The sequence below is a fragment of the Kitasatospora sp. NPDC022785 genome, from assembly GCF_055561295.1.
Genome location: NZ_JBVHHB010000019.1, coordinates 1 through 57,045, shown reverse-complemented (window position 1 = coordinate 57,045; position 57,045 = coordinate 1). Strand labels below are relative to the sequence as shown.

Here is a 57,045-nt window from a genome sequence, read left to right as displayed (position 1 = left end):
GCCGTCCGCCACCCCGCTCGCCCTCCTGCCGTTGCCCGGCCGGTCGGCCGCCGTCGCTCCGACCGCCACCGTTCCGGCCGCCACTCCGGGAGACGCCCCCGGTACCGGGGACGCCCCCGGCAGCCCCTGGCCGGCCTCGGCACGCGCCGGCGCCGGAGGGGAGCTGCTGGTCGGCGGAGTCGGCCTCGCGGAGGCCGCCGACCGCTTCGGTACCCCGCTGTACGTCCTGGACGAGGCCGAGGTGCGGGCCCGCGCCCGTGCCTACCGGCAGGCGCTGCCGCACGCCGAGGTGCTGTACGCCGCCAAGGCGTTCCTGTGCAGCGCGATGGCCGACTGGCTCGCCGAGGAGGGCCTGGGCCTGGACGTCTGCTCGTCCGGCGAACTGTGGCTGGCCGCCTCGGCGGGCTTCCCGGCCCACCGGATCGTGCTGCACGGCAACGCGAAGACCCCGGAGGAGCTGCGGCTCGCCCGTCGGCTGCGGGTCGGCCGGATCGTCATCGACGGCGCGGCGGAGATCGCCCAGCTGGCGGCGCTGGTGGCGGCGGACACGCCGCAGCGGGTGCTGGTCCGGGTGCTGCCGGGGATCGCCGCCGGCCATCACGAGGCGGTGCGCACGGGCGTCGGCGGGCAGAAGTTCGGGTTCGCGATCGAGGGCGGGGACGCGGCCGACGCGGTGGCCCGCGTGCTGGCCCAGCCCGGGCTCGAACTGGCCGGCCTCCACTGCCACCTGGGCTCCCAGATCACCGACGTCGAGCCCTACCTCGCCGCCGTGGACGCCGTGGTGCGGTTCCTGGCCGGACTGCGCGACCGCCATGGCGTCGAGCTGCCGGAGCTGGACCTCGGCGGTGGCCACGGCATCCGCTACCTGCCCGGGGACGGCGAACTCGACCTCGCGGACTTCGCCGGCCGGGTGACCACCCGCCTGGCCGCCCGGTGCGCGGAGGCCGGCCTCGCGCTGCCGCGCCTCGTGGTCGAGCCGGGCCGCGCCATCGCGGGGCCGGCCGGGGTCGCCGTCTACCGTGTGCTGTCCGTGAAGCACACCGCCGACGGCCGGGTCTTCGCCGCGGTCGACGGCGGTATGAGCGACAACCCCCGACCCGCGCTCTACGGCTCGCCGTACACCGTCCGGCTGGTCGGCCGACGCTCCGACGCCCCGCCGGCCCGGACGGACGTGGTCGGCCGGCACTGCGAGGCCGGCGACGTCCTGGTCCGGGATGCGTGCCTCCCGGCCGACCTGCGGGCCGGCGACCTGGTGGCCGTCCCCGCCGCCGGCGCCTACCAGCTCTCGATGGCCTCCGGCTACAACCTGGTCGGCCGCCCCGCCGTCCTCGCCGTCCGTGACGGCCGGGCCCGCCTGCTGATCCGCCGCGAGACGGTCGACGACTTCCGCTCCCGCGAGGTCGGCCGCTGACCGGGCGGACGCGCGGAGCCCGGGGCAGGCGGGCGCCCGGGGCGCGCAGCTGCCCGGCGGGCCGGGCGGCGGGACGGCTCCTCGTGGCCGGACTCCGAGGGCGTCCGGCCACGCCCGGCGGGACAGGAGGCCGGACCGGTCAGGAATCGAGAAGCGCAGGCCCCCGAGCGGCTCGAAGCTGGTTAGATCGAGCCGGGTGATGCCGGCGGAGACCGCGGAGGCGGCGCTGCCCGGCAGTTGAAGGCGGCCCCGCGCAACAGATGGAGACACGATGAGCACGGCCCCGAGGACGAACGCGCAGCCGCCCGAGCTGCACGTTGCGGACAGCCACGACCTGATCCGCGTGCACGGCGCGCGTGTGAACAACCTCAAGGACATCAGCATCGAGATCCCGAAGCGCCGCCTGACGGTGTTCACCGGCGTCTCCGGCTCGGGCAAGAGCTCACTGGTCTTCGGCACGATCGCCGCGGAGTCCCAGCGGCTGATCAACGAGACTTACAGTGCCTTCGTGCAGGGCTTCATGCCCACGCTGGCGCGGCCCGAGGTCGACGTCCTCGAAGGGCTGACGACCGCGATCCTCGTCGACCAGCAGCGGATGGGGGGTGACGCCCGTTCCACGGTCGGCACCGCCACCGACGCCAACGCGATGCTGCGCATCCTCTTCAGCCGGCTCGGACAGCCGCACATCGGCTCGCCCCGGGCGTACTCCTTCAACATCCCCTCGGTCAGCGGGGCGGGTGCGATCACGCTCGAACGCGGCGGGAAGACCGTGAAGGAGCGGCGCAGCTTCAGCATCACCGGCGGCATGTGCCCGCGCTGCGAGGGCCGGGGCTCGGTCACCGACATCGACCTCACCCAGCTCTACGACGACAGCAAGTCGCTCAACGAGGGCGCGCTCACGATCCCCGGCTACAGCATGGACGGCTGGTACGGCCGCATCTTCAGCGGCTGCGGCTTCTTCGACCCGGACAAGCCGATCCGCAGGTTCACCAAGAAGGAGCTGGACGACCTCCTCCACCGGGAGCCGACCAAGATCAAGGTCGACGGCATCAACCTGACGTACGAGGGGCTGATCCCGAAGATCCAGAAGTCGATGCTCTCCAAGGACATCGATGCGCTGCAGCCGCACATCCGCGCCTTCGTGGAACGGGCGATGACCTTCACCGCCTGCCCCGAGTGCGGCGGCACCCGGCTCAGCGAGGCGGCCCGCTCGTCGAAGATCGGCGGAACCAGCATCGCCGACGCCTGCGCGATGCAGATCAGCGACCTGGCCGCATGGGTCCGCGCCCTCGACGACCCGGCGGTGGCGCCGCTGCTCACCACGCTGCAGCAGACCCTCGACTCGTTCGTGGAGATCGGCCTCGGCTATCTCTCGCTCGACCGGCCCTCGGGCACGCTGTCGGGCGGCGAGGCACAGCGCGTCAAGATGATCCGCCACCTCGGCTCCTCGCTCACCGACACCACCTACGTCTTCGACGAGCCCACCACCGGCCTGCACCCCCACGACATCCAGCGGATGAACGGCCTGCTGCTGCGGCTGCGGGACAAGGGCAACACGGTGCTCGTCGTGGAGCACAAGCCGGAGACGATCGCGATCGCCGACCACGTCGTCGACCTCGGCCCCGGTGCCGGTTCGGCGGGCGGCACTGTCTGTTTCGAGGGCACCGTCGAGGAGCTGCGGACCGGCGGCACCATCACCGGCCGCCACTTCGACGACCGGGCCCGCGTCAAGGAGACGGTGCGCAAGCCCACCGGTGCGCTGGAGATCCGCGGCGCGACGGCGAACAACCTGCGCGACGTCGACGTCGACATCCCGCTCGGGGTGCTCACGGTGGTCACCGGCGTCGCCGGCTCCGGCAAGAGCTCGCTCCTGCACGGGTCGCTGTCCCAGAAGCCGGGGGCCGCCGGCGAGGGCGTCGTGTCGATCGACCAGGGTGCGATCCGCGGCTCGCGACGGAGCAACCCGGCGACGTACACCGGCCTGCTCGACCCGATCCGCAAGGCGTTCGCCAAGGCCAACGGCGTCAAGCCGGCGCTGTTCAGCGCCAACTCCGAGGGCGCCTGCCCGACCTGCAACGGCGCCGGTGTCGTCTACACCGACCTGGCGATGATGGCCGGCGTCGCCACCACCTGCGAGGACTGCGAGGGCAAGCGGTTCGAGGCATCGGTGCTGGACTACCACCTCGGTGGCCGCGACATCAGCGAGGTGCTCGCCATGTCGGTGACCGAGGCCGAGGCGTTCTTGGGCGACGGCGAGGCGCGCACACCGGCCGCGCACCGCATCCTCGCCCGGCTCGCCGACGTCGGGCTCGGCTACCTCACCATCGGCCAGCCGCTCACCACGCTGTCCGGCGGCGAGCGGCAGCGGCTCAAACTGGCCACCCACATGGCCGACAAGGGCGGCGTGTACATCCTCGACGAGCCGACCACCGGCCTCCACCTCGCCGACGTCGAGCAGCTGCTCGGCCTGCTCGACCGGCTCGTCGACTCCGGCAAGTCGGTCATCGTCATCGAGCACCACCAGGCGGTCATGGCCCACGCCGACTGGATCATCGACCTCGGTCCCGGGGCCGGCCACGACGGCGGCCGGATCGTCTTCGAGGGCACCCCCGCCGACCTCGTCGCCGCACGCTCCACCCTCACCGGCGAGCACCTCGCGGCCTACGTCGGCGCCTGACGGAGGACTTTGCCGGCACCGGTGGCCTGCCCGACCCGGGGCGGAGCGTGTTCCACGGGTCGGGCAGGCATTCCCCTGCCCGACCGGTGCCCTCTGTGGCACGATCTCGAAGATGACCAGCAAACCCGACGAGACGCAGCGCCTGAGCGATCTGGCACGGCTGCGCCGCGTCCGCGACCGCATCGACCGGGAGTACGCGCAGCCGCTCGACGTCGAGGCGCTCGCCCGCGGCGCGCACATGTCGGCCGGGCACCTCAGCCGCGCGTTCCGGCTGGCGTACGGGGAGTCGCCGTACGGTTACCTGATGACGCGCCGCATCGAGCGCGCGATGGCGCTGCTGCGCCGTGGCGACCTCAGCGTCACCGACGTCTGCTTCGCGGTGGGCTACGGGTCGCTGGGCACCTTCAGCACCCGCTTCGCCGAACTGGTCGGCATGTCGCCCAGCACCTACCGCCGCGACGCGGCCGGCGCGACGGAGGGGATGCCGTCGTGTACCGCGAAACAGGTGACCAGACCGATCAGGACCCGCGAAACCCCGGCCTCCGCCGACCGGCCCCGGTAGCGGCCGGGGCCGGTCGGCGGCTCCGGTCACTGCGAAGGACCGGGCGCCGCCCACGGGCACGTCGGGCCGTTCAGCCCTGGCACCGCCGGCACCGCCGGGGCCGCCGGGTCCATGGGCGACCAGGGCGTAGGCGGCGGGGCGTCACTCCCGGTGGGGCCGGGGGCCTGTGGCGGTGGCCGCCGCGGTGAGGACCTTCAGAGCGACGGACGGGTGGAACAGCACCGCGGGAGAGGCGGTCATGTTCACGACCCGGACGAACCGGGCCCACACCCCCGCGTCCTTCACGGCGACCTGGAACAGCCGGGCGTTGTACCAGTGCGCGATCCGGGCGCCGATCGGCTGCCTCTCGGGGTTCCACATGAGGTCGGAGTTGGTGGACAGCGTCCACGGCGCGAGCAGGAGCCGCCCCACCCGCTTCTGGCAGGCCCGGGCCAGCCCGTCCAGGCCCTCCCCGGGCCGCCGGGCCGCGAGCATCCGGCGCAGCAGGTCCGCCTCCATCGCGGCCACCGTCAGACCCTGCCCGTAGACGGGATTGAAGACGCAGACCGCGTCGCCGAGGGCGATCAGCCGCTCCGGCCAGTCCCGGACGGCGTGGTACTGGCGCCACTGGTTGTCGAGGTTGGTGTAGCGGTAGGTCGGCTCCTGGGTGGTGCGCTGCTCGATCTGCTCGGCCAGCCGTGGGTTGCGCAGGCCCTTGGCGAAGCCGAGGAAACCGTCGTCGTCGGTGGGCGGTTCGTCCTCGAAGGCGAACAGCGAGCACGTCCAGCGGTTGTGCTCGACCGCCAGCAGCACGCCGGCCTCCCGCACCGTGGGCGCGGACAGCATCTGGTAGGCGATCCGGAAGTCGGCCGGGCGGTCCTCGGGCCGGTCGAAGTTCATCGAGGTGTAGGTGACCTTCGCCCTGACCACCCGCTTCGGCGGTACCGCGACGCCACCCGCGCGCAGCCAGTCCTCCAGCTTGCTGGTCCGGCCGGAGGCGTCGACCACCAAATCGGCGGCGACCTCCTCCGGATCGGCGGCCTGCCGGCTGACCCGGACGCCCGTCACCCGGCCGGAATGGTCGCGGAGCAGCCCCTCGCACCGGGTGGAGGGCATCAGTGTGACCTCGGGGAGGGCGAGCACCCGGCCCCGGATCCGCCGCTCCAGCTCGTCCCGGGTGAAGGCCTGGATCATGACCCCCGTCCGCTGCCGCGGCGCGTACCCGGTCGGGAGCAGGAAGTCGATGCCCTGCCCGTAGTCGAACACGGGGGCCCCGAGGGCGGCGAGTTCGTCCCGCAGCCCGGGGAACAGCTTCTCCAGGACCTCGCCGCCCTTCGCGAGCATCGCGTGTGCGTGATACCCCTGCGGCGCACTCGGATGCGCCCCGCTACGGTCGTCCACGGCGTCTCGTTCGACGACCACCACCTCGCCGAAGAACTCGGCCAGGACGCGTGCGGTCACCAGCCCCGCGTAGCTGCCGCCGATCACGACGGCCTTCCCCGATGCGTACTTCTTGCCCATGCGGCCTCCGCCACCAGATTGCGAACCGGGTCCACCCTTGCGGCAACTCCCCGCTGGAATGCCGGTGTTGAGGAGAAGTCCACCCGAACGAGGGACGTGTGGATGTTCGGTTGTCCCGCGTCGTGGCCGGCCGTCCCGCGGGTGCGGTGCCGCCCCTGTGCCTACCCAAGAAGGACCGGCCGACGCCTGCCGCACCCCGTGCCGGGCAGGCCGTGGCCGCTAATTCGGTTGCGTCGATCTTGAGGAGGGCTAGGCTATGGCCGTTCTCGCTGCGCAGTTGGCGTGGCCGTGGTTCCGTGTTGCCGCGTGAGGACTGACGTAGAGACCTAGAGGAGGTGTGTCCGAATGGTTGCCGCCCTGTCGCGGCGCGCTTTCGTGTGCGCGCCATACGCCTCTCTCTTCCGTCTTTCGCCCACCGGCTGACGACGCGTCGCATCCGGCGCACCGGTGGGCCGTTCCTCAGGAGCCACCGCAGTGCGCGAGCGCTTTTCCGACAGCGATTCCTTCTCCCGTATCCGTCCCAAGGGCGCACCCCGGCGCGGCCGCCGGTCCGAGCGGTTCGACGACCACGAGCCCGAGTTCACCCACTCCGGGGCCTTCGAGCCCTTCGAGTCCTCCGAGCATGTCGCGTCCGGGCCTTCCGGTTCCGGAGCCTTCGACGACCACTCCGACGACTCCGCCTTCCCCGCGCCGGCGGCCGACGGTCCGGCCGAGGGCGATCGCTGGTCCACCTGGGACCAGTCCACTCCCACCGAGAAGGGGCCCCAGCCGCGCCCCGCATGGGTGGTGACCGAACTCGCGGCCGTCGACACCGAACTCGGTATCGTCAAGACCGGCAAGGAGGCCGACGTCTTCCTCCTCGAGCGCGGCGTGCCGGGCACCGGCCGGCGCACGCTGATGGCCGCCAAGCGCTACCGCGACGCCCAGCACCGGATGTTCCACCGCGACTCCGGGTACCTGGAGGGCCGTCAGCACAAGGAGAGCCGGATCGCCAGGGCGATGGCCAAGCGCACCGCCTTCGGCAAGGAGGCCATCGCCGGGCAGTGGGCCGCCGCCGAGTTCACGGCACTGTGCCGGCTCTGGTCGGCCGGCGTGGCCGTTCCGTACCCCGTGCAGATCACGGGCACCGAGATCCTCATGGAGTTCGTCGGCGACGCGGGCGGCACGGCGGCACCGAGGCTCGCCCAAGTGCGCGCCGAGGAGGCGGACGTGGACGACCTGTGGGAGCAGCTCGGCCGCAGCCTGTCGCTGCTGGCCCGTGACGGCTACGCCCACGGGGACTTGTCGGCGTACAACATCCTGGTCCATGACGGTCGGCTGGTGATCATCGACGTGCCGCAGATCGTGGACGTGGTCGCCAACCCGCGCGGGCGCTCGTTCCTGGAGCGGGACGTGCGCAACGTCGGTGCCTGGTTCGTCGCCCGGGGGCTGCCCGAGCGGCGCGTCGGCGAGCTGGTCGAGTCGCTGGAGTTCGACGCACGGCTGGGGTGAGCCCGGTGGCCGCGGGGGAAGGCCGGCCGCCGCGCCCCGGCCAACCCCCGGCACGGGCTCGCACGATGCGTATGAGAGGGTCGGCAGCCCGGACGAGAGGAGGCGCCGATGAACGGGAGCGGGCCCGGGGCCGTGGGCGGCCCCACCGGCAGGGTGCTGGTGGTCGACGACGACGCGGCGATCCGGCGCAGCCTGGAGCGCGGCCTGCGGCTGAGCGGGTTCTCGGTGAGCCTGGCCGAGGACGGCGAGGCCGCACTCGCCGTGCTGGCGGCCGCCGCGCCGGACGTCCTGGTCCTCGACGTGTCGATGCCCGGCCTCAGCGGCGCCGAGGTCTGCCGCACCCTGCGGACCCGTGGCGACGACATCCCCGTGCTGATGCTCTCGGCCCTGGACGAGCCCGCCGACCGCGTCGCCGGGCTGCAGGCGGGGGCGGACGACTACCTGGTGAAGCCGTTCGCGCTGGAGGAACTGGTGCTGCGGTTGCGGGCGCTGCTGCGCCGCCGGCCCCCGCAACCGGATGACCGGGTGGTGGCCGGCCCGCTGGTGATCGATCCGGCAACCCGGCAGGCCCGGCTCGACGGCGAGGAACTCCGGCTGACCCGCCGGGAGTACGAGCTGCTCACCCAGCTCGCGCGCAACGCCGGCCTGGTGCTCTCCCGGGAGGTGCTGCTGGAGCGGGTCTGGGGCTACGACTTCGACGTCCGCAGCGACGCCGTCGACACCTTCGTCAGCTACCTGCGGCGCAAGATCGAGGCGGGCGGCCGGCCCCGGCTGCTCCATACCGTGCGGGGCGTCGGCTTCGTCCTGCGGATACCCGGCGGCGACGGGGCGGGGTCGCCGTGAAGCTCTCCACCCGGATCGCGCTGTGGGCGGCCGCCGTGGTGCCGCTCCTGGTGGCCCTGGCCGGGCTGTTGCTCCTGCCGCTTGTCGGCCGGGACCTGCGCCACCAGCAGGACACCCGGCTCAACGACCGGGCGGCCGCCGTCCTGCCCAACGTCCGCGCCCTCGTGGCCGCCGACAGCAAGGGCCGGCCCAAGGCCGAGCAGACCCAGCAGCGGAAGGTGCTGGACTCGGCCCTGGACGCGGGCGTGCGGGTGACCGGCCAGGACGGGTCCGTCCTGCTGTCGGTCGGTCCGCAGCCCGCCGACGCGGAGGCCTTCCCCGCCGTGCCGGGCGGTCCGGTGACTGTGCGCGACCAGGGCAGGGCCTGGCGGGTGCTGACCGTCAGGGTCGGCGCCGCGGGGGCGGCCGGCTCCGGCGGCACGCTCTGGGTGGTGGCGCCCGCGGGGCAGGCCGACAGTGAGACGGCCGCCGTCCGGCGGCGGGTGCTGCTGGTGGCGCTGGTCGCGGCGCCGGTCTCCGCGCTGATCGGGTTCGTCCTCGCCGAGCGGGCGACGGCGCCGCTGCGCCGGCTCAGCCGCCGCGCGGCCGCGCTCGACCCGGCGGCACCGGCCGCCACCAGCGGGGCGAACGGCGCCGGCGGGCCGGACACCGCCGGCGGACCGGCCGGTGCACCCCGTCCGGCCGACGCCGACGATCCTGCCGGCACCCCCGGCCCGGCCGGTCGCGGCTTCGTGGCGGAGCGGACCGGGACGACGGAGGTGGACGAGCTCTCCGCCGCGCTCGCGCTCCTCCTCGCCCGCTACGACGAGCAGGCGCAGCGCACCGCCCAGGCCCTGGACACCGCCCGCGCGTTCTCCTCCACGGCCTCGCACGAACTGCGGACCCCCCTGATGAGCCTGCGCACCAATCTGGACGTGCTGGCCGCCCACCCGGATCTGCCCGCCGCCGACCGGGCGGAGATCGTCGCCGAGCTGCGGGACGACCACGCCCGGATGCTCGACCTGCTCACGGCGCTGGCCGCGCTCGCCCGGGGCGACCTGGTCCAGGTGGACGCGTTCCGGTCGGTGGACCTCGCCGAGGTCGCCGACGCGGCGGTCGGCGAGGCCGCCCGCCGCCATCCGCAGGCGGCTTTCACGGCGGACGTCCCGCAGGAGGTGCGGGTGTTCGGCTGGGAGCCCGGACTGAGGATCATGCTCGCCAACCTGCTCGGCAATGCCGCTGTGCACGGCCGCCAGGGGCAGGAGCCGGCGCAGGTGGCGCTCCGGCTCGCGGCCGAGGGCGAGACCGTGCTGCTCACCGTGGACGATCGCGGCCCCGGGATCGGCCCGGCCGAGCGGGAGGCGGTGTTCCGCCGGTTCCACCGCCGGCGCGACAGTCCCGGCTCGGGCCTCGGCCTCACCCTGGTCGCGCAGCAGGTCGCGCTGCACCGGGGGACGGTCCGGATCACGACCCCGCCCGGCGGCGGCTGCCGGATGGAGGTCAGGCTGCCGCGGCCCCGCCCGGATGCCCCGACCATCGAGCTGCCGGCCGGCCGCGACTGGATCTCGGGCACCGGCCACTGAGCCGCCGTCCGGCTCCGCCACTGCCGCCCGCGGCTTGCCGCTTGCCGCCGGTCCCCTTCCCCGTTCCCCGTTCCACAGGGAATCCACAAAGAGCCGTCCTACTCTCCTGGCGACCGTCCCGGCACCGGCCGGCCCTTGTGCGCCCGGCCGGTGCCGGCACCCGTAACGGAGAAAGGAAGCCACATGCCCGCCAACCGTGTGTCCGTCAGCCGCAAGGCCGCCGCCCTCGGCGCCCTCGCCATCGCCGGTTCGCTGCTCGCCGCCGTGCCGGCCCATGCCGACGGGGGCGGCGGCTCGCCGTCGGGTGCCCCGACCGCCGCGGCGACGCCGAAGAGTGACGGTGCGAAGAACATCTGCAAGCGGCTGCCCAAGACCGAGGAGCGAGTCACCAAGGCGGTGAACCGGCTCAACGGCGACGCCACCGTGGTCGGCTCCGTCGCCCGCCTGCAGCAGCGGGTCACGGAGGCCAAGGCCGCCGGCCACGCCGAGATCGAGACCTACCTCACCAACCGGCTGACCGCCCGCAAGGCCCTCGTCACCACGCTGCAGGCCCGCCAGGGCGACCTCAAGGCCGTGGCGACCTGGTGCGCCGCCCACAACGAGGGGGCCGGCAAGTGACCCGCCGCCCCGCCGCCGTGCTCGCGGCGCTGGCCCTGGCGGCAGCCGCCCTCCTCGCCGGCTGTGGCCCCTCCGGATCCCACACGGGGGCCACCACCGGCTCCTCCGCGGGCAAGCAGGACGGCGGCGCGGCCGACAGCGCCCAGGCCCAGGACATGCAGCAGAAACTGGACGCCGCCGAGAGCGCCGCCGCCCAGGCGGACACCGACGCGGCAGCCGACAACGGCTGACGACGCACAAGCGTCCGCGCACGGCCGGCCACGGACGGCGTGCGGCTGACGACTGACGGCCGTCCACGCACGGCGGCCACGCACGGCGACCGGGCACAGCCGACCGCCCGTCGGAGGCGAGCCTCCGACGGGCGGTCGGTTCACGGTGCGAGACCGGCGCCGGCGCTCGCGGGCGGATCGTTCTCGTTCACGATCCGCAGCATCTCCGCCGAGGGCCTGTACTGCTCCGTCACGATCTGCGGGCAGCGCCGGCAGAGCGAGGGCCCTTCCTGGTGGAACCAGCGGCACTGCGCACGGATCGGGCATCTCGGCAGGTCCTCGACCACCTCGTCCAGCAGCACGGCGCTGCGGGCGGCGATCTGGCAGGCCGAGTCCCTGAAGTGGATGCAGCCCGACGCCTGGCATGCCCCCGCGAAGCGGAAGACCTCGCCGGGTGAGGCGGGCCGGGCCAGTTCGATGATCTCAAGGCTGACGGGCATCGCCTGCGCGGTCGGGACGACCCGCGGTGCGGCGGGTGTGCCCGCCACGACTCCGATCAGGACCGACCCCGCAGGGTCGGCCGGCGCGCTGGGGCAGAGCAGTCCCCCGCCGTCGTCGGCGTTGTCCTGCGGCATGGCGGGGTCTACCGCGGAGCCTTGAGGGGCTGGACGTTCTTCACCGCGAACTGTCCGTCGAAGCTCTGCGCCAGCGTCACCTCGAAGAGCTCCTCCGGGAAGAAGCCGGCGACGATGGGCCTGGAGATGTCGAACTCGCCAGGGGAGTTGCGGGCCGCGATCGCGATCGCGACACCCTGGGCCGCAGCCGCGGCGAGCTGTTTCGATTCAATACGGTCGGCGCTCATGAGGTTCTCCCGGTGTTGCCGTTCGCCACGGTTGGTGGCGTAGCAACGGTTGCACGGGGCTGCTGCCGTCGCACGATCTGTCACCTGTCCGAGTGCGAACCTTGCTGCCGGTCCGCGCGGTCGGGCGGCGGATGGTCCCGCCGCCCGGCCGCTCAGGGGCGGGCGCCCGACCGGGCCGTCCTGCGGGCGGCCGGGACGACCAGCGGAGTGTGCGTCTCCGGGTCGTCGATCACCCGGCAGGGGAGCCGGAAGACCTCCTCGACGAGCTCGGCGGTGACGATCCGGGCCGGCTCGCCCGCGGCCACCACCCGGCCGTCGCGCATGGCGATCAGGTGGGTGGCGTACCGGGCCGCGTGGTTGAGGTCGTGCAGGACGGCGACCAGGGTGCGGCCGCGCTCCTCGTGCAGGCGGGCGCAGAGGTCGAGGATCTCGATCTGGTGGGCGATGTCCAGGTAGGTGGTGGGCTCGTCCAGGAGCAGGAGCGCGGTCTCCTGGGCCAGCGCCATGGCGATCCAGACGCGCTGGCGCTGGCCGCCGGAGAGCTCGTCGACCAGCCGGTCGGCGAGGTCGGCGACGCCGGTGTCGGCCATCGACTCCTCGACCACCCGCTCGTCCCGGGGCGACCACTGGCGCAGCAGGCCCTGGTGGGGGTAGCGCCCGCGGGCGACCAGGTCGGCCACGGTGATCCCCTCGGGCGCGACCGAGGACTGCGGCAGCAGCCCGAGGGTGCGGGCCACCTCCTTGGCCGGCACGGTGCTGATGGACCGCCCGTCCAGGAACACGCTGCCGGCCGCCGGCTTGAGCGTGCGCGAGAGCGCTCGCAGCAGGGTGGACTTTCCGCAGGCGTTGGGGCCGACGACGACCGTGAACGACCGGTCGGGGACGGCGACCGTCAGGTGCTCGGCGATGGTCCGCCGCTCGTACGCGAGGGTGAGGTCGTGGGCGGCCAGTCGCGTTCCGGCGTCCGCCATGGTCGGTGCTCCGTCTCGTGGGGGTGGTGTTCCGTCCGGTGGGGAGGTGCCCACCGCCGTCGTATCCGGCCCGCCCGGTGCCGTCATATCCGGCCCGCCCGGCGCTCGGTGGCCAGCAGCCGGATCAGATAGCCGCCGCCGAGGACGCCGGTGACCACGCCGACCGGCAGCTGGTGGTCGGCGAACAGCCGCTGCGCGGCGAAGTCGGCGGTGACCAGCAGGGCGGCGCCGGTGGTCATGGCGGCGAGCAGGTTGGGTCCGGGGGCGCGGGTGAGCCGGCGGGCCAGCTGCGGCGCGGTGAGCGCGACGAAGGAGACCGGACCGGCGGCCGCCGCCGCGAGCGAGGAGATTAGGACGGCCGAGGAGAGCAGCATCAGGCGCAGCCGCTCGGGGTGGATGCCGAGGCCGCTCGCCGCGTCGTCCCCCATGTCCAGCACGGTCACCGCCCGCCCGCCGCCGAGCAGGACGGCCGGTCCGAGGACGGCGAGCGCGACCAGCAGCGGGGCGGCGTCGGCCCAGCCCCGCCCGTCCAGGCTGCCGGTGAGCCAGAGCATCGCGCGGGCGGAGTCGGTGAGCGACGCCCGGGTGAGCAGGTAGCCGTTGATCCCGGTGAGGATCGCGGCGGTGCCGATGCCGACCAGCACCAGCCGGTGACCGTGCACACCGTGGCGCCACGCCAGGGCGTAGATCACGGCTCCGGTGGCCAGTCCGCCGGCGGCCGCCCCGGTGGCCAGCGCGAGGCTGCTGCCGCCGGCGACCACGACCAGCAGTGCCCCGGTGGCCGCGCCCTGGGTGAAGCCGAGGATGTCGGGGCTGCCCAGCGGGTTGCGGACGAGTGACTGGAACAGCGCTCCGGCCAGCGCGAGGGCGGCGCCGACCAGCAGGGCGGTGGCCAGCCGGGGCAGCCTGAGCTCGTTGACCACGAAGTCCTCGGCGGGGGAGCCGCCACCGGTGAGGGTGCGCAGGACGTCCGCCGGGCTCAGCGGGTAGTCGCCGCTGCCGAGGGCCAGTACGCCGACCGCCAGCGCGGCGAGCGCGCAGGCCGAACCGGCGGCCAGGGCGCGGGGGCGGTAGCGGACGGAGCGGCCGCCGAACCTGATGACGCTCATAGGGACCTTCCAGTCGATCGCCGGCTCATGCGCCGACCCTCCGGCGCCGGGCGAACCAGAGGAAGAACGGGCCGCCGGCCACCGCCGTGACGATGCCGGCCTGCAGTTCTCCCGGGCGGCCGAGCAGCCGGCCGAGCACGTCGGCGCCCAGCAGCAGCACGGGCGCGAGGACCGCGCAGTAGGGGAACAGCCAGCGCAGGTCGGGCCCGGTGAGCGCGCGGACGAAGTGCGGGACCATCAGCCCGACGAAGACGATCGGGCCGCAGGCGGCCGTCGCCGACCCGCAGAGCAGGGTCACCGCGGCGATCGCGGCGGCCCTGGTCACGGCGGGTCGGGCGCCGAGGGCCCGCGCCGAGTCGTCGCCGAGGGCGAGCGCGTTGAGCGGCCGGGCCAGCGCGAACGCGAGCAGCAGGCCTGCCGCGACGAACGGCAGCACCTGGCGCGCCGTGGACGGACCGGCGCCGGCCAGTGAACCGACCGTCCAGAAGCGGATCTTGTCGAGCGAGGCGGACTCGAGCACCATGGCGGCGCTGACGAACGAGAAGAGCGTGGCGTTGAGGGCCGAGCCCGCGAGCGCGAGCCGGGCCGGGGTGGCACTGCGCCCGCCGCCGACCGCGTAGACCAGGACGGCCACGACGGCCGAGCCGGCCAGCGCGAACCAGACGTAGCCGCCGAAGGAGGTGACGCCGAGGAATCCCACGGCGGTGGCGACCGCGGCGGAGGCGCCCGCGTTGATCCCGAGCAGCCCGGGATCGGCGAGCGGATTGCGGGTCAGGGCCTGCATCACCCCTCCCGCCAGGCCGAGCGCCGCGCCGGTGAGCAGACCGAGCAGGGTGCGGGGCAGCCGCATCTCGTGCACCACCGTGTAGGCGGGTGACGCGGGGTCGGTGAGGCCGTGCCAGACCTCGGCCGGTGACAGTGGTTTGGCGCCGAAGCCGATGCTGAGGGCCAGGACGGTGAGCAGCACCAGCGCGGAGGCGGCCAGCCCCGCGGCCCGGGCGGCCCCGCGCCCGGCCGGGCGGGCACGGGCCTGGTCCCCCGGGGCCGGGAGGGAGGTGGTGACGGACAAGGTGGCTCCGGTACTTCCGAGCGGCGGGCGGGTGACGCCCGATGGTGAACTTAGGTTAGGTTAACCTATCTTCCGATTCGTCAATGCCGTGAAAGAAGCACCACCATGCCCATGCCCGGAACTGCCGACCTCTCCCGCCGTGGCCTCCTGGCCGCGGGCGGCGCCGCCACCCTCGGCGCCCTGCTCACCGCCTGTGGCGGCACGAGCCCTTCATCGTCGGCCGAGAGCGGGCCGGCCGCCGGAGGCCCGTGGAGCTTCACCGACGACCGGAAGACCACCGTCACCGCCAGGACGGTCCCGACCCGGGTGGTCGCCTTCACCGGCACCGCCGCCGCCCTCGTCGACTTCGGTGTCGACCACCGGATCGTGGGCGTCTTCGGCGAGACGAAGGCCCCGGACGGCAAGGCCGACCGGCAGGCCGGGGACGTCCGCCTCGACCAGGTCGAGATCGTCGGAAACGCCTGGGGCGAGTTCTCGGTCGAGAAGTACGCCGCGCTCCGCCCCGAACTCCTGGTCACCCACATGTACGACCCCGACGCGCTCTGGTACGTGCCGGACGAGTCGAAGGACAAGATCCTCAAGCTCGCCCCGAGCGTCGCCGTCACCACCGGCCGGGTGCCGATGACCCAGCCGATCGAGCGTTACGCCACGCTGGCCGCTTCGCTCGGCGCCGACCTGACGGCCAGGAAGGTCACCGACGCCAAGGCCCGCTTCGAGGCGGCCGCCGAGCAGCTGCGCCGGGCTGTCAGGGCCGCCGGCGGGATCAAGGTGATGGCCGCCTCCGGCAGCGCCGACCTCTTCTACGTCTCGAACCCGAAGATCGCCACCGACCTGATCTACTTCGCGGACCTCGGCGTCGACTTCGTCGTCCCCGACAAGCTGGCGGAGGGCGACTACTTCGAGGCGCTGAGCTGGGAGAACGCCGACAAGTACGCCGCGGACCTGATCATCCTCGACGCCCGCCCGACCGCGCTGCAGCCCAGGGACCTCGCGGCGAAGCCCGCCTGGGGCCGGTTGCCCGCGGTCAAGGCCGGCCAGGTCGTCGCCTGGGACGCCGTGCCGCGGTTCTCCTACGCCGGAGCGGCGCCGCTGCTGGAGAACCTCGCCAAGGCCGTCCAGGCCGCCAAGAAGCTCTGATGAAGGCCGACGAGGCCGCGGTCGCGGCCCAGTTCGGGTTCTTCGAGGCCCGCGTCGTGCGGGCCGTACGGCTCGGGCCCACCATGGCGCGCGTCACCTTCGGCGGCGAGCAGCTGACGGGCTTCGCCGGCGGCGGGCGCGACCAGAGCTTCTCGCTCTTCCTGCCGCACCCCGGGCAGCCGGCCCCGGTCCTGCCGGTCGACGCCGGCCCGGACTGGTTCGCCGCCTGGCGGGCGCTGCCGGCCGACGAGCGGGCGGTGATGCGCTCCTACACCGTCCGCGCGCACCGGCCCGAACTCGCCGAGGTGGACGTGGACTTCGCGCTGCACGGCACCGGTCTTCCAGGGGAGGCGGCCGGCCCGGCGTCCCGGTGGGCGGCGGCGGCCGGGCCCGGCGACCGGGTGATCCTGCTCGGGCCGCGCGTCGCGGACAACCGCAGCGTGGGCTTCCGGCCGCCGGAGGGCACCGACTGGGTCCTGCTGGCGGCCGACGAGACCGCACTGCCCGCCGTCGGCGCGATCCTGGAGTGGCTGCCGGCCGGCACCAGGGTGAGGGCGTGGATCGAGGTGCCGCACGCCCGGGACGTCCAGGACCTGCCGGCCGGGGCGGACGCGGAGCTCACCTGGCTGGTCCGCGACCCCGCCCACCGGGGTGGGCTGCTCGACGCCGTCCGGGCGGCCCGGTTGCCCGCGGGCGCGCCGTACGCGTGGATCGCGGGCGAGTCCGGGGTGGTGCGGGCCTTGCGGCGCCACCTGGTCGGCGAGCGCGGCCTCGACCGGCGGGCCGTCGACTTCTCCGGCTACTGGCGGCGCGGCGCGTCCGAGGAGCAGCTCAGGGAGGAGGCGTCGGCCCTGGCCGACCCGGCCGGCGGGGAGTGATCCCGGCGCCCCGGGAGCAGCGGCCACCGCGGGGCCGGCCGTTCCCGGGGCCGGCCCCGCGGAGGAGGTCCGCTCAGACCTGGATCTCCTGGATGTCGGCTGCCGTGCTCGTGAACCCGTTGGTCGAGATGATCCTCAGCTGGACCTGGTCGCCCGGGCGGAACTGGCTGCGATCCACCTGGATCGTCGGGTCCTTCAGACCGACGCCGATCGTCTGCCACGTGGCGCCGCTGTCGGTGCTGACCTGTGCGGTGAAGGTCTGGCCGGCCTCCGGTCCCCTGTCGAAGTCCAGCGCCAGCCCGAACGCCCCGGCCGCGGCGCTCGCGTGGCGGGCGGCGCGCAGGGCCGGCGGTGCGCCGCCGGGGCGGAAGGTGTCCACGACCTGGCCGCCGACGACCAGCTCGATCGCCTCCGGGCTGGCCCCGACCGGCACGACGGTGTCCACCAGGCCGGTGCGGTCGTCGTTCGGGCCCAGCTCGGAGGCGAGCTTGACCGGGACCGGGATCTCGCGCGGCGGTGCGCCGTCCGTCTGCCGGATCCGCAGGACCACCCGGGTCCCGCCGTTCGGGCCGGCGGCCTCACCGTCCGGACCGGCCGTACCGCCGGGCTGGGCGGGTTGCGCGGCCAGTGGCGTCACCGGATTGACGAAACGGATGCCGCCCTCGCGCCGGCTGAGGTTCACCGTGCCGACGACGCTGACGAGTTGCTCGGCCTCCGGAGCGGCTCCGGCCGCCCGGAGCGCGGGCTCGGCCGCCGGTTGAGGCGCGAGGCTGACGGACAGCTTCGGGAACCGCTCGTCGGGGCGGCCTCCCCCGGGCCGGGGAGGCCCGGCGACCGGGACGACGGTGAGCTGGGCGGCGGTGAGCGGGGCGGCGGCGGACACCGGGGTGTCCTCGGGCAGCGGGGCACCGGCCACGAGCGAGTCCTCGGCGGCCAGCCGCCGGCGGATGCCCTCGTAGGTGTAGCTGCTCATCCACTGGCGGTCGCAGTAGGTCATCACGTCGTGCCACTGCATCCCCGGCCTGGCCTTCATCGGCAGGTTCAGCGCCGGGTCGCCCACGTCGAACCCGACGAAGGTGTCCGGCCCGTCGGCGAGTTGCCCGCTCTGGAAGGGGTAGCCCTGCCGGTCGTCCGGGGACTCACCGCAGAAGCCGGGGTGCCGGCGGCCGAAGGTGTGGCCGAGTTCGTGGCCGCCGTACCAGTCGCCGTAGGTGCCGTCGAAGTCCCAGCCGAACGGCGCCGAACCGCACGGCGACGAGGCGACGACGCTCGGGTCGGCCGCCACGGGGAGGCCGGAGGAGCACCCCCGCAGGAAGAACCCGCCGTCGGCGACCTGGCCGATGTAGTGGGTGCGCCGGTCACCGCCGGCACTGATGTCCAGGTTGCGGATGGCCGCGAGCTGGGCGTTGGTGTCCTCACACGTGAAGGGTGGTGTGGCGGTGGCGTCGATGACGGCGTGTGAGCTGATGACCTCGGCCACCGGGTAGGCGCGTTTGAGCCAGCTGACCAGGGCGTTGAAGTCCAGGTCCCGCGGGGTGAAGGTGCCCGGCGGGTCCGTCGTGCTGTAGCGCAGTCCGAGGACGCGGATCCGCAGCGGCGGGCCGCTGCGGAACAGCACGGTCGGGCCGGCGCCGGTGGCACCGAGCGGGAGGACGGCACCGGTCAGTGCATCACTGAGGGTCACCGAGCTCACGCTGAGTGCCCCTTCCGCCGTCAGCGTGGGCGGCACGATGAAGTTGAGGCTCAGGTCCGCGTCGGCGCGGCGGGCGGCGAGGTCCTGGGCGGCGTCGGGGTCGAGGGCGATGGTGTTGACCGATGTCACCTTGACGCCGGGGTCCGTCGTCGACCGGATCAGCGTGACGGTACCGCGCACACCGGCGGCGGGTCCGCTGGTGCCGCTCACGTAGACGCGGATCACGGTGACCTTGCCGGCGATCAGGGCGACGCGGTGCTGGAGGTCCTGCACCGACTGGGTGACCTCCGTGGCGTCCCAGACGGCATGCGTCGGAGCTGGAGCTGTCATGACTGCCCCCATGGACAAGTGGTCGGGTTCTTTCAGGCTATGCCGGACGGGGCTCCGGCGCCCGCCCGCCGGCGCTGCCAGAAAGCGCTGAGCGGCCAACGTCGCTCCTGGTCGTACGAGTACGCATGGTTTCTCCGGTACGCGTCCGCGACGCCGTCCAGGAACGCCGTGTAGTCGGCGAGCGCGGCGGCCGTCGGGCCGGGGGCGGCCAGGCACGCCGCCACGGTCTGCCCCGCGCGGGCGCCGGTGTGCAGCGCGGTGAGGATGCCCTGCGAGGAGAGCGGGTCGAAGGCGAGGGCGGCGTCCCCGGCCGCCACCCAGCCGGGGCCGGCGGCCGGGCTCAGCCGCAGGCCGTGGGCGGGCGTCCAGCGCGGCACGGCGGTCGCGGCGGGGTCGTAGCCGGCCAGCCGCCGCCGTACGTGCTCGGTGCGGGTGATGCCGTGCCAGAAGCCGTGGGGTGTCCGCAGGGCAGGGTCGGCGAGGTCGGCGTCGGTCAGGTGGGCGACCAGGCGTCCGGCCGGGGTCAGGGTGGTGTACCACCAGCCGTGCGGTGCCGCCTCGACGAGCGTGCGCGCCTCGGCGTCCCGCGGCTGCGCCGGCTCCGCGGCGCCGGGATCGCGGAACACGGCGTACGCGGCGACGAGCCGGTCCTGCCGGTGGCGGTGGCCGTACCGGCGGCCGATGACGCAGCGCCGGCCGGTGGCGTCGACCGTCCAGCGGCTCTGCAGCTCCGTCACGGCGCCGGTGTCGCGCTCACGGACGGTCAGGAGGCCGCCGGCGTGCTTCAGCACGGTGGCCCGCCGCAGCTCGGCGCCGGCCGCCACGGCCGCGTCCCGGAGGAAGGCGTCGAAGCGGAGCCGGTCGAGGTGCCAGCCGTGCCCGTACGGGTCGAAGAGGTGGCTGCGACCGTGCAGCGCCGCCGAACCCCAGGCCGCGTACGTCCCCGTGGACGGGGGGTGGCCGGCGGCCAGGAAGCCGTCCAGCAGCCCGAGATCGCGCAGCAGCGGGCGGGCGGCGGGCGGCAGGGACTCACCGATCTTGAACGCGCCCCGGCGGCCGGCGGCCGACGGGGACCGCCCGCCGGGGTCGAGGAGCAGGACGCGCCGGCCCGCGGCCGCCAGGACCAGCGCCGCGACCGCGCCCGCCGGGCCGCCGCCGGCCACGGCGGCGTCGACGGGCCCGGACGGGCGCGGGCGGACCGTCACCGGTGGCGCCGGAAGCGTTTGACCTTGTCGATGAAGCCCGCCGACACCTCCTCGTCGGGCAGCTCCGCCATGGTGACGGCGGTGGCCATCGCGGCCTCGCCGAGCACCGGGTCGGCGCCGAGCGGTACGTGCACGGCGACCAGGTTGCGCCGGGCGGGCGGAGCGGGCTCGGGCGGGAAGCTCACCTCGGACTCGACCAGCAGCTCCGCCGGCAGCCGGGGGTCGTCGGTCGGCCCGGGGCGGCGCTCGACCAGACCGAGCTTGCCGAAGTCCGTCACCATGGCGTTGATGGCGTCGACGTAGCGCGGGGGGAGCCAGCGGAGCCAGGCCCGCCGGTTCCCGAAGGCCGCCAGGCGCTCGGCCATGGGCCGGGAGGTGTCCATCACGATCGCGTACTCCTCCTCGGCGATCACGTGGTTGGGCACCCGGGCCGGCCAGAAGGTGGGGAGGTACGGGTCGTAGATGCCGAAGCCGGAGAGGTACTCGTAGCCCGAGCGGCAGCTCGCGGTGTCGGTCTGCCAGGGCACGGCCATCCACCGGGTCAGGTCACCCGGCCGCTGGGCGTAGAGCGGTCCGTCGAAGGAGAGGGCGGTCTGCGGGGTGAGCTTCGGTCCGTAGGCGGGCGGGGGCGGCAGGTCCGGATCGCGCCGGCGCACCCGGAAGGGGCTGCTGTACAGGGTGGTGTGGCGCATCGGCCAGGTGAGTTCGCAGCCGGGGTGGAAGGCGTCGGCGAGACAGAACGACAGCGCGGCCCGGTCGAGCGTCTGGGGCCGCTCGGCGAACGGCACCTGGTCGAGGGAGGCGGGCGGCGTGGCCTGCGGGTCGTGGTCGGCGGCGAAGTCCCCGCCGGCCCAGCGCTCCAGGAGGCGGTACTGGAGCGGGGAGAGCGTCACGTGCTGGCGTACCGACTCGGCCGGTACGTTCATCGCGTCGCCGTAGACCCCCGGCCACGGCACCGGGGACGTGCCGTCGCGGTCGTAGTTGCGGATCGTGAGCCAGACCTGCCGGCGCAGCTCCTCGTGGACGGGCGAGGGGTCCGCCAGCGCGGCGAGGGTGTCGGGGGCGAGGAGGTCCTCCCGCCCGCCGTGCCCCAGCTGGACCGCCACACCCTGGTTGACCCACTGCAGGTCGCAGAGGCGGCGCAGGACGGGCAGCACGTCGCGGGTGAAGGACGGCTGCCGCGGTTCGGGGAGGACGCCGGCGGTGACGAAGACGTCGCGGACCAGGTCGTACATCGTCCGCACCGAGGTGAGTTCGGGCGCGTAGTTGGGCGGTGCGGTGACCACCCAGCCCGGCTCGACCGGGATGGGCCGGCCGTCGATGCTGACCTCGGCGGTGACCGGGCCGTCGGAGACGTCGTCGTGCCAGCCGTCGTTGTTGGCGAAGGTGTCGGCGGGGGTGTCGGTGGCCGACGCGGACACGCCCCGGCCGCCGAGGAAGATCAGCCGGCCGCTCTCGTCGGTGCGCAGCTCGCCGAGGTAGACCGGCCGGTCCAGGAAGGTGCCGGTGTCGAAGAGGTGCTCGGGGCCGCCGGCCCGGTTGCGGCCGCGCACCGACCGGATGCCGGGGTCGATGACCAGCCGCTTGCGCCGGTTGGCGGGGACCTTGGGATTGCGCAGGTTGCTGTCCTCGGTCTTGTCCGCCTCCGGGATGTCGAGGGCCAGCTGGAACTGGTACCAGGCGGCCTTCGAGTTGACGACGTGCACGGTCCAGCGCAGGTCCGCGTTGTCGGCGGTCAGCTCGGCGACCGGTTCGCCGGCGGCGTTGTAGCCGTACACCCGGAACCGGACGGCCTGCCGCTTCAGGGCTCCGGTGGCGTCCTTGTAGCTCCCGGTGGGCAGCGGGGCCGGGTGGTCGACCTCGGGGGCGAGCACGTACTCGTCCGCGCTGTCGCCGACCCGGGCCACGCCGATCGCCGGGTGCACGGCGGCCCGGACGATCCGGGTGTCGCGGGCGGGCGGCGGCGTGATCTGCGGGCGGGCCGGGCCGGGCTCGGCCGCCGGGACGCCGTTGACGTCGCGGCGCTGTTCGGCCGAGGCCTGGTAGACCGTCCTGCGGACCTCGGCGATGCTGCCCACCGGTCGGTGCTCGGCGAGGCTGTGCCACGGGTTGTAGGCGAGGTTCTCGCCGTACGTGGACTGGCCCCGGGCGGTGACGTCCTGCTTCTGGAGGGTCAGCCGGGCCACCTTCACCGGTTCGCTCTCGGACTCCTCCCAGCGCACGGTGGCCTGGTCCAGCGGCATGCGTTGCGGGTCGGTGCGGAACTGCAGCAGCAGGTCGAAGGCCGCCGTTCCCGCCGAGAGGCGGTGGCGCAGGTCGGCGCCCAGGTACGCGGGATCCTCGTCGGGGGGCACCGCCGCAGGATCGCCGGGTTCACAACCGGCGGGCACCAGCTTGTACTTGACGAACCGCTCGGGGCCGAAGGCGTAGGGCAGCACACCCCAGTACGTCGCGGTGAGCACGCTCTCCTCGAACGTGGCCATCGCGTCGAGGATCTCCTGGGTGACCGGGTGGTCCCGCAGGTACGGCTCGTAGCTGCCGTCGACGACACCGGCCCTGGTGAACTCGCACATGTCCTGGGCGGTGTCGACGAAGAATACGTCGTGGTTCTGCAGCAGCAGGTCCTGGGTGCCGGCCTCGGTGTCGCCGTCCAGCAGCTTCGGGCCGGGCACGCCGAAAAGCTTGATGCCGATGCCGAGGGTGGTGTTGAGGTCGGGGCTGCCGGGCACGGTGTCGCTGGAGAAACGCACCCAGGTGGTCAGGCCGCCGGTCTGTTCGTGGGCGGCCTTGAGGAACCCGACGCGCAGGTCGGGCGGCAGGTCGGCGGAGACCGTCAGCACTCCGCGGGCCACACCGTGCGGCTTGAGGAACACCGGCCGCCTGACGGGGTCCTGGCCGCGGGAGATGCGGCCGCCCTGGGTCAGGTCGACGAACATCTGCTTCAGCGCGGCGGCCGCGTCCTCGGCGCAGCCCGGTAGCGGCGGAGGTCCTGCGTTCTCGTCGAAGGGTGCGGGGGTCCCGATCATGTTGTGCTCCGATCCGTGCAGCGGTCTGCCGGTCCGGAGGCCGTGCCTCCGTCCGTCCCCGGTCCAGCGTGCACAAACCTGTGAGGACCAGCGCGCCGACGTACGCCCGAACCGAGCACAGACCGGGCCGGCGGCGGGCCGGCTCACTCCAATCGGCCATCAGCGGTCGCATGTCCGGGTCCCGTGGTGGAAGCGTCGTCGGGCGCCCACCGGTCCGCGGTGGCGAGGCCGCGGCGGCCGGCCCGGCACCAGGGTCCGAGGGGCGGGGTCGTCGGGGCGGGGCCCGCGGGCCCCGCCCCGGGGCGGATCAGCAGGAGGCGGCGGCGGCGGGCAGCGCCAGCCCGGCGGTCACGATGCGGTCGCCCGGCACGATGACGTTCTGGTCGTACGGCGCGGTGGGCGGCGGGTTCGGCGTGACCATGGTGAACTTCGCCGGGAGCTCCGCCTCCCGGACGGCTTCGCCCAGGTGCACCACGGACAGCACGCCGGTGCAGTGCGGGGTCGCCGGGGGCACGCTGCCCGCCATGACGCCGTTGGCCCTACCGACCGCCACCCCGACCGGGTCCAGGGGCGTGTACGAGAACGAGAACTGCGACCCCGGCGCCGTGCCGGTGCGGGCGAGCCGCACCGAGAACCGGGTGATGGTGACGGCCACCGGACGGCAGGGCCGTTCGTCGGTGCGGGTGTCGAGGTGGAGGCCGTCCAATCGCATGAAGAGCCCGGGATCGATGATGCGCGCGGTGCCGGGAAGGCGGGCCAGATAGCCCCTGACGGTCGTGTCACCGACCATCGAGGTGTCGAAACAGGTTTCGCTCGGCGACGGTGCGGGCGCCGACGCCGTGCTGCCGGCCGCTGCGGCCGACGCCGTCGGCGAGGCGGTCCCGATCGCGGCCGGTGACGACGAACCGGCCCCCGCGGCGCCGTCGGCGGCGCCCGACGAGCAGCCGGTGACCGCCAGGGCCACCACCGCCACCGAGGCACCGAGCGCCCTCACGGACCGGCCGATGTGCTTGGTGCGCATCCCCACGCCCTCGTGGAACTACGCCGATCGTGCAGAAATCCGCTCCGGGGATGGGCAGTTCACCTCGATCCGGTGCATGCACCGGCGGGCGCCCGGCGTCGGTACCCCGGCGTGGGCCCGCTCCACGCGGTGACTCGACGGCACGCCGGTCAGACGCGGGTGAAGGTCACGTGCGTCACGCCGCTCGGGCTGGTCACCGACTCGGTGCGGAACCGCTCTTCGAGCCCTTCGAGTCCCTCCCAGAGCCGTTCGCCGCGGCCGAGGACGATCGGCACCACGACGACGTGCAGGTGGTCGACCAGGTCGGCGGCCAGAAAGGCGCGGACGGTGCTGGGCCCGCCGCCGATCCGGACGTCCAGGCCGCCGGCGGCCGCCCGGGCCTGGCGGAGCGCCTCCTCCGGGGTGGCGTCGACGAAGTGGAAGGTGGTGCCGCCCGCCATCTCCACCGTGGGCCGCGGATGGTGGGTCAGCACGAAGACCGGGGTGTGGAACACCGGGTCCGGCCCCCACCAGCCGGTCCAGTCGTGATTCTCCCAGGGGCCTCGCTGCGGGCCGAACTTGTTCCGCCCCATGATCTCGGCACCGATGCCGTCGCCCCAGGCCCGGGCCATCGCGTCGTCCACACCGGTGTCGCCGCCCTCCTGGCCCTGCATCCGGCGGAACGTCCTGGTGTGGAAGAACCAGCGGTGGAGGTGGTCACCGGCGTGGCCGAAGGGGGCCTCCAGGCTCTGCCCCTCGCCGGTCCCGTAACCGTCGAGCGAGACCGAGAAGTTGTGGACGCGGACCAGGGACACGGCAGGACCTCCGGCGTTCGGCACTCCGGCACGGGCGGGCCGCACCGGCCGGAGCCCGAGGCTATCCCGCCTGCGCAGGGTTTCCCGGCGACCGACCCGCCCACAAGGCTGCCGAGTCGGGGGCGATCCGGCGGGCCGCCCGGCTGCCGTCGTCGCCCGCCGTCGTCGCCCGCCGCACCGGTCGAACAGCACGCCGACCCATGACCGGCAGGCCCATGACCGACAGGCCGATGACCGGTCACATTACGTCGGCACGACTGATGCCTGTCGGTCGGCGCCGGGCCTACCGTCAAGGACGTCACCCCGCCTCCTCTGACCGAAAGCAGGTCGTGTGCGCCGTCTCACCTACTTCGTCGGCACCAGCCTCGACGGCTTCATCGCCGGCCCGGAGGGGCAGTTCGACTTCTTCCCCTTCGAGGGCGACCTCGCCGCCGTACTCCTGGCCGAGTACCCCGAGACCGTCCCGGTCCAGGGCCGCGGGCCGTTGGGCACCGACGGGGCCGCCGACCGGAGGTCCGACACGGTCCTGATGGGCCGCGGCACCTACGAGCCCGGTCTCGCGGTCGGCGTCACCAGCCCCTATCCGCACTGTACCGGCCTCATGAGGCCAGCAGCGTGGCGAGTTCGGTGCGGGAGCTGACACCCAGCTTGGGGAACGCGCGGTAGAGGTGGTGTCCGACGGTGCGGGGGCTCAGGAACAGCTGCGTGGCGATCTCCCGGTTGCCCGCGCCGGACGCCGCCAGCCGGACGACCTCGCGTTCCTGCGGGCTGAGCAGGCTGATCGGCTCGTCCCGGCGGGCGGTCAGCCCCGTCTCCCCGCCCGCGGCTCCGGGCCAGGGCGGAGAGGGCGGGCTGCCCCAGCGCGGGGGCCATTCCCCGAGCAGCCGGGCCGGCTCCGTCGCCCGTTCCGGGCGGCCGGCGCGTCCCGCCGCCTCGACGAGGTCCGGCAGCAGGGGCAGGGAGAGCAGCGGGTAGGCCGCCTCGCGCCGTGCCGACTCCAGTGGTTCCAGCGCGGCCTCCGCCCGGCCCAGGCCGAGTCGGAGCAGACCCAGCGCCCACAGGGCGTCCGCCGCACCGCGTCCCACCCCGCGCGGTCGCGTGTACTCCAGGGCTTCGCCGGCCAGGGCGCGGGCCTGCTCCTCCTGTCCCCGCAGGCCCGCCAGCATCGCCAGGGTGGTGCGCAGACGGGCGGCCCGGTGGGCCAGGTCGTGGTACTCGGCCAGCTGGAGCCCCTCGGTGGCGTGCGCGGACGCCTCGTCATGGCTGCCAAGGGCCAGTTCGGTCTGGGCGAGCAGGTGGAGCGTGGTGGGAAGCCAACCGCTGATGCCCTGCTCGCGGCAGTGGGCGACGGCTCAGGCGGCGGCCTCCCGCGCGGCCGGGTGGTCGCCGGCCAGCTGGCAGGAGATCCCGGTCATCAGCCGGTCCATGACGCCCGTGGCCGGCTCCCGGCAGCTCGCCACGAGCGCTCGCAGCGCGCAGAGCGCGCAGCACCGCCTGGGTGGCGTCGGGAAGCCGTCGGATCTGCTCCAGGAAGCCGTCCCGGATCCGGCTCGGCGGCCCGGCGGCCGCCTCGGGGAGCGCCAGCGGGCCCAGCCGTCCGGCGCGCTGGGCCGGGGTGAGCGCGGCCGCCAGCTCGACCCCCTGTTCCGATCGCCCCGCCCAGGCCCGGCGAGACCGTGTGACAGCAGCCGGGAGGCCGCGTCGATGATCCTCCCGCCGGGCATGTCGGAGTCATTATCGTTGGTCAGACGGAGTCGCCGGCCATGCGGGACTGACGCCGTGTGCGCCGCGACCGGGATCGGGCGCCGCCGTACCCGCCGCGCCGGTGGCGCCCGTCACGGGGCCGTGAGCGGCCGGGTCGTGGACGTGACCGGCGGGTCGGTGGGGTGACGGGGCTCCCGCGACCGCCCCGCGTGGTCGGCTCGGCCCGTCCCGGCCCCTCTCAGCCGGCCTCGGCCGGGAGGCGGCCCGCGTCGATCGCGTCGACCAGGGCCCGGTGGTCCCGCTCGTTCTGGTCGGCGTACGCCTCCGCGAACCGCACCAGGGCCCGGTCGAACACGTCCCCCTTCCCGAGGTAGGCGGCGATGGCGATGCGATCCCCGGACCGTGCGTGTGCCCGGGCCAGCGTGGCCCCGCACAGCTCGCCGAAGGCCCGCATGCCGCGCGGCACCATCTTCTCGGCGACCACGATGCCCTTCCAGTCGCGGAGCTGGCGGATGTAGAAGTCCCGGGTCCTGCCGTCGATCCCCTCGACGCGCTCCCAGCCGAGGAAGATGTCGCTGGTCGCCTGCATCAGACGCTGGCCGGCGACCACCCGCTCGCCCTGGTTGTGGTAGAGGCTCGCGCCGACGTACGGGGCCAGCACCGAGACGCCGGCCTCCTTGGCCTGGAGGAACAGCGGGTCGTCGCCGTCCCGGCCGAGCAGCAGGAAGATCCAGCACCGGGTGCCGACGCTGCCGACACCGACGACCTTGCGGGCCGCGTCCACCAGCCGGAATCCGCTGAGCAGGGCCCGCCGGTCGGAGGGGAGGGTGCGCGCGTAACGCTGGACCAGGCCGTGGAACAGCGTCATCAGGGCCGACCGTTCCACATCCGGCAGGAGGTCGGCGATCGGGACGAGCAACGGCGGATCGGCGGCGATCCGCACCCGGCCGTCCACCATCTCGGTGAGCTTGCCGAAGGCCTGCAGGCTGTCGCGGGTGCGCGCCTTCGACATCGCCTCGTCGAGGCCCTGGCGCGCCCGTTTGGACACCCGGCCGACCGCCAGCTCGCGCAGGCGCTGCGAGTCCAGCTGCGCGTACCAGACGTCCAGGTTGCGCATCCCCGCGAACCGCCGCATCGTCTCCCGGTACGAGCGGACCGTCGCGGCGACGATGCCCGCGCGCTCCGTCTCGTCGAACCCGTTCGCCCGGCCCGCGATCACCAGGCTCGACGCCAGCCGCTTCACGTCCCACTCCCAGGGGCCGGGCAGTGTCTCGTCGAAGTCGTTGATGTCGAAGACCAGCCGCCGTTCCGGTGACGCGAGCAGCCGGAAGTTCAGCATGTGGGCGTCGCCGCACAGCTGTACCCGGACGCCCGAGTCGGGGGTGCCCGCGAGATCGGACGCCATCAGCGCGGCCGCACCACGGTAGAAGCGGAACGGGGACTCGCTCATCCGCCCGTAGCGGATCGGCACCAGCTCCGGCACCCGCAGCGCCGACTGGGCCTGCAGGATCGCCAGCGGATCGGGCCGGTCCGGGCCCGGCCGGTACTCGCCGTGGGCGGAACGCGGCGTCGGGTGGCGCGCCGCCCGGCCGCCCGCCGCCCGCTCCTCGGGGGTGGCGCGCCGCACCGGGCGCGTCTGGTCGTGGCCCATTCGGTCCTCCCGTCCGACCGGGCCGCGCTCCCGCCCGCCCCGCCCTGCGGGGGAGCATCGGCCTGCCGGGGGAGCGTCGGCCGCCGTCCTCCGATCATCGCCGCCACCGTCCGATCCGGCCCGCCGGGGGAGAGGCGTGGGCCGCGGCCCGGAGGCGCCGGGGCGGTCGGCCGTCGCGGATGGGCGTCAGGTCCGCCGCGGTCCGCGGTCCGTGGTCAGCGGTGCGCGGTCCGCTGCACCGTGGCCCGCCGGACGGTCGGCGCCCGCGCGCAGCCGGCGCCGGCCGGCGCGGGCGCGGCCGCCCCGGCGCGTTGCGATGCGCCCTCCCGCACTCCCTGTACGGGACGGATCCCAGGTGCTGACATGGACGCGACAACCCGCTGAGGTCCGCACGTGGGGGTGCGACACCGGAAACGGCGGGCAAGTGGAAGGAAACACCCGTGACCGTACGCACCATGGCCGTCGGCGGCGCAGCCGCGGCACTGCTCGTCATCCCGCTCAGCGGCGTCGCCGCCGGCACGGGCTGGACGACGCCTCCGCCGGACAAGATCGTCATCGACGTGGCCACCGTCAACGGATCCGGCTGCCCGGCCGGCACGGCGGCCGTCGCCGTCTCCCCGGACAACACCGCCTTCACGGTCACCTACAGCGACTACATCGCGCAGGTGGGCGTCGGGTCCAAGCCCACCGACTTCCGCAAGAACTGCCAGCTCAACCTGAACGTCCACGTCCCGCAGGGCTTCACCTACGCGATCGCCTCCGCCGACTACCGCGGCTTCGCCCACCTGGAGAAGGGGGCGACCGGGACGGAGCGCGCCAGCTACTACTTCCAGGGCTCGCCCCAGACCACCTCGCGCAGCCACCAGTTCGCCGGAGCGCTCGACAACAGCTGGCAGGCGACCGACACCGTCGACGTCGAAGCCCTGGTCTGGGCGCCCTGCGGGGAGCTGCGCAACTTCAACATCAACACCGAGCTCCGGGTCGGCGCCGGCACGTCGGACCCGACCAGGACCACCAGCTTCATGACCATGGACTCCACCGACGGCAGCATCAACACCATCTACCACCTCGCCTGGAAGCACTGCCCCTGATCGTGCCCCGGTCCGGGGCGTCCGCCCGGCCGCGAAACCGCGCGGCCGGGCGGACGGGCGGTTCGCAGCCGGGGCCGGGGCGGGGGCCGGGAGCCGGGGCTGGTCGGCCCGGCCCGGCTTCCGCAGGCCTGCGCGGGCCCGGTGTGCGACGGTGGATAGCGGGAGCAGTGTTCCCGTCGCGAGAGGAGTGGCCATGTCGTCGAAGCGTCGTCGCAAGAAGAAGGCACGGGCGAGGCGCGGGGCGAACCACGGTCGTCGCCCCCAGTGCTGAGTTCCACCCTGTACGTCACCGGCAGCCCGGCGAGGGGCTGCCGGTGGCTCTTCTGCCGCCTCCGGCGCGGTCCGGGAAGCACGGCCGCTCCCGCCGACCGGCAGGAGGGCCCCGCTGGGGGCGGGCGCCCGTTCCGTGCGTCACCGGCCCCCGGTGCCGGGCGTCCCGGGGCTGCGCGCCCGAGCAGAACCAGCCATTCCTGAGGGCGGTCTGACTCAACGCCACCAGGAACCACATTCCCGTAAGACCGTCAGTTCGCCGCCCCGGTAGGCATACCGCCCGTCCGCCACCGGGGCCGCCTCGTAGGATTTCGGGCATGACGACGGCACCGTCCCTGGCCTCGGGCCAGCGCTCCCTCGGCGACCCGCAGGTCCGCTATCCGCTGCTCCCCCCGCTGACCCGCGGCTGTCCGCGCACCAGCACCGAGACCGTCTCCTACCCGGTCGAGGTCGACTACGACTATGCGCGCGTGCCCGCCGACTTCCTCACCGCGCGGCCCGCCGGCCCCGGGCTCGACCGCTGGGCGGCGCTGCTGCCGCCGCTGGCCGCTCCCGGGCTCGGCGAGGGCGGCACGCCGCTGGTCGGCCTCGGTGACGGCGTGTACGTCAAGGACGAGTCGCGCAACCCGACCTGGAGCCACAAGGACCGGCTCAACCGCTGCACCGTCAGCGCCGCGCTCGCCACCGGCGCCCCCGGCGTGGTGGTGGCCTCCTCCGGCAACCACGGAGCCTCCGCCGCGGCCTATGCGGCCCGCGCCGGGCTGCGCTGCGTCGTTCTCGCCTCTCCCGACGTGCCGCCGGCCGCCGCCTCCTTCCTGAACGCGTACGGGGCCGTGGTCCTGCCGGTGCCCGTCGAGGCGCGGTGGCCGCTGACCGAGCGCATCGTGGCGGAGTTCGGGCTCTTCCCGGTCAGCAACCTCACCCCCTTCCACACCGGCAGCTCCTTCGGACCGGAGGGCTACAAGACCATCGCGTACGAGATCGCCGCCGACCTCGGCGTGCCCGCCGCGGTCTTCGTGCCGACCGGCTACGGCGAACTGCTCTTCGGCGTCGGCAAGGGCTTCGCCGAACTGCACCGTCTCGGCCTCACCGACCGCGTCCCGCGGCTGTTCAGCTGCGAGCCGGCCACCGGAGGGCCGCTCGCCGCCGCCGTCCGCGAGCGGCTTCCCGTCGCCCGGGTCGAGGTCGGGGCCACCGATGCGTACGGCATCGACTGCCCGGTCACCGGCTACCGCGGTGTCCTGGCCCTGCGCGACAGCGGCGGCCGGCCGCTGCTGCTCGACGACCGGCGGCTGCGCGAGGCCCAAGCCGAACTCGCCGCCCAGGGCCTGTGGGTGGAGCTGTCGGCCGCGGCCGGGCTGGCGGGCCTGCGAGCCCTGGACGAGCCGATCGACGGGCCGGTGGTCTGCGTCTCCACCTCCAGCGGCTTCAAGGACCGCGGCGTCGGCCTCAACCCGCCGGCCCCCGCAGACCCGGCCTGGGACGCCGTCCGCAGCCGCCTGCGCGCCGCGGGCCTCAAGGGCTGAGGCCACCGCGGCACCGGGACCCGGGCTGACAGGCCTGCGTGGTCAGCCGTGCTGCGCGGCCTTCGGCCCGGCCCCCGGCGGGCGCGTCCCGGTCGGGTGGTGCCGCCGGGTCGGCGGCGACGTGAGCCGGGCGACCAACTGCCGGGCGGCCTCACGTCCGTCGGGGCGGGGCGCCGGCACCCGGGGGCCGGCCAGGTGCCGCTCGGTGAGCGACTTGGCGCGGACCGCGGCCCAGTCCTCACGGCTGACGACGGCGACGTGCCCCTCGACGTGGGCCTTGGCGTCCTTCCAGTCGTCCGGCGGTGCCATCAGGACACGAAGGTCCCGAGATGGGCGACGACGATGGCGACGGCTTCTTCGGGGGTGTCGGTGAGTGCGACGACCTCTCCCCCGCCCCGGACGACGTACTGCCCGTCCCGGTGGGGGTCGACCGAGTACCCGACGCGCTCGTAGGGCTGCTCGACGGTGGTCGAGAACCAGAGCATGAAGTGGCTGGTGACCGGGGTCAGTCGGCGCAGCGCCGGCTGGGCGTGGGCCGCCTCCGCGAGCGCGAGACTGTGGGGGTGACGGTTCCACGGGGGCAGGAAATGGCGGTCGATCAGGTGCCGCCAGGCCAGCTCGACGGGGTCGAGCGGCTCGCGTTCGTGGGCGAGGGCCCAGTCCCTGAACTCGATGAACGGCGCTGCCTGCCTGGTCTCCTGGAGGCCCGCGCCACTCGTCCACGCGGCCGCGGCCCGGACGGCGGCGGCCGGGTCGGCGGTCTGCCCGGCGGCGAGCCAGGCCCCGAGGCCCCGGCAGCGCACCAGGTAGCCGGGTGTGTCGTCGTAGGAACGGACGGCGACCCGGCGGCCGTCGGCGCTGTCGAACTCGGCGGTGAAGTGGTACCTCTCCTTCCGCGGTGCGGGCAGGCCGATCCCGAGTTCCTCGGCGGTGCGGCAGAGGAAGGCCGTGAGGCTTTCGGTGGTGGCGCGCTCCGGGCAGCGAGATGTGTCCGGGGTGATGCCCGGTGAGGACGAGGTCATGTGATCAGTCTGCCCGCTGCCGGGCCACCCGCGCGGGCGATCCGCCGACGGCATCCCTGCTCCGGTGCACGCCGGGTGCCCGGCCCGAAGGCCATCGGCGTGCGATCCCTCCCGAAAGTCTCATTTGTGACACGTGGCTGACGCAGCGTAGGCATGTCCCCTACGGTGACGCCTGCCGTCGACCCGTACACGTCCGAGGGAGCAGCCTATGTCCCGGAGCCGGAAGCTCCACCGCCTCAGCAGCCCTGACACCGACGAGCGCCGCGCGCAGCGCATGCTGTTCCGCCACCTCCGCGACGACACCACCGCGAATCGCGGCCGGATGGCGAAGCGGGTTCGCGAGCTCCAGCTCCTGCTGGCGATGGACCCGGTGGAGTTCGAGCAGCTCATCGCCCGGTTGATGGAGGCGATGGGCATGAAGGTCGAGTTGACGGCCCGGTCGCGGGACGGCGGGGTGGACGTGCGTGGCGTCGACACCGACCCCTTCCGCGGCGGCAACGTGATCGTGCAGGTGAAGCGGTACCGGGACACGGTGACGCCCTCGGCCGTGCGGGACTTGTACGGCACGCTGCAGCACGATCAGGCCGCGACGAAGGCCGTGCTCGTCACGACCAGCAGGTTCGGCCCGAGTTCGCACCAGTTCGTCGCGGGCAAGCCGATCACCCTGATCAACGGCGCCGAGCTGGTCGGGCTGCTCAAGCACCACGGCCTCCACGACGTGTTCGCGGCCGCCCAGCACGGGGCCGACGGGGCCGACGGTTCCGGCGGCGTTGCCGACCTGCCCGGGATCGAGGTCGCCGCCGAGCCCGCCCGGCTTCTCCTCCACTGGACCGGTGAGGAGGAGTACGACATCGCCGCGCTGGTGTGCCAGGGGAACAGGGCCCTGTCGGACGAGCACCTGGTGTTCTACAACAACGCTTCGACGCCCGATGGTGCGGTGCGGCTGGTCACCGGCTACGGCGACGCCAACGCCTGCCTCATGGTCGACTTCGAGGCGCTGCCCGCCGCCGCGGACCGGCTCGTGATCGTCGCCGCGGCCGACACCGAGAACCACCCCGCGGCGACCATGGCGGGGTTCGCCGGGCCGGCGCTGATCCTGGAAGCCGGCGCCGACCAGGACCCGGCCGTGGCGCACCTGGCCGACGGTGCGGTGGCCAACACCGCGATGCGTCTGGGCCGGTTCGACCGCGACACCGCCGGGGACTGGGACTTCACGCCCGCCCTCGCCGGTTACCCGGGCGGACTGCGGCAGGCCGTCGTCGCCTACGGCCTGGAGGTCGACGAGGCGTAGGGACCGGCACCCACGAGGGCGTCGGCCCGGTCGCCTTGGTGGCCGGGGGCGGAAGCAGCGCCGACCAACGCCCGTACCCCCGCGGGGCCGGGGAGACCGGCCACCACGGGGGTACGGGGCGCAGGGCGTCAGTCGGCCAGGTTGACCGGGCGGTAGGCGTGGTAGCCGTCACCGGACTTCAGGCCGTAGCTGTGCGTGGTGTGGCGGGTGCCCACCTTGCCGGCCTGCTCGTAGGAGCGGTAGGAGTTGTGCTTGCCGTCCACCCAGCCGTCGAAGATGACGACGTGCCGGTGGTTGGAGTCGCTGCTGTTGGCCTTGATGACGAGGTCGCCCTGGCGCAGGTCGGACATCGCGATGGGCTTGGTCCAGCCGTCGTTCTTCAGCGACACCGTGTTCGGGCCCGACTTGGGGAGCTTGAGGGCCATCGAGGCGTAGCCGGAGCAGTCCTGACGGTAGCCGTCCTTCCAGTTCTTCTTCTGGCTGTAGGGCACGGGCTTGCCCGCGTTGTCGGTGAGCCAGATCTTGGCCCGCCGGATCTCCTCGGCGCGGGTGATCTTCGGCGCGGAGGCCCGCAGGTCGGCGTCGGTCCCGGCATCGGTGGCCTCGCCGCCGACCGCCTCGGCATCGGCCGAGGCGGCTGCGTCGTCGGCCGTGTCGGTGACGGCGGCGGCCGGCAGGGAGCCGGTCGGCAGCGCGGCGGCGGGCCCGGTGAGGACGAGCGAGCCGAGGACGGCGGTGGCGAGGGCGGTAATGGTCGAGCGGCGGATGTTCTTCACGGGTGCTGCCTCCTGTGGCATGCGGTGAGGGAAAGGGGTGGAGAAGGGGAGTCGTGGGCGGTCTCAGCCCAGGTGGGCGAGGCGGCGCAGGGCGGCCCGGTCGGCGTGGAAGACGCTGGCGTCGACCTTGCCGGGGGTGCCGGGGACGGACGCGTGGTCGGTGTACTGCCAGAAGTCCCACCCCGTGGCGCCGGGCAGGGGCCGGGGCGGGGTGTCGCCGTAGCGGGCGAGCCAGACCGGGTAGCCGCTCAGCTCCTTCGTCCCGCCGAGGCAGTCGTCCACGAAGCCCTTGCGGGTGTAGACGATCGGGGCGGCGCCGGTGACCGTCCGGACCTGCTGGAGGAAGGCCTTCACCTGGCCGAGCTGGAGCCGGTGCCCCGCCTTCTCGCACTGTTCGAGGTCCAGGACCGGCGGGAGCTCGCCCGGCTTGGTGCCGGTGAAGCCTTCGTGGCGCAGCACGTCGAGGAAGTGGTCGGCCTGGGCGGAGCCGTCCTCGTCGGCGGTGAAGTAGTGGTAGCCGGTGCGGATGAGATCCACCGAACGCGCGCCGGCGAGGTCCCGGGCGAACCAGCCGTCGGTGAAGCCGGTGCCCTGGGTGGCCTTGAGCATCACGAAGGACTGGCCGCTGCGGGCGATCGCCGGCCAGTCGAAGGCCTGCTTCTCCTCCGGTCCGTGGTCGCCGTGGTAGCTGTCGATGCCGCGCACGGTGTAGGTGTCCGGGCCGGCGCCGGCGGCCCCGGCGGGCGGCGCCGGAAGCAGGGCCGCCGCGCCCACGGCGGCCACCACGGCCGCGGCGACGGCGGTCACCCCGATCGCGTGCCGGAACGTGCCACCGGGCGTGCCACCGGACGCTGCGGACGTGCCGCCGGCCGTCGGACCGGCCGCCGTACGAGCCGCTGCCGTGCGAGCCGCCGACGTCGGGCGGAGTGCGGCGCGGGAGGTCGGGCGGGATCGGAGCTTCACGTCGGGTTCTCCTCTGCTGCGGTTCACGGGTGGTGACGGATCGTCCGGAACCGACGGTGTGTCGGCCGGCGATCCGCTGCCCGGTGAGAGCTTGGCCCGGGAACGGCGATGCTCGCACCTGTTGCCTGTTGTCGGCCGGGCAGGACATCTCGACAACCCCTCTGACCTGCCCGAATCACTCCTCCGAGGGGATTGCCCGACACCGCGTGACCAGGGCCGCACCGGCTCGTTGACCGATCGGGACCGAACGGAGCGGGGGCTGACGGTGAGCACGGAGAGCGACGTGACGGGCCCGGACCCGACGCCGGAACGGGCGCCGGAGCCGGACGGGGCGGGATTCGGGGCGGTCCTGCGCACGCTGCGCCGCGGGGCCGGTCTCTCGCAGGCGGAGCTCGCCGGTCGCGTGCACTACGACAAGAGCCACATCAGCAAGGTGGAGAACGGAGACAAGCCGGCGACCGCCGATTTCGCCCGCGCGTGCGACCGTGCGCTGCGGGCCGGCGGCTCGCTGGTCGAGCTGGCGACGCGTGGGCAGTGCCCGTACCCGGGGCTCGCCTCCTTCCGGGCGGAGGACGAACGCTGGTTCCACGGCCGCGACCGGGCCCGCGCCGCCCTGCTCGGTCTGCTCGCCGAGCGGCTGGCGGACCGCGGCGGGCCCGTGCTGGTCGTCGGACCGTCCGGCGCCGGCAAGTCCTCACTGCTGCGGGCCGGCCTGATGCCTGCTCTGCGGCGCGGCGGCCTGGCCGGGCTGGGACCGGCCCCGGCGGCCGTCATCACCCCGACCGGCCGCCCGCTCGACCGCCTCGCGAGCCTCGCCGACGGCCCGGACGCGGTGTGGATCGTCGACCAGGCCGAGGAGCTGTTCACCCTCTGCACCGACCCCGAGGAGCGGCGGGCGTTCCTGGACGCCCTCTGCCGGGAGGCCGGCCCCGGGGGCGGCCGGTTGGTGGTCCTGGGTGTCCGGGCGGACCTCTACGGGCACTGCCTGGCGCACGACGGCCTGCTGCAGGCCGTCCGGCGCGGCCAGCTGGCGCTCGGTCCGATGAGCGCCGCCGAGGTGGCCGAGGCGATCACCGGCCCGGCCCGCACCGCCCGACTGGAGCTCGAACCCGGTCTGCTGGAGCTGATGTCGACCGACCTCGGGCTGGAGGGGGCCGGCACCTCGGGCGCCTACGACCCGGGCGCGCTGCCGCTGCTCGCCCACACCCTGCGTGCGGTCTGGCAGCAGCGCTCCGGCCGCTCGCTGACACTGGCCGGCTACCGGGCCATCGGCGGGCTGCACGGGTCGGTCGCGGCGACGGCGGAGCGCGCCTGGGCACGGCTGGACGACGACGAGGCGCGTGCCACCGCCCGCCGGGTGCTGCTCCGGCTGGTCCACCTCGGGCCGGACGGCCAGACCTCGCGCCGCCGGGTGACGCGCGCGGCCCTGGCCGGCGCCCTGCCCGACGCCTGCCTGCCGGGCCAGTACCCGCCGGGCCAGTACCCGCCGGCCGCCCAGCCACCGGCCACGCATCAACCCCTCACGCCCGCACCGGACGACCAGGTGCTGAGCCACGTGCTGGCCTCCTTCGCCGCCGACCGGCTGCTCACCGTCGACGCGAGCGGCGTGACGCTCTCTCACGAGGCGCTGCTGCGCGCCTGGCCGCGCCTGTGCGGCTGGGTCGAGGAGGGCCGGGCCGGCCTGCGCCTGCACCAGCAGCTCACCCAGGACGCGGAGCACTGGGCCGCGGCGGGCCGCGAGACGGCGCTGCTCTACCGGGGGAGCCGGCTGGAGCTGGCCCGGGAGTGGGCCGCGGAGCCCGCCGGCGAGGAACTGCTCACCCGGGTGGAGCGGGACTTCCTGGCGGCGGCGGCGGCCCGGGCGGAGCACGAGCGGACGGCCGAGCGGCGCCGGGTGCGGACGCTGCGCCGACTGGTGGCGGGGCTGGCGCTGTTGCTGGTGTCGGCGCTGCTGGCGGCCGGGTCCGCCTGGCAGCAGCGGGACCGCGCGACCACGGCCAACCGGACCAACCTCGCCCGTGCCCTGCTCTCCGAGGCGCAGCGCAACGCGGCCCAGGACCCGTACGCGGCGATGCTGGCGTCGGTCGAGGCCCGCCGGACGGCACGGTCCGGTGTCACGGGCCTGGAGCAGGCGGCCGACGACGCGGTGCTGAGCACCCAGTCGCAGTACCTGACGGGGCGGATCCCGGGTTTCGCCTGGGGCGTCAACGCGCTCGCTCTCAGCCCCGACGGGCGGTTGGTGGCCACCGGCGACTCTCAGGGGCAGGTGGCGCTCTGGGACACGCGCACGACGGCCCTGGTGGCCGAGCTGCAGGACCACACCCTGGGCAAGCCGGTGCAGGACGTGGAGTTCAGCCCCGACGGCTCGCTGCTCGCCGCCGCGATCACCCGGGAGCCGAGCAGGCGGATCGTGCTCTGGCGGGTCGCCGACCGGCAGGAGCTGCCCTCGCCGGTGATGCCGCCGAGCACCACCGGGAGGTCCTCGGTGGCCAAGCGGCTCGCGTTCAGCCGGGACGGCGCGTTGCTGGCCGCGGGCAGCAGCGACGGCGACCTGCCGGGCCGGGTCTGGGTCTGGCGCACGGACGCCGGCGCGGCGCCTCCGGTACGGACGCTGACCGTCCACACCGGGGTCGTCCAGGGGCTGGGTTTCGGCCCCGGCCACCTGCTGGCCTCGGTGTCGACCGAGGGCGTCGTCCTGGTACGGGACCTCGACGCCCCGCCGGTCGGAGGCGGCCAGGAGGCGCCGGCGGTGTTCGCCGGGCGGGCCACCGCGCCCCGTTCGCTGGCCTTCGCGGCGGACGGCCGGCTGCTGGCGGTCGGCAGCGAGTACGGCGGCATCCGGCTCTGGCGCCCGCCGTCCGGCGGTCCCGCGTCGTCCGATGGTCCCGCGTCGTCCGACGGCGCCCCGCCGTCCGGCGGCTCTTCCACCAGCCCCTCCGCCGCCCCCTCCACGCCGCCGTCCGCCGACTCGTCCGAATCCCTGTCCGAAGCCGCCTCCGGAGCCCCGGCCGCGAGCGCGTCCGCCGCCCCGCCCGCCGGCTCCGACTGGTCCGTCACCGACCTGACGCCCGCCCACCTCGGCTCGGTCAACGCGCTGGCCCTCACCCCGGACGGGTCCACCCTGCTCTCGGCGGGCGCCGACCAGTCCACCCGGGTCTGGGACCTCCCCACCGGCCGGGTCACGGCGGAGCTGCGCGGTCACCCGACCTTCGTCCTCGGCGTCGCGGCCGGCGGCGACAACCGGACGGTGGTCACCTCGGCCGGCATCAGCTCCCCGCCCGGCAGCATCCTGATCTGGGACCTGCGCCGTGGCACCGACCTCGCCCCCGGCCCGGACCGCCCCCGCGTGACGGCGGTCGCCGCGGCCGGCGACCGCGCGGCGGTGGGCACGGCCGACGGGCGGATCGCACTCTGGGACGTCGCGGGCGCCGCGCCGCGTGCGGTGGCGGTCTCCCCGGCCAGCGGACGGCCCGTCACCGGGCTGGCCTTCGACCGGGGCGGCCGCACGCTGGCAGCCGCGTTCGCGGGCGGCACCGTCCGGCTGGCCCGCGCCCGGGACGGCGTGCAGTCGGCCGTCACCGACGTGGGCGCCGAGCCGACGGCGGTGGCGCTCAGCCCCGACGGCACGATGCTGGCGGTGGGGACGGAGAACGGGCGGCTGCTCACCGGTGCCCCGGACGGCTCACCGCTGCGGGCCCGCCCGCACACCCCCGGCGGCCCGGTGCACGCGCTGGCGTTCCTCGGGGACGGCGCCGAACTGGCCTTCGTGTGCGAGTCGCAGGCGGTCTGGCTGCTCACGGTCGCCGACCCGTCCGCGGATGCCCGGGCGAGCACCATGAAGCACCTGGACCACATCCGCCACCTGGCCGTCAGCCCGGACGGCCGACGCCTGGCCACGGCCGGGAACGACCGCGTCGTCCTGGTCTGGGACGCCAGCACGGGCAAGCGTCCGGACGGCGGGGCCCACGCGGACGCCGATCCCGGCGGCGACGCCCGCACCGTGGGCTCCGACACGGTCCGGGCCCTCGCGTTCGCACCGGACGGCAGCGCCGTCGCGGACGTCGGCCGTCAGGGCGTGCTGCGCCGGTGGGGGCTGACCGCCGCGGCTCCGACCGCCACCCTCACCGGCCCGGGGCAACCGCTCAACGGGCTCGCGTTCCTGCCCGACGGCCGCGTCCTGGCCGCGGGCGACAACGGCTCGGCGCCGCTCTGGAGCCTCGACCCGGCCAGGGTCGCCCGCGAGGCCTGCGTGGTCCTGCGCCCACCCGTCCCCAGGCGCGACTGGCTCCGTCTGGCCCCCGGCGCCCCCTACCGCCCCGGCTGCCCCTGACGGTGTGCCCCGGGAGCCGTCCGGCGGGGGAGGGCACACCGGCAGTGGGGCGCCGACCGGCCCCGCCTCCTCGGACCGGCCACGCCTGCGGCCGTTTGAGTGTGGGTCGGCCGCGCGCGCGTGTGCGGTGGTCGGGTGACGGCCCTCCTGGGCGAGCATCACGACGGTGAATGACCTGAACGGTCATTCGTGGCCGTGGACGGTGAGGAACCATGCCGCGGCCCCTGTCGAGCGAAGGGAACCGACGCATGAGGGCATGGCAACGAGCCATGGCGGTGAGTGCACTGGTCACACTGGTCGCCATGGCGCAGCCGGGGACGGCAGTCGCGGGCGAGCCGGGCGGCGGCGGGGACCACGGGAGTCACGGCGCGACGCCGTGCGCACCGGGCGTCCGCGTCGGCCCGAGCGGTGCGGACTTCTACGAGCCGCCGTCGCCGCTCCCGAAGGGCCGCCACGGCGACGTCATCTGGGCACACCGGGTGCCCGCGCCCGAGCACGCCCACGCCTGCCGGGTCCTCTACCTGTCCACCCTGCACGACGGCACGCCGGCCGCCGTGTCCGGCCTGGTGATCTGGCCGGACGGCCCGGCGCCGAGCGGCGGCCGTGACGTGGTGGCCTGGGCGCACGGCACGGTCGGCGGGCCCCGCCAGTGCGCACCCTCGGCGGTGCCGGACCCCGCGGTCGACCTCGTCGACTACTTCACCTACCAGAGCCCTTACCCGATCGACGTGGGCGTCCCCGCGCTGACGGACTTCCTCGACGCCGGGAACGTCGTGGTGGCGACGGACTACCAGGGTCTGGGAACGCCGGGCGTGCACCAGTACGTGGTCGGCGCGACGGAGACCCGCAACGTCCTGGACTCGGTTCTGGCGGCCCGCCGGATCCAGTCGGTGCAGGCCGGCCGTGACCTGGCCGTGCTGGGCTGGTCGCAGGGCGGGGGTGCGGGGCTGTTCATCGGCGAGGACATCCGGAAGTACACGCCGGACCTGAACCTGGTCGGGGTCGCGGCGTTGGCCCCGGCCGCCGACCTCGGACCGGAGCTTGACGGGCTGGTGCTGCCCGGCCCGCGCAGCGACAGCTCGGAGTCGCACAACGCGGCGCTGCGGGTCAACGTCTACCGCGGCTTCCTCGCGGCCTACCCCGAGCTGAAGGCCCCGGAGGTGCTGAAGCCGGCCGGCCTTCAGGCGCTGGAGGGCGACGGGGTGGCCTGCATCGAGCACTTCGCCGACGTGATCCAGAACAACGTCGGCGACGCCCACCAGCTGGACACCCTGTTCCAGCCGATCCGGGACGTGCCGCAGACGTGGCGCAAGCGCTTCTACGAGAACACCCAGGGCTACGAGACCAGCGTCGCGCCACTGCTGGTGATGCAGGGCACCGCGGACACCGTCATCAACCCGCACTCCACCGCCCAGTACATCCGGCGCGCCTGCGGTTTCAGCGAGCCGGTCGAGTACACCACGTACGAGGGCGCCGGCCACAACACCATTCCCTTCGTCGCGCAGCAGGAGTACCTGGGCTGGATCGCCGACCGCTTCGCCGGCCGTCCGGCACCGTCCAACTGCTGACCCGCCGCACCAGGTGAACCCTGCTGCTCGCCGGGCCGCACGGACTCCGCACTCCGCGGCGCCGTGCGGCCCGAGGCCCCGTCCGTAGGGGGAGACCATGCGCGCCCGCGCCACCCGGACGGCGGTGCCGTCCACCTCGCCTCCTGCACCAACGTCCAACCCGCCCGGGCCCCGGCCGCAGGCTCGCGTCCGTGACGACGTCAGCGGTGGCCGCCGGCCCGGCGGAGGCGGTGCAGGGCGGTCTCGGCGGCGTTGGCGCCGCACATGCCGTGGACCCCGGGGCCGGGCGGGGTGGCGGCGGAGCAGAGGTAGTGGCCGGGGACGCCGGTGTCGTAGGGGTGGAGGGTGATGCGGGGACCGAACAGCAGCTGGGGGATGTCCTTGGCCCCGGTCATGATGTCCCCGCCGACGAAGTTCGGGTTGTCGGCGGCGAAGCCGGAGGTGGTGCGGACGGAGCGGCCGATGACGCGCTCCCGGAACCCGGGGGCGAAGCGCTCGATCTGCGCCGTGACGGCCTCGGTGGCGTCACCGGTGTAGCCGTGCGGCACGTGCGCGTAGCTCCAGACGGGGTGGACGTCGCCGACGGAGCGTTGCGGGTCGGCCAGGTACTGCTGGCCGACGAGGACGAACGGCCGCTGCGGCATGCGCCCGGCGGCGATCTCCCGTTCGGTGGCGGCGACCTCCTCGAAGGTGCCGCCGAGGTGGACGATGCCGGCCCGCCGCGCCGGCTCGGCGGTCCACGGGACGCCGCCGGCCACGGCGAAGTCGACCTTGAAGGCGCCCGGTCCGTGCCGGAACCGACGGTAGGCGCGGGCGACGCGGGGCGGCAGCCGGTCGCCGAGGATGCCGGCCACGGCGCTCGGCGCGAGGTCGAACATCGTGATGTCCGCGGGCGGGAGCTCGGCGGCCGAGCGGATCCGCCGGCCCGTTTCGATCGTGCCGCCCAGGTCGGTGAGCAGCGCGGCCAGCGCCCGGCTGATCGAGCGCGATCCTCCGGCGGCCACGGCCCAGCCGTACCGGTGGCCGGCCGCCAGGATGCCGAGACCGACGCCGGAACTGAGCGGACGCTCCAGCGGCTGGTAGGCGTGGGCCGCCACACCGCCGAACAGCGCACGGGCCTGGTCACCGGTGAACGCGCGTGCCAGGACCGTGGCCGGCAGCAGGGCCGGGGCGCCGAAGCGGGCCAGCCGCAGCGGGTGGCGGGGGAGGCGCAGCAGCGGACGCATGATGTCCTCGGCGAGTTCGTCGTAGGCCGCGGCGGGTGCCGCGAACAGCCGGCGCCAGCGCGCACCGTCCGCGCCGAGCCCCGCCGCGGTCTCGTCGACGGAGCGGTGCAGGACCCCGGCGGTGCCGTCGTCGAGAGGGTGGACACAGTCGATCTCGGGCAGGCACCACCGGAGCCCGTAGCGGTGCAGGCCGAGGCCGCGCAGGAAGGCCGAGCCGACGGTGATCAGGTGGACGGCGGAGCAGTGGTCGTGCAGGAGTCCCGGAAGGATCGCCTCGCCGCTTCGGGCGCCGCCGCCGATCTCGTCGGCGGCCTCCAGGACGGTGACACGGACACCGGCCCGGGCGAGCCGGACGGCGGCGGCCAGCCCGTTCGGGCCGGCCCCGACGACGGCGGCGGTGGTCTCGCCCGCCCGAGCGGCGCGTGACCGCCGGCCACGCCCGTCACCTGCTCCAGGAGTGCTGTCCACGGCACCAGTCTCCCGTGCGGGACCGGCCGAGGCCCGTGCACCACGGCGAGGACGGCCGACGCGACGGGGCGGCGACGGGCGGGCGACGGGCGCGGTGCGTCGTGCCCCTGCCGTCGGACGGGCGGCATCCGGGGCGTCCTGTGCCCGGCCGCGCACACCGACTCCGGGAGCCGTTCCGAGCCGTGCAGTGCGACCGGCGGCGTCAGCCCAGCCCGCCCGCCCAGTCGGACAGGAGAGCGAAGTCGTCGGCGGTGAGGCCGGTCCGACGATCCACCCGGTGCAGGAGGGCCGGACCGTCGTGGTGAGCCCGTGCCCAGGCCCGGTCCGCGTCGGTGATCTCGTCGTCGACCCAGGCGAACGGGCGCCCCCGCGCCCACGCGACGATCTCCGGTGTCTTCCAGAACACCCCGTCCGTCGTCTGAGGCCTCGGCTCGGACCAGGCGATGAACGGCAGGGCGGACAGCCCCAGCAGGGGCGCGATGAAGGTGTTGGCCTCCTCCTGCCAGGTCGTCGCCCAGACCAGGTCGAAGGGGAGCGCGGACAGGGCCGCCCCGTGGTCGGGGTTGAGCCAGACCCGAAGTGGTTTGACCGGCTTGTGCGGCAGCCCCCAGGTGTTGAGGCGATGCCGCTCGGCGGCCTCCCACCGCGGCGTCAGCAGTCGGTGCGTCTCGTAGCCCTCTGGCCGCCTGTACGGCTTCGCCGCATACGGATTCAGTGGTCCGTCGACATCCACCAACAGCACCGGCCGCACCGGCCCACCCCCCCGAGATCGTCCCCGCACGTTACCGGGCGGTGCCCCGCAGCCCAACCGCATTTCCCTCCCAGAGCCCGCGCCCCCGCGGCCGTGGAGGAGTGAGACGACCGGGCGGGTCGTTCATGGCACCGGGACCGGCCGGGCCGCCCCGCGCCAGCGGTGCCGTCGTCAGGCCTCGGTAGTCTTGCGGGCACCGTGGTGGCCGGTCGGCCCGGGAGCCGGGTGTGGGAGAGCGGTGGTCGTGCGAGGACGGGCGGAGGACGGGGCCGAACAGCCTTCGGCGGACGAGGAGTTGTCGCTGTACGAGCTGGCCTGGCTGGCGGGCGGCGGCTGGCGGGTCGCCGAGACGGCGCTGCTGCGGATGATCCTCACCAACCGGCTGGAGATGGACCGCAACGGGATGCTGCGGGTCATCCGGCCCCGGCCCCGGGACGAGGTCGAGGCCGTTCTGCTGGCGGCGATCGGCCCGTCCGGTACCGCCTTGATCGGCGCGCCACGGGCCGCATTCGGTTCGAGCGCCCCGGCCGAGGGGCTGGAGGCGGGCCTGCGGGCCCGGGGTCTGCTTGCTGGTGGGCGCTCTCGGTTCGGCGCAGGCCCGGCGTCCGCGGCGGGTACTGGCCGGGTGTGTGGTCCCCGTCCTGGTCACCGTCGAATCGACCGCTGTCGCCGTCCTCGCCGCCCGGGCGGCCGTGGCCGTGCTCGGCGTGGACGCGGGCGCGGCGGTGGTGCTGGGCGGGATCGCCGCACTGGTGGTGGCCGCGTCGTCGGCCCGCCGTCGTCGGCGGCGGCAGGAGAGCGAGGGGAGCGGGGAGAGCGAGGACTACCAGCGCCCGGCCGACCGTGCCCGCCCGCTGCTCGCCGCGCTGGAGGCCGGGGAGGCGGTCCCGCCGGGTTGGCGGCTGGCGGAGGACGTGCTCGCCCCGGTGGGGCGGACGTCGTGGAGTGCGGTCGCCGTGGTCGGTGTCGACGCACTGGGAAGGGACCGGCTCACCGGCGCCGTCCGCGGGCGCCAGGCGCTGTCCGGCCGCCGTCGCCGGGCGTGGACCACCCGGGCCGAGGACGCCGACGCCGCCGGTGGGCCGGACGGGCGCGGCGCCGGGGCCAGGCGCCAGGGCCCGGACGTGACGTGAGCCGATCCGACGCGGCCCTACCCGACGCCGCCTGACCAGGCCCGCCGGTCCGGCGGGCCCATCCCGCGGAATCCCCTGCGCCGGGGGCCGGCCTGGTGCGAGAGTGGTCGTCGTGCACGAACAGGACACCGAAACCACCGAGCCGACCGTCCCTCAGCTGCTCGAACAGCGCTGGGGGAGCGCCCTCCCGGCCGAGGGCCTGCTGCTGCGCTTCACGGAACCGGGCTGGAGCTACCAGGAGCAGGTGCCCCGCCCGTGCCCCGACTGCGGCGAGCCGTTGCACTCGCTGCGCCGCCCGTACGAGGCGGGCGGACGCCAGTACCGGTACGTGGCCGTGGTCTGCCCGGCCTGCCCGCGCGCCTACACCCTCGCCGAGCTGGGTGTGAAGACCTACGACAAGCTGCTGCGCCCGGCCGCGCCGGCGTCCGACCCGGTGCCCGCCCAGAGGACCGTGACCGTGCGCACCGCCGCCCGGATCATGGCGGGACTGGAGCCCTGCGACCTTCCGGAGGGGACGGGACCGGGAGTGACCGTCACGCCGATCACGGTGTGGCGCCCGCCCGGCGCCACGGCCCGCCCCATGCCCGCCCCCGACTGGCCCGAGGACCTCCCCAGGCCCACGCAGCCGGAGACCCGGGCGCTCTGGTGGGGCAAGGTCACCGACCCCGCCCGGCCGCTTCCCGAGGCCGCCCTGCGCGCCGCCGACGACGCCCGGGTCATCCTCCCGGCCGGTGAGGACTTCGACGCCCTGGGCCGTGAACTGACCGCCCTCGGCGCGCAGGTGCGCCGCGCCGCGCACTGGGCCGAGGCCGAGTACGTGGCCACCGTGTCGGACCTCGGCGGGCGCACCGACCTGGTGGCCTGGCCGGCCGGCAGCGTCACCCCGGCCGCAGGCCCCGCCGCCCACGCGGCCCGGGACGCCTTCGCCGCCCAGTGGGACGCCCTGGACGACCTGCCCGCCGACGACGCGGACGCGTTCGTACCGGTCCAGGCGCTGGTGCCCGAGGCGTGGGCCGGGCTGCTGCCGCACCCCACCTTCAACCCGGTCCAGGCCGCCGCCGTCCCGGCCCTGCTGGACGGCGACGAGCACGTCATGGTGGTCGCCCCCACCGGGGCCGGTAAGACCGCGATCGGCGTGGTCGCCGCGCTCACCGCCTGCGAACGCGGCCGCAAGGCCGCCTGGCTGGTCCCACAGCGCTCGCTGACCGACGAGCTCGACCGCGACCTCGACGCCTGGCGCCGGGCCGGGCGCCGCGTGGTCCGGCTGACCGGTGAGGCGGCGGTGGACACCGACCTGATCCGCGAGGCCGACCTCTGGGTGGCCACCACCGAGAAGTTCGAGGCGATCTGCCGCACCAGCTCACTGCGTGCCGCGCTCGCCGAGGTCGGCTGCCTGGTCGTCGACGAGATCCACCTGCTGGGCGACCCCACCCGCGGCCCGGTCCTGGAGGCCCTGCTCGCCCGGGTGCGGGAGGACGCCGCCCGGGTGCGGATCGTCGGCCTGTCCGCCACCGTGGCCAACGCCGAGGAGACCGCAGCCTGGCTGAACGCCCGTCTGATCCGCTCGCCCTGGCGGCCCACCCGGCTGACCTGGCAGCTGCCCGCGCTGCCCCCGGACGCGGACGCCCCCGACTGGGCGACCCGCAATCAGACCCGTACCCGGGAGGCCGTCCGGCTGGCCCGCCGGCACGGCGCGGACGGCGGCAGCGTGCTGGTTTTCTGCGGCAGCAAACGCTCGGTGCGCACCACCGCGCTCGCCCTGGCGCACGACCGCGGCGTCGACACGGCCGGCGTCGATGCGGACGACGTCGACCTGGTGGAGCGCCTGTGCAGCAAGGCCGGAGTGCAACTGCACTACCGTGACTGGCCGTTCAAGCGCGAGGCCGAACACGCCTTCCGCACCCGCGGGGCCGACGTCCTGGTGGCCACCTCCACCGTCGCCGCGGGCGTCAACCTGCCCGCCCGGGCCGTGATCGTGCGGGACACCCAGATCGGCCTGGACCGGATCGAGGTGTCCATGGTCCAGCAGATGTTCGGCCGGGCAGGCCGGATCGGCGCCGGCGAACGCGAGGGCTTCGCCCACCTGCTCACCGCCCCTGGCGAGCGCCACCACTGGCAGGCCCGGCTGGCCGCCGGGTACACCGTCACCTCCCGCATCCGCGACCGGCTCTCCGACCACCTGCTCGCCGAGGCCGTGCAGGGCCGGATCGCCACCCTCGCCCAGGCCGAACAGTGGTGGACCCGCACGTTCGCCTTCCACCAGGGCCAGCACCCCTTCGACCCGCTGTACGACGCCACCGAGTTCCTCACCGCCACCGGTTACCTCAGCCGCGCCGAGGGCGCCGACGGCGCCGAGACAGCCGAGGGCGACGCCGGGCTGGCGGCCACCGAGCTCGGCAAGCTCACCAGCCGGTTCATGGTCGAGGCCGAACTCGCTGCCGCCCTCGCCGAGGCCGCCCACGCGCTGCCCGTCCCGGACGACCCGGACACCGCCGAGGACGCCCTCATCGCCATTCTGGCCACCCGTCTGCCCGCCCTCGAACAGGCCCCCTTCACCGAGCGGGCCAAGCGGGCGCTGTTCCAGGTGCTGCGCACCGCGGGCCGCCCCGACGCCCCCGAGCAGCCTGGCGACGAGGCCGCGGAGGACGCCAAGCCCGTGGCCGGCGACCTCGCCCGCGCCGTCCTGCTGCTGGTCGCCCACAGCCCCCACGCGTTCCGCGGCCGCAGCGCCTACGTCCTGGGCATCCCCACCGACTCGATGACGCCCGTGCTGGAGGAGGCGCAGCGCTACCTCGCCTGGCTCGGCGCCCAGGGCCACCTCGGCACCGTCCATCCGTGGATCGCCACCGTCGCCGCCGACCTCGCCCAGCGCATCCGCTGGCGCACCCTCGGGCCGCGCCGCGGCGCCGGCCGGCTGCTCTGGATGTGCGAGCAGATGGCCACCCCCGCCCACACCACCGCCCTCGTCCCGGCCATGTGGAAGGCGGCCCGGGCCCGCGGCCTCGACTCCCCGGACTGGTCCGGCACCACGCCGCCCAGCAGCTGCCGGCTGTCCGCCGGGGACTACCAGGGTCTGCTGGCCGCCCGTGCGACCCGCACGACGATCATCCTGCACGCCGGCCACGCGGAGGTGCACGCCCCGCGCGGTGCCACCGTCCTCACCTGGAACGGCGCCGCGACCGCCCGTCACACCGGCACCGGCACGACCGTCGATCTCACCTACCCTGCTCCCGCTCCGGACGACCCGGCTGCCGGCCGCACCGGCGCCGCCGTCTTCACCCGCGGTGACCACACCGCGGGTGGCTGGGCCGCTGCCTACCGCACCATCAGTTGATGGAAGGTCAGGAGCGGGGTGCCGGCCGAGCGCCCCGCCCGGACGTCGTCCGGATGCCGCCCGACCGCGGTTCGGTCCCGACGGGCGCGGGCCGGCCCGACGGCCTCAGTGGGTTGCCCGGGTCACCACGCCGACCAGGTGGACGATCGCCTGGCCCCACGGTGTGGCGGCGATCAGGACGCCGAACACGGTGCAGAGGAGTGCGGTGAACCTCTCGTCGGCCCGGGAGCGGGCCTCGGTCCGGCGGCCCAGTCGGATGAGGATGATGATGGCGAGGGCCGCCGATGCGCTGACGGTCAAAGGAAGGTCCCGTTCCTGAGAGCTGTCTGACGTGGTGTCCGGTCCGGTGGTGGGCTCCGGCCGCGGCCGGTCCGCGGGGCCGAGGCGTGGCGTGGCGTTCGGGGGCTGGTCAGTGGCCCCGGCCGGACCGCGGTGCAGGGATGCGGGGCAGGAGGTCCCACAGCGGGCGGCCGTCGGCGGCCCAGCGGCCGAGGAGTTCGCGGTCGACCAGGACGACGTCCTGCTCGCGGCCCCACTTCACCGCCGGGGCGGTGAACTTGCCGTTGGTGACGACGACGGGCACCTCGGCCCGGTGCACCCGTTCGTTGGTGCCGACCAGCGCGTACAGCACGCCCACCCCGACCGCCGCGCCGTGGGCCGGGTCCTGTTTGTGCTTGCACTGCAGCACCCAGCGGCGGCCCGTCGGGTCCGTCGCCAGGACGTCCGCACTCTGGTCGCCGCCGCCGCCCACCTGCTCCGCACGGCACCCGTCGCGACGCATCAAGTCCCGTACGGCGAACTCGAACGCCCGGTGCCCCATGTGGTCCAGGCCGCCGGGCCCGGTCAGCGCGAGCCGCAGCCGGCGCTGCCGCTCGCGCGCCGCGGCCTCCCGGGCCCGGCGGCTCCGGACCGCCACCACGGCGATGGCCGCGCCAGCCGTGAGCAGGACCACCAGCACCCACCAGTGCGCGAACAGCCACCGGAGCAACGCCAGGACGAGGCCGGCCACGACCACGCCACCGACCAGCCACAGGACGGCGGACTCCCCGCCGCCGCCCTTCCTCGAACCCCCGCGCCGTGCCGGCGGCCTGCGTGATCCCACCCGTTCTCCCCGCGACTCGGTTGTCAGGCGACGCACCTATGACACCAGCCGCCACGGGCAGCACAGCAGCCGCGCACGGGAGCACACCGACGGCGCCCGCCGAGGTCCTCATGCACCGATCAGGCCTCGGGGGCGGGAATGCCCGCGACGGTACCGCTCGCGCCGCGGCCGGTCAGGCCCTTCCGTCGGCCACGTGACCGACGGGGCGAACCCCTCCGATCCGACCGCCGGCCGTTCCCGACCTCGGCGTACCCCGACCGTTCCCGACCTCGGCGTACCCCGACCGTCGCCGCGGGCCCTACTCCGGCTGTCAGCCCCGGTCGCACCCCGGCCGTCGGTTTCGGCCGTACCCCGACCTGGGCCGGGCGGTCAGGCGGTCGGGTCGGAGAACGGCCCGTCGGGGCCGAAGGCGAGACGGGCGAAGTTCTCGGCGATGCGGCGGTGACCGGCCGGGTCGGGGTGGATCTCGTCGGGCAGGGGCAACTCGTCGTAGTCGGCCGGGCCGTAGAGCGCGCGGCCGTCGAGGTGATACAGGTGCGGGTCGTCGGTGGCGCGCCCGGCGACGATGCGGGAGAGCGCGTCGCGGATGACACCGAGCGTCAGGCGCCCGGCCGCGCGCTCGGCGGGATCGCCGGTGGCCCGGAACTTCAGCGTGCCACTCGTGAAGTCCGGTGCGAGCGGGCCGGGGGTGTCCTCCTGGACCGGGCAGAACACGGGGGAGACGACCAGGAGCGGCGTGCGCGGATGGCCCTCGCGGATCGTGTCGAGGAACCCGTGGACGGCCGGACCGAAGGCGCGCAGACGCATGAGATCGGCGTTGACGAGATTGATGCCGATCTTGAGGCTGATCAGGTCGGCGGGAGCGTCGCGCATCGCCCGCGCGGTGAACGGGTCCAGCAGGGCGCTGCCGCCGAAGCCGAGGTTGACCAGCTCGACGCCGCCCCGCGCGGCGGCGAGGGCGGGCCACGTGGCGGTCGGACGGTCCGCGTTGGAGCCGTGGCTGATCGAGCTGCCGTGGTGCAGCCACAGCCTGCGCCCGCGGTCCGGCGCGGCCGTGACGGGGGCGTCGGAGCGCAGGGCGATCAGCTCGGTGATCTCGGTGTGCGGGAGCCAGATCTCGACCGTCTTGTCGCGCGCGGGCAGGCCACGGAACCATGCGGTGCCGGGCGGGCCGGGGTGCAGCTCGGCGGAGCCGGTGGTCATGTCGATCACCCGGGTGTTGCCGCCGGGAACGCTGGCGCGGGCGACCGGGTCACCGTCCACCAGGAGGTCGTAGACACCGGACGCCGGCGCGGGCACACCCCGGTAGGCGCGCTTGGTCGGCAGGGTCTCCAGGCCGATCGCGGTGGCCCGGGTGCGGAAGACCAGCCGCACACCGGAGGGCTGCGCCTCGGCCATGGCGAGCTGCTCGTCGGGGATCTGACGGCGGGCCCGGGCGGGCAGTCGGTGCGGCAGCAGTCCGTGGGCGGTGCGCTCGACGTCGAGATGGCCGCGCAGCAGGTCCGGGGTGACGGGTGTGGTGATCAGGTCGTGCTCGGTGCTCGTTGCTTCCAGCCTGGTGATCAGGGGTGACCGGAGTGCGCGGCGTTCGGGGAGGGGGCCGCTCAGTGCGCGGCCCGGGCCCGCAGCACCGCGTCGAGGGAGTCGACGATCCAGTCCCACGACTCCTGCGGGTCGACGGCGGTGTGGCCGAAGCTCCCGCCCAGCTCCAGGCTGACGTAGCCGTGGAAGACGCCGCCCAGCATCCGGACGGCGTGGGTCTGGTCCGGCTCGGTCAGGTCGTAGCCCCGCAGGATCGCGCGGGTCATCTGCGCGTGCCGGACGCCGGCACTGGCCGCCGCCGTCCCGGGGTCGAGCCGGTACTGCGTGGCGGCGTAGCGCCCGGGGTGTTGTCGCGCGTAGCTGCGGTAGGCCTCCGCGAAGGCGGCCAGGGCGTCCTTGCCGGCGCGCCCGGCCAGGGCGTCGGCGGCCCGGTCGGCGAGCTCCTCCAGGGCGAACAGGGCGATCCTGGTCTTGAGGTCGTGGGAGCTCTTCACGTGCGAGTACAGGCTGGCGACCTTGACGTCGAACCGCCTGGCGAGCTCGGATACGGTCACCTGCGCGAAGCCGACCTCGTCGGCGAGTTCCGCGCCGGCCCGGGTCAGCCGTTCCGCGGTCACCCCTGTTCTGGCCATCATGCGCACCTTTCCTCTGCCTGCACCGATCATGCTCTTACCTAAAGCATTTAGGCAAATTCTATGGTTGGACTCGGTGTTGGCTAGGCCGGTCGAGTCGGCAGCCCTCGGCTGACGGCCGGGCCGGCCAGACCGTGCGCGGGCCGAGGACGCTGGCGCCGAGCGCGGTGACGCGGCTCCGCAGGCCGCGGTCCGCGGTGACGACCAGGCAACTCCGCCGCGGCCGGGCGGCCAGAGCCTCCTCGACCAGATCGACGATCCGGTCGTCCCCGGAGCCGGGCGCGTCCACCACCCGTACCAGCGGCACCCCCGCCACCCCGCGGGCGGCACCCTCCACGACCAGCACCACCTCCACGGGCCCGGTGGGCGACGCAGCGGGCGGCCCTCCCCGATCCGCCGGTCCCTGCTGCGCGACGCCGACCAGCGCGTCCCGCAGCCGCTCGGCGGCCCCGCGCCGGTCCCGCCACCAGCCGTCGGGCACCGAACCCACCACGTTGGCGGCGTCCACCACCAGCAGCGGCACCTGCCCCGTGTCCCCGCCGCCCGCCCCGCTCTCACGCATGCTCATGGCCCGCAGCCTGCCACGCCGGGGCCCGGCCGTCGGGCGGTGCAGTTTTCGGATGGCCGACTGAACGGTGGCCGGGGGCGGCGGCCGACCGGGTTCGCCGTGCCGGTGAACGGCCGGGCCCTCCGAGGCGGACCCTCGCCGTGCTGGGGGCCGACCCCGACGGTCGGCCTCCAGCACGAGGAGACCTGCTCAGTTCCGCACGAGGAGACCCGCTCAGTTCCGCGCGAGGAGTTCGAGGGTGTCGATGACGCGGTTGGAGAAGCCCCACTCGTTGTCGTACCAGGCGACGACCTTGACGTGCTTGCCGTCCACGCGGGTCAGGGCCGCGTCGAAGATCGAGGACGCGGGCTCGCCGGTGATGTCACCGGAGACCAGCGGCTCGTCGGCGTAGTCGAGGATGCCCTTCAGTCGGCCGTCGGCGGCCTCGCGGTAGGCGGCGAGGATCTCCTCGCGGGTGACCTCGCGGGCCACGGTGGTGTTCAGCTCGACGATGGAGCCCACCGGGACGGGCACGCGGATGGAGTCGCCGGACAGCTTGCCGTCGAGGTTCGGGAGGACCAGGCCGATGGCCTTGGCGGCGCCGGTGGTGGTGGGCACGATGTTCACGCCGGCGGCGCGGGCGCGGCGCATGTCGCGGTGCGGGCCGTCCTGGAGGTTCTGCTCCTGGGTGTAGGCGTGCACGGTGGTCATGAAGCCGTGCTCGATGCCGGCCAGTTCGTCCAGCACCGACGCCAGCGGGGCCAGCGCGTTGGTGGTGCACGAGGCGTTCGAGACGATGACGTGCTCGGCCGGGTCGTAGGCGTCGGTGTTCACGCCGTAGGCGAGCGTGACGTCGGCGCCGTCGGCGGGGGCGCTGACCAGGACCCGCTTGGCGCCGGCCTTGATGTGCGCACGGGCGGCCTCGGCCGAGGTGAAGCGGCCGGTGGACTCGAGCACGAGCTCGACACCGAGCTCCGCCCACGGCAGGGCGGCGGGGTCGCGCTCGGCGAGCACCTTGATGCGGTGCCCGTCGACCACCAGGTCGGTTCCGTCGACCGAGACCGGGCGGTTGAGACGCCCGAGCGAGCTGTCGAACTTGAGCAGGTGGGCAAGGGAGTCGGGCGCAGTGAGGTCGTTGATGGCGACCACTTCGAGGTCGCTGCCGCGCTGGAGCAGGGCGCGCAGGCTGTTGCGTCCGATACGACCGAAACCGTTGATGGCGATGCGGGTCATGGAGGTCTTCCCTTCCGTTCGTTTCGCCATCCATGCTCGGCGTTCGAACGAGGCCCGGACAGGGGCTTGATCGACAGGGTGCGCAAGTATCCCGCCACACTTGCTGCCACCGACCGCAAGGATCTCGCCAACGCCCCCGGGGGCGGGCGTCAGGGGGCCGGGGCGGCGAAGGTGTGGCGGTACTCCGTCGGCGAGGTGCCGAGGATCCGGTGGAAGTGCAGCCGCAGGTTCGCGCCCGTGCCGAGCCCCACCCGGTCGGCGATCTGCTCCACTCCCAGATCCGTGCGTTCGAGCAACTCGCGCGCCAGGTCCACCCGCGCCCGCAGCACCCACTGCATCGGCGTGTAGCCGGTGTCCTCCACGAACCGCCGCGAGAACGTACGCGCCGACACCCGCGCGATACCGGCGAGCGTCTCCAGGGTCAGCGGCTCGGCCAGGTGCTCCAGGGCCCATTCGCGGGTGCCGGCGAACAGGTCGCCGAGCGGCTCCGGCACGCTCCGGGGGACGTACTGCGCCTGCCCGCCACTGCGGTACGGCGCGGCCACCAGGCGCCGCGCGACGTGGTTGGAGAGCCCGACGCCGTGGTCACGTCGCACCAGGTGCAGGCAGAGGTCGATGCCCGAGGCCGCGCCCGCCGACGTGAGGACGTCGCCCTCGTCCACGAACAGCACGTTCTCGTCCACCGAGACCAGCGGGTGCTGCTCGGCGAGGGCCTTGGTGTAGTGCCAGTGGGTCGTCGCCTTCTTGCCGTCGAGCAGCCCGGTCGCCGCCAGCGCGAACGCCCCCGTCGAGATGGCCGCCAGCCGCGCCCCCCGCTGGTGCGCGGCGATCAGCGCCTCGACCACCGCCGCCGGCGGCTCGGTGGTCGACGGATCCCGGTACCCGGGCACGAACACGGTGTCCGCCTGCTCCAGGGCGTCGAGCCCGTCGGCCACGTGGTAGGCGAGCCCGTCGCCGCCGGTCACCAGCCCGGGCGCCGCGCCGCACACCCGTACCTCGTAGGGCATGCTCGGCCGGCTGGAGAACACCTGCGCGGGAATGCCGACGTCGAGCGGCTTCGCACCCTCCAGCACGAGCACGGCGACGCGGTGTCTCCTACCAGCCATCGGACCCTTCCTTCCCCACCGGCCCGGCGGTGCGGGCGCCTTTCGTCGTGCCCGTGACCGGGACCTCGTGACGGGGGCGCCGTGACCCGGCCCCCGTGACCGGGACGCCGCCTACCGCAAGCATCCTGCCACTGCCGGGCAGGCGCCCGAGCGCACGCCCCCGGGTGGGGCGCGGTTCGCACGGCGGCGACACCGGCTCAGCGCAGCAGCCGGTCCAGAACCCGGCCGAAGACGAGCCTCCCGACGCGGGCCACAGCCGGATCGAGCACGGCCGGCAGGCCCGCGATCACGACCTCCTCCGCCCAGGTCACCTCGCTCCGTTCGCCCCGCGCGCCCACCGCCCGTACGCGGAGCTCAGCGCCGCCACGGATCGGGCGCCCGCGCTTCTCCAGCCTGCACACCCCGTCGCGCCCCGGCAGCGGTCCGGCGATCTCGACGATCTCCATCGGATCGTCGAACAGCCGGAACGCCCCGACGGCGGTCCGAGCCACGATCGTGTCACCTGACTGCCGGCCGTTCCCCGAGCCGACCGACACCCGGGTGAACGGCACGCGGTCGCCGTGCCGGGGCCAGTCGGTCAGCCGTGCCCAGCAGACGTCGGGAGGCAGGGGCGAGCGGCGGGTCAGGACGAAGCGGGCCATGCCTCACCGTACTGAGCGGCCGCCGCCTACTCCCCGGCGCCGGGCCGGGGCCGTGGCCGGCCGTTTGCGAGCCCGCGATACTCGTCCGGTGTTCCAACCGACAGGTCGCATGACCGCCTTCCGGCCCGAGACCGTTCGCACCGACCGCCTGCTCCTCCTGCCTCTCACCGTCGAGCACGCCGAGGAGATGGCCAGGGTGCTGTCCGACCCCGGTCTGCACACCTTCATCGGCGGTGCGCCGGAAACCGCCGCGGCTCTGCGGGCCCGCTACGAACGCTGGGCCGCCGGCTCACCCGACCCCTCCGAAGTCTGGTGCAACTGGGTGATCCGGCTGCGCGACGAGGAGTGTCTGACCGGCACCGTCCAGGCGACGGTCACGGCCGACGACCGCGGGGCCGCCGCGGAGATCGCCTGGGTGGTGGGGACCCCCTGGCAGGGGCGCGGCATTGCTGCCGAGGCGGCCCAGGGTCTCGTCACCTGGCTCCGCCGGCGCCCGGTGCACACCGTCGTCGCCCACATCCATCCCGACCACCGGGCGTCCGCCGCCGTTGCCGCCGCGGCCGGTCTCGCTCCCACCGACCAGTGGGACGACGGTGAGGTCAGGTGGCAGCTGCAGGTCGGCTGACCGCCCCGCGGGATTATTCGTACCCGCCCGGATCCGGCGGGAGCAGGTTCGCTAGGGTCGAGGCGCCGGCACACGGCGGGGGACACCGCGATGTGGTGCGCCGGCGATCCATCAGGTCAGGGGAAGAAGTGCGTCGTTCCACCGTTCTCGTCACCTCCGTGCTCGTGCTGCTGTCCGGGGCAGGTTGCTCGGCCACGTCCGCCAAAAGCGTGGCCGGGCCGCCGGCCGCCGCCACGGTGACGGCGGGCGGCTCCACAGTCGGCACGTCGTCGTCGGCGACGCCCGGGGGTGCGACGGGCACGCCGGCGACGCCCGTCACCGATCACGCCGAGACGGTGCGCGCGGCAGCGGCTGCCACGGGCCGCACCAGCGCGCGGATCGACCAGAGCGTGGAGCTCGGCGACGGGGAGACGACCTACCACCTGGCGGTCGCCGGGGATTTCGACCTCGCGGCGGACCGGGGGCAGCTCGGTGTTGACCTCCCCGGGGGCGCGGTCAGCCACGTCGACGAGATCTTCGCCGACGGCCAGGTGTACGTGCGCGGGTCCGCGAGCCTGCCCGAGGGGACGTGGGCAGCGATCGACCGTGACCGCACCATCGCCCACGCCCTGCTCCGCTCACCGGCCAACGACCCCGAGCACCTCCTCCAGCAGATTTCCACCCTGACCCGCGTGACCCGGGGCACCGAGGAGGAGGTGAACGGGGTCCGCGCCGTCCGTTACGACGGGATCCTCGCCGACGACGCCGTCACCCTGCGCCTGGCACCGGACAAACGGGCCAAGGTGGAGCAGGTCCGGGCCGCGAGCACCGCCGGGCTGCAGATCCCTGCCGAGGTGTGGGTGGATTCACAGGGGCGGATCGTGAAGGTCCGACTGACCCTGGCCATGAGCTCCATCCGCTCCGTCACCACCGTGGCCTTCACGGAGCTGGGCAAGCCGGTGAAGATCACCCCGCCGGCGACCGCCTCCACCGTCGCAGTCACCGAGCTGTCCGGAGTTCTCACCGGCTGACCTCCGTACGTCTCTTCCGCCGGGCGGGGCGTCAAGCGGTGACGAGGGCGAGAGTGAAGCCGTCGTAGCCCTTGGCGCCGACGGTCTGGACGGTGGTGGCGGTCAGCCGGGGGTGCGCGGCGATGAGTTCGGTGAAGCGGCGCACGCCCTGGACGCGGGGATCGGTCTCGGCTTGGTCGGTGACGGCGCCGTCGCGTACGACGTTGTCGCCGAGGATGACGCTGCCGGGGCGGGTGAGCCTGAGCGCCCACTCCAGGTAGTCGGGGTTGGAGGGCTTGTCGGCATCGATGAAGACCAGGTCGAACGGGTCCGCACCCTCGTCTGCGAGTACGGGCAGGGAGTCCAGTGCCTGGCCGACGCGCAGGTCGACGACGTGGGCCAGTCCGGCGCGCGCGAGGTTGGCGGCGACGGCGCCGCACGTCGGCGGGCTGGATAAGTGCCTTGGAACGCCGCGACGCCGCTGTCCCGGACCGTGGGTGTTCGGTCGGGTGCAGCGGCGTTGTCGTGGGGGTGGCGTCGGGTGGACGTCGGGGTG

General features: G+C 74.6%; 49 protein-coding genes and 1 pseudogene (1 of these 50 only partly in view). 22 read left to right on the top strand and 28 right to left on the bottom strand.

The genetic code is table 11. From position 1 onward, the window contains the following. The 3 genes from lysA to ACZ3YO_RS26300 form a co-directional block, all read left to right on the top strand. Positions 1-1,411: the 3' portion of a diaminopimelate decarboxylase gene (gene lysA / locus ACZ3YO_RS26310; RefSeq protein WP_465573712.1), read on the top strand. The gene continues 8 nt to the left of window position 1, outside the view; the window shows 1,411 of its 1,419 coding nt (coding positions 9-1,419); its start codon lies beyond the left edge, outside the window; it ends in the stop codon at positions 1,409-1,411. Between the two features lie 271 nt (positions 1,412-1,682). Continuing rightward, positions 1,683-4,088, top strand: a complete 2,406-nt coding sequence (locus ACZ3YO_RS26305) for an ATP-binding cassette domain-containing protein (protein WP_465573709.1) — start codon at positions 1,683-1,685, stop codon at positions 4,086-4,088. A 112-nt stretch (positions 4,089-4,200) separates the two neighbouring features. Continuing rightward, positions 4,201-4,650, top strand: coding sequence for a helix-turn-helix transcriptional regulator (locus tag ACZ3YO_RS26300; protein WP_465548501.1), 450 nt, complete (start codon positions 4,201-4,203; stop codon positions 4,648-4,650). 141 nt (positions 4,651-4,791) lie between these two features. Here ACZ3YO_RS26300 and ACZ3YO_RS26295 read toward each other — a convergent pair whose 3' ends face one another. Further along, a complete protein-coding gene (locus ACZ3YO_RS26295; RefSeq protein WP_465573706.1) occupies positions 4,792-6,150 on the bottom strand; it encodes an FAD-dependent oxidoreductase in 1,359 nt (452 codons plus the stop codon). A gap of 474 nt (positions 6,151-6,624) precedes the next feature. Here ACZ3YO_RS26295 and ACZ3YO_RS26290 point away from each other — a divergent pair, with 474 nt between their 5' ends. From ACZ3YO_RS26290 to ACZ3YO_RS26270, 5 genes are all read left to right on the top strand, one after another. Then, positions 6,625-7,641 carry a serine protein kinase RIO gene (locus ACZ3YO_RS26290; protein WP_465548503.1) on the top strand — a complete coding sequence of 339 codons (1,017 nt, stop codon included), beginning with the start codon at positions 6,625-6,627 and terminating at the stop codon, positions 7,639-7,641. Between the two features lie 108 nt (positions 7,642-7,749). Continuing rightward, positions 7,750-8,484, top strand: a complete 735-nt coding sequence (locus tag ACZ3YO_RS26285) for a response regulator transcription factor (protein ID WP_465573702.1) — start codon at positions 7,750-7,752, stop codon at positions 8,482-8,484. Further along, positions 8,481-10,046 (top strand): sensor histidine kinase, encoded by a 1,566-nt coding sequence (locus tag ACZ3YO_RS26280; RefSeq protein WP_465573700.1) that lies wholly within the window; start codon positions 8,481-8,483, stop codon positions 10,044-10,046. Before ACZ3YO_RS26285 ends, ACZ3YO_RS26280 begins: the two co-directional genes overlap by 4 nt. A gap of 183 nt (positions 10,047-10,229) precedes the next feature. Continuing rightward, complete coding sequence (locus tag ACZ3YO_RS26275; RefSeq protein WP_465573697.1) at positions 10,230-10,664, top strand: hypothetical protein; 435 nt, start codon at positions 10,230-10,232, stop codon at positions 10,662-10,664. Next, positions 10,661-10,894 (top strand): hypothetical protein, encoded by a 234-nt coding sequence (locus ACZ3YO_RS26270; RefSeq protein WP_465573695.1) that lies wholly within the window; start codon positions 10,661-10,663, stop codon positions 10,892-10,894. The genes ACZ3YO_RS26275 and ACZ3YO_RS26270 overlap by 4 nt, the downstream gene beginning before the upstream one ends. 140 nt (positions 10,895-11,034) lie before the next feature. Here the strand turns inward: ACZ3YO_RS26270 and ACZ3YO_RS26265 are convergent, their stop codons facing one another. The 5 genes from ACZ3YO_RS26265 to ACZ3YO_RS26245 all read right to left on the bottom strand — a co-directional run bounded on the left by ACZ3YO_RS26265 (position 11,035) and on the right by ACZ3YO_RS26245 (position 14,884). Further along, complete coding sequence (locus ACZ3YO_RS26265; protein WP_465573692.1) at positions 11,035-11,508, bottom strand: hypothetical protein; 474 nt, start codon at positions 11,506-11,508, stop codon at positions 11,035-11,037. Between the two features lie 8 nt (positions 11,509-11,516). Further along, positions 11,517-11,735, bottom strand: coding sequence for a hypothetical protein (locus ACZ3YO_RS26260; RefSeq protein WP_465573690.1), 219 nt, complete (start codon positions 11,733-11,735; stop codon positions 11,517-11,519). A gap of 152 nt (positions 11,736-11,887) precedes the next feature. Continuing rightward, complete coding sequence (locus ACZ3YO_RS26255) at positions 11,888-12,706, bottom strand: ABC transporter ATP-binding protein (RefSeq protein ID WP_465573687.1); 819 nt, start codon at positions 12,704-12,706, stop codon at positions 11,888-11,890. A gap of 83 nt (positions 12,707-12,789) precedes the next feature. Then, positions 12,790-13,815 carry a FecCD family ABC transporter permease gene (locus tag ACZ3YO_RS26250; protein ID WP_465573685.1) on the bottom strand — a complete coding sequence of 342 codons (1,026 nt, stop codon included), beginning with the start codon at positions 13,813-13,815 and terminating at the stop codon, positions 12,790-12,792. A gap of 25 nt (positions 13,816-13,840) precedes the next feature. Then, positions 13,841-14,884: a FecCD family ABC transporter permease gene (locus ACZ3YO_RS26245; RefSeq protein ID WP_465573682.1), complete on the bottom strand. Its 1,044-nt coding sequence runs from the start codon at positions 14,882-14,884 to the stop codon at positions 13,841-13,843. 105 nt (positions 14,885-14,989) lie between these two features. Between ACZ3YO_RS26245 and ACZ3YO_RS26240 the strand changes: the two genes are divergently transcribed. Together ACZ3YO_RS26240 and ACZ3YO_RS26235 are read left to right on the top strand one after the other, a co-directional pair. After that, complete coding sequence (locus ACZ3YO_RS26240) at positions 14,990-16,021, top strand: ABC transporter substrate-binding protein (protein ID WP_465573680.1); 1,032 nt, start codon at positions 14,990-14,992, stop codon at positions 16,019-16,021. Then, positions 16,021-16,899, top strand: a complete 879-nt coding sequence (locus ACZ3YO_RS26235; RefSeq protein ID WP_465573677.1) for a siderophore-interacting protein — start codon at positions 16,021-16,023, stop codon at positions 16,897-16,899. Before ACZ3YO_RS26240 ends, ACZ3YO_RS26235 begins: the two co-directional genes overlap by 1 nt. 73 nt (positions 16,900-16,972) lie before the next feature. Here the strand turns inward: ACZ3YO_RS26235 and ACZ3YO_RS26230 are convergent, their stop codons facing one another. The 5 genes from ACZ3YO_RS26230 to ACZ3YO_RS26210 form a co-directional block, all read right to left on the bottom strand. Beyond that, on the bottom strand, positions 16,973-18,922 hold the full coding sequence (locus tag ACZ3YO_RS26230; RefSeq protein WP_465573674.1) for a hypothetical protein: 1,950 nt from the start codon (positions 18,920-18,922) through the stop codon (positions 16,973-16,975). 32 nt (positions 18,923-18,954) lie between these two features. After that, positions 18,955-20,127, bottom strand: coding sequence for a tryptophan 7-halogenase (locus tag ACZ3YO_RS26225; RefSeq protein WP_465573671.1), 1,173 nt, complete (start codon positions 20,125-20,127; stop codon positions 18,955-18,957). Continuing rightward, positions 20,124-23,153: a LodA/GoxA family CTQ-dependent oxidase gene (locus ACZ3YO_RS26220; RefSeq protein WP_465573668.1), complete on the bottom strand. Its 3,030-nt coding sequence runs from the start codon at positions 23,151-23,153 to the stop codon at positions 20,124-20,126. The genes ACZ3YO_RS26225 and ACZ3YO_RS26220 overlap by 4 nt, the downstream gene beginning before the upstream one ends. A gap of 307 nt (positions 23,154-23,460) precedes the next feature. Next, positions 23,461-24,174 (bottom strand): hypothetical protein, encoded by a 714-nt coding sequence (locus ACZ3YO_RS26215; RefSeq protein WP_465573665.1) that lies wholly within the window; start codon positions 24,172-24,174, stop codon positions 23,461-23,463. A 149-nt stretch (positions 24,175-24,323) separates the two neighbouring features. After that, on the bottom strand, positions 24,324-24,968 hold the full coding sequence (locus ACZ3YO_RS26210) for a dihydrofolate reductase family protein (RefSeq protein ID WP_396324954.1): 645 nt from the start codon (positions 24,966-24,968) through the stop codon (positions 24,324-24,326). 331 nt (positions 24,969-25,299) lie between these two features. On the opposite strand from ACZ3YO_RS26210, the gene ACZ3YO_RS26205 reads away from it, so the two are divergent. Beyond that, positions 25,300-25,608, top strand: coding sequence for a hypothetical protein (locus ACZ3YO_RS26205; RefSeq protein WP_465573662.1), 309 nt, complete (start codon positions 25,300-25,302; stop codon positions 25,606-25,608). Here the strand turns inward: ACZ3YO_RS26205 and ACZ3YO_RS26200 are convergent. Then, positions 25,568-26,134 carry a helix-turn-helix transcriptional regulator gene (locus ACZ3YO_RS26200; protein WP_465573659.1) on the bottom strand — a complete coding sequence of 189 codons (567 nt, stop codon included), beginning with the start codon at positions 26,132-26,134 and terminating at the stop codon, positions 25,568-25,570. The genes ACZ3YO_RS26205 and ACZ3YO_RS26200 overlap by 41 nt on opposite strands. 776 nt (positions 26,135-26,910) lie before the next feature. Then, positions 26,911-28,323 (bottom strand): DUF2252 domain-containing protein, encoded by a 1,413-nt coding sequence (locus ACZ3YO_RS26195; protein WP_465573657.1) that lies wholly within the window; start codon positions 28,321-28,323, stop codon positions 26,911-26,913. Positions 28,324-28,778: 455 nt separating this feature from the next. Here ACZ3YO_RS26195 and ACZ3YO_RS26190 point away from each other — a divergent pair, with 455 nt between their 5' ends. From ACZ3YO_RS26190 to ACZ3YO_RS26180, 3 genes are all read left to right on the top strand, one after another. After that, positions 28,779-29,414 (top strand): DUF4360 domain-containing protein, encoded by a 636-nt coding sequence (locus ACZ3YO_RS26190; protein ID WP_465573982.1) that lies wholly within the window; start codon positions 28,779-28,781, stop codon positions 29,412-29,414. 193 nt (positions 29,415-29,607) lie between these two features. Next, a complete protein-coding gene (locus tag ACZ3YO_RS26185; RefSeq protein WP_464336931.1) occupies positions 29,608-29,685 on the top strand; it encodes a hypothetical protein in 78 nt (25 codons plus the stop codon). 316 nt (positions 29,686-30,001) lie between these two features. Continuing rightward, positions 30,002-31,210: a threonine synthase gene (locus ACZ3YO_RS26180; RefSeq protein WP_465573655.1), complete on the top strand. Its 1,209-nt coding sequence runs from the start codon at positions 30,002-30,004 to the stop codon at positions 31,208-31,210. Positions 31,211-31,252: 42 nt separating this feature from the next. Here ACZ3YO_RS26180 and ACZ3YO_RS26175 read toward each other — a convergent pair whose 3' ends face one another. Both ACZ3YO_RS26175 and ACZ3YO_RS26170 read right to left on the bottom strand, forming a co-directional pair. Next, positions 31,253-31,519: a hypothetical protein gene (locus ACZ3YO_RS26175; protein WP_465573653.1), complete on the bottom strand. Its 267-nt coding sequence runs from the start codon at positions 31,517-31,519 to the stop codon at positions 31,253-31,255. Next, a complete protein-coding gene (locus ACZ3YO_RS26170) occupies positions 31,519-32,232 on the bottom strand; it encodes a DUF6193 family natural product biosynthesis protein (protein ID WP_465573651.1) in 714 nt (237 codons plus the stop codon). Before ACZ3YO_RS26170 ends, ACZ3YO_RS26175 begins: the two co-directional genes overlap by 1 nt. Before the next feature lie 208 nt (positions 32,233-32,440). On the opposite strand from ACZ3YO_RS26170, the gene ACZ3YO_RS26165 reads away from it, so the two are divergent. Beyond that, on the top strand, positions 32,441-33,523 hold the full coding sequence (locus tag ACZ3YO_RS26165) for a restriction endonuclease (protein WP_465573648.1): 1,083 nt from the start codon (positions 32,441-32,443) through the stop codon (positions 33,521-33,523). Positions 33,524-33,651: 128 nt separating this feature from the next. Here ACZ3YO_RS26165 and ACZ3YO_RS26160 read toward each other — a convergent pair whose 3' ends face one another. Both ACZ3YO_RS26160 and ACZ3YO_RS26155 read right to left on the bottom strand, forming a co-directional pair. Continuing rightward, positions 33,652-34,299, bottom strand: coding sequence for a hypothetical protein (locus ACZ3YO_RS26160; RefSeq protein WP_465573645.1), 648 nt, complete (start codon positions 34,297-34,299; stop codon positions 33,652-33,654). Between the two features lie 63 nt (positions 34,300-34,362). Then, a complete protein-coding gene (locus ACZ3YO_RS26155; RefSeq protein ID WP_465573642.1) occupies positions 34,363-35,262 on the bottom strand; it encodes a glycoside hydrolase family 25 protein in 900 nt (299 codons plus the stop codon). Positions 35,263-35,527: 265 nt separating this feature from the next. Here ACZ3YO_RS26155 and ACZ3YO_RS26150 point away from each other — a divergent pair, with 265 nt between their 5' ends. After that, a complete protein-coding gene (locus tag ACZ3YO_RS26150) occupies positions 35,528-39,592 on the top strand; it encodes an nSTAND1 domain-containing NTPase (RefSeq protein WP_465573639.1) in 4,065 nt (1,354 codons plus the stop codon). 275 nt (positions 39,593-39,867) lie between these two features. Further along, positions 39,868-41,160 (top strand): lipase family protein, encoded by a 1,293-nt coding sequence (locus ACZ3YO_RS26145; protein WP_465573637.1) that lies wholly within the window; start codon positions 39,868-39,870, stop codon positions 41,158-41,160. A gap of 200 nt (positions 41,161-41,360) precedes the next feature. Here the strand turns inward: ACZ3YO_RS26145 and ACZ3YO_RS26140 are convergent, their stop codons facing one another. Next, a complete protein-coding gene (locus ACZ3YO_RS26140; protein WP_465573980.1) occupies positions 41,361-42,752 on the bottom strand; it encodes a phytoene desaturase family protein in 1,392 nt (463 codons plus the stop codon). Between the two features lie 304 nt (positions 42,753-43,056). Continuing rightward, complete coding sequence (locus ACZ3YO_RS26135; RefSeq protein WP_465573634.1) at positions 43,057-43,596, bottom strand: hypothetical protein; 540 nt, start codon at positions 43,594-43,596, stop codon at positions 43,057-43,059. A 247-nt stretch (positions 43,597-43,843) separates the two neighbouring features. Here ACZ3YO_RS26135 and ACZ3YO_RS26130 point away from each other — a divergent pair. The 3 genes and pseudogenes from ACZ3YO_RS26130 to ACZ3YO_RS26120 all read left to right on the top strand — a co-directional run. Then, a pseudogene (locus ACZ3YO_RS26130) lies at positions 43,844-44,131 on the top strand (TIGR04222 domain-containing membrane protein); the annotation flags it as partial. Positions 44,132-44,177: 46 nt separating this feature from the next. Then, positions 44,178-44,738, top strand: coding sequence for a hypothetical protein (locus tag ACZ3YO_RS26125; RefSeq protein WP_465573997.1), 561 nt, complete (start codon positions 44,178-44,180; stop codon positions 44,736-44,738). A gap of 112 nt (positions 44,739-44,850) precedes the next feature. Then, positions 44,851-48,072, top strand: coding sequence for a DEAD/DEAH box helicase (locus ACZ3YO_RS26120; RefSeq protein ID WP_465573631.1), 3,222 nt, complete (start codon positions 44,851-44,853; stop codon positions 48,070-48,072). Between the two features lie 105 nt (positions 48,073-48,177). Here ACZ3YO_RS26120 and ACZ3YO_RS26115 read toward each other — a convergent pair whose 3' ends face one another. The 8 genes from ACZ3YO_RS26115 to ACZ3YO_RS26080 form a co-directional block, all read right to left on the bottom strand. Beyond that, positions 48,178-48,372, bottom strand: a complete 195-nt coding sequence (locus ACZ3YO_RS26115) for a hypothetical protein (RefSeq protein ID WP_465573628.1) — start codon at positions 48,370-48,372, stop codon at positions 48,178-48,180. Between the two features lie 109 nt (positions 48,373-48,481). Continuing rightward, on the bottom strand, positions 48,482-49,174 hold the full coding sequence (locus ACZ3YO_RS26110) for a restriction endonuclease (protein WP_465573625.1): 693 nt from the start codon (positions 49,172-49,174) through the stop codon (positions 48,482-48,484). Positions 49,175-49,543: 369 nt separating this feature from the next. Continuing rightward, positions 49,544-50,701 carry a GDSL-type esterase/lipase family protein gene (locus ACZ3YO_RS26105; protein ID WP_465573978.1) on the bottom strand — a complete coding sequence of 386 codons (1,158 nt, stop codon included), beginning with the start codon at positions 50,699-50,701 and terminating at the stop codon, positions 49,544-49,546. Positions 50,702-50,778: 77 nt separating this feature from the next. Further along, the gene (locus ACZ3YO_RS26100) at positions 50,779-51,348 is read right to left on the bottom strand and encodes a TetR/AcrR family transcriptional regulator (RefSeq protein WP_465573975.1); all 570 of its coding nucleotides are present in this window, start codon (positions 51,346-51,348) and stop codon (positions 50,779-50,781) included. Between the two features lie 61 nt (positions 51,349-51,409). Further along, positions 51,410-51,916, bottom strand: a complete 507-nt coding sequence (locus ACZ3YO_RS26095; RefSeq protein ID WP_465573623.1) for a PIN domain-containing protein — start codon at positions 51,914-51,916, stop codon at positions 51,410-51,412. Between the two features lie 213 nt (positions 51,917-52,129). Then, positions 52,130-53,128 (bottom strand): type I glyceraldehyde-3-phosphate dehydrogenase, encoded by a 999-nt coding sequence (gap, locus tag ACZ3YO_RS26090; RefSeq protein WP_396324973.1) that lies wholly within the window; start codon positions 53,126-53,128, stop codon positions 52,130-52,132. 149 nt (positions 53,129-53,277) lie between these two features. Beyond that, on the bottom strand, positions 53,278-54,234 hold the full coding sequence (locus ACZ3YO_RS26085) for a GlxA family transcriptional regulator (RefSeq protein WP_465573620.1): 957 nt from the start codon (positions 54,232-54,234) through the stop codon (positions 53,278-53,280). A 197-nt stretch (positions 54,235-54,431) separates the two neighbouring features. After that, complete coding sequence (locus tag ACZ3YO_RS26080) at positions 54,432-54,875, bottom strand: SRPBCC family protein (RefSeq protein WP_465573617.1); 444 nt, start codon at positions 54,873-54,875, stop codon at positions 54,432-54,434. Positions 54,876-54,984: 109 nt separating this feature from the next. On the opposite strand from ACZ3YO_RS26080, the gene ACZ3YO_RS26075 reads away from it, so the two are divergent. Next, on the top strand, positions 54,985-55,500 hold the full coding sequence (locus ACZ3YO_RS26075) for a GNAT family N-acetyltransferase (protein WP_465573973.1): 516 nt from the start codon (positions 54,985-54,987) through the stop codon (positions 55,498-55,500). A 128-nt stretch (positions 55,501-55,628) separates the two neighbouring features. Continuing rightward, positions 55,629-56,510 (top strand): SCO4651 family lipoprotein, encoded by an 882-nt coding sequence (locus ACZ3YO_RS26070; RefSeq protein ID WP_465573614.1) that lies wholly within the window; start codon positions 55,629-55,631, stop codon positions 56,508-56,510. A gap of 31 nt (positions 56,511-56,541) precedes the next feature. Here ACZ3YO_RS26070 and ACZ3YO_RS26065 read toward each other — a convergent pair. Continuing rightward, positions 56,542-57,045 (bottom strand): O-methyltransferase (locus ACZ3YO_RS26065; protein ID WP_465573611.1); only part of this gene is annotated, 504 nt, incomplete at its 5' end.

Excerpts from the sequence above, each read along its gene's own strand:
- ACZ3YO_RS26300 (WP_465548501.1), top strand. The coding sequence starts at position 4,201 with ATGACCAGCAAACCCGACGAGACGCAGCGCCTGAGCGATCTGGCACGG.
- ACZ3YO_RS26305 (WP_465573709.1), top strand. The coding sequence starts at position 1,683 with ATGAGCACGGCCCCGAGGACGAACGCGCAGCCGCCCGAGCTGCACGTT.
- ACZ3YO_RS26195 (WP_465573657.1), bottom strand. The coding sequence starts at position 28,323 with ATGGGCCACGACCAGACGCGCCCGGTGCGGCGCGCCACCCCCGAGGAG.
- ACZ3YO_RS26200 (WP_465573659.1), bottom strand. The coding sequence starts at position 26,134 with ATGCTGGCGGGCCTGCGGGGACAGGAGGAGCAGGCCCGCGCCCTGGCC.
- ACZ3YO_RS26085 (WP_465573620.1), bottom strand. The coding sequence starts at position 54,234 with ATGGCTGGTAGGAGACACCGCGTCGCCGTGCTCGTGCTGGAGGGTGCG.
- ACZ3YO_RS26075 (WP_465573973.1), top strand. The coding sequence starts at position 54,985 with ATGACCGCCTTCCGGCCCGAGACCGTTCGCACCGACCGCCTGCTCCTC.
- ACZ3YO_RS26250 (WP_465573685.1), bottom strand. The coding sequence starts at position 13,815 with ATGAGCGTCATCAGGTTCGGCGGCCGCTCCGTCCGCTACCGCCCCCGC.
- ACZ3YO_RS26295 (WP_465573706.1), bottom strand. The coding sequence starts at position 6,150 with ATGGGCAAGAAGTACGCATCGGGGAAGGCCGTCGTGATCGGCGGCAGC.
- ACZ3YO_RS26235 (WP_465573677.1), top strand. The coding sequence starts at position 16,021 with ATGAAGGCCGACGAGGCCGCGGTCGCGGCCCAGTTCGGGTTCTTCGAG.
- ACZ3YO_RS26230 (WP_465573674.1), bottom strand. The coding sequence starts at position 18,922 with ATGACAGCTCCAGCTCCGACGCATGCCGTCTGGGACGCCACGGAGGTC.
- ACZ3YO_RS26255 (WP_465573687.1), bottom strand. The coding sequence starts at position 12,706 with ATGGCGGACGCCGGAACGCGACTGGCCGCCCACGACCTCACCCTCGCG.
- ACZ3YO_RS26220 (WP_465573668.1), bottom strand. The coding sequence starts at position 23,153 with ATGATCGGGACCCCCGCACCCTTCGACGAGAACGCAGGACCTCCGCCG.
- ACZ3YO_RS26240 (WP_465573680.1), top strand. The coding sequence starts at position 14,990 with ATGCCCATGCCCGGAACTGCCGACCTCTCCCGCCGTGGCCTCCTGGCC.
- ACZ3YO_RS26215 (WP_465573665.1), bottom strand. The coding sequence starts at position 24,174 with ATGCGCACCAAGCACATCGGCCGGTCCGTGAGGGCGCTCGGTGCCTCG.
- ACZ3YO_RS26095 (WP_465573623.1), bottom strand. The coding sequence starts at position 51,916 with ATGAGCATGCGTGAGAGCGGGGCGGGCGGCGGGGACACGGGGCAGGTG.
- ACZ3YO_RS26180 (WP_465573655.1), top strand. The coding sequence starts at position 30,002 with ATGACGACGGCACCGTCCCTGGCCTCGGGCCAGCGCTCCCTCGGCGAC.
- ACZ3YO_RS26165 (WP_465573648.1), top strand. The coding sequence starts at position 32,441 with ATGTCCCGGAGCCGGAAGCTCCACCGCCTCAGCAGCCCTGACACCGAC.
- ACZ3YO_RS26190 (WP_465573982.1), top strand. The coding sequence starts at position 28,779 with ATGGCCGTCGGCGGCGCAGCCGCGGCACTGCTCGTCATCCCGCTCAGC.
- ACZ3YO_RS26175 (WP_465573653.1), bottom strand. The coding sequence starts at position 31,519 with ATGGCACCGCCGGACGACTGGAAGGACGCCAAGGCCCACGTCGAGGGG.
- ACZ3YO_RS26170 (WP_465573651.1), bottom strand. The coding sequence starts at position 32,232 with ATGACCTCGTCCTCACCGGGCATCACCCCGGACACATCTCGCTGCCCG.
- gap (WP_396324973.1), bottom strand. The coding sequence starts at position 53,128 with ATGACCCGCATCGCCATCAACGGTTTCGGTCGTATCGGACGCAACAGC.
- ACZ3YO_RS26285 (WP_465573702.1), top strand. The coding sequence starts at position 7,750 with ATGAACGGGAGCGGGCCCGGGGCCGTGGGCGGCCCCACCGGCAGGGTG.
- ACZ3YO_RS26080 (WP_465573617.1), bottom strand. The coding sequence starts at position 54,875 with ATGGCCCGCTTCGTCCTGACCCGCCGCTCGCCCCTGCCTCCCGACGTC.
- ACZ3YO_RS26185 (WP_464336931.1), top strand. The coding sequence starts at position 29,608 with ATGTCGTCGAAGCGTCGTCGCAAGAAGAAGGCACGGGCGAGGCGCGGG.
- ACZ3YO_RS26260 (WP_465573690.1), bottom strand. The coding sequence starts at position 11,735 with ATGAGCGCCGACCGTATTGAATCGAAACAGCTCGCCGCGGCTGCGGCC.
- ACZ3YO_RS26275 (WP_465573697.1), top strand. The coding sequence starts at position 10,230 with ATGCCCGCCAACCGTGTGTCCGTCAGCCGCAAGGCCGCCGCCCTCGGC.
- ACZ3YO_RS26100 (WP_465573975.1), bottom strand. The coding sequence starts at position 51,348 with ATGGCCAGAACAGGGGTGACCGCGGAACGGCTGACCCGGGCCGGCGCG.
- ACZ3YO_RS26265 (WP_465573692.1), bottom strand. The coding sequence starts at position 11,508 with ATGCCGCAGGACAACGCCGACGACGGCGGGGGACTGCTCTGCCCCAGC.